At 46.2% G+C, this 57,671-nt stretch carries 45 protein-coding genes and 1 riboswitch (1 of these 46 only partly in view); of the genes, 25 read left to right on the top strand and 20 right to left on the bottom strand.

Going from position 1 to position 57,671, the window contains the following annotated elements; translation table 11 throughout:
• The 9 genes from HMPREF9446_RS03535 to HMPREF9446_RS03495 form a co-directional block, all read left to right on the top strand.
• Window positions 1-215, top strand: the end of a protein-coding gene (locus tag HMPREF9446_RS03535; RefSeq protein ID WP_009124045.1) for a sigma-54-dependent transcriptional regulator. The gene continues 1,141 nt to the left of window position 1, outside the view; 215 of the gene's 1,356 nt are visible here — the last part of the coding sequence; its start codon lies beyond the left edge, outside the window; it ends in the stop codon at window positions 213-215.
• A 5-nt stretch (window positions 216-220) separates the two neighbouring features.
• Window positions 221-1,534, top strand: coding sequence for a sensor histidine kinase (locus HMPREF9446_RS03530; protein WP_009124044.1), 1,314 nt, complete (start codon window positions 221-223; stop codon window positions 1,532-1,534).
• 534 nt (window positions 1,535-2,068) lie between these two features.
• A complete protein-coding gene (locus tag HMPREF9446_RS03525; RefSeq protein WP_009124043.1) occupies window positions 2,069-4,627 on the top strand; it encodes a DUF5686 and carboxypeptidase-like regulatory domain-containing protein in 2,559 nt (852 codons plus the stop codon).
• 107 nt (window positions 4,628-4,734) lie between these two features.
• Window positions 4,735-6,024, top strand: a complete 1,290-nt coding sequence (locus tag HMPREF9446_RS03520; protein WP_039968486.1) for an inositol-3-phosphate synthase — start codon at window positions 4,735-4,737, stop codon at window positions 6,022-6,024.
• A 120-nt stretch (window positions 6,025-6,144) separates the two neighbouring features.
• A complete protein-coding gene (locus tag HMPREF9446_RS03515; protein WP_009124041.1) occupies window positions 6,145-6,618 on the top strand; it encodes a phosphatidylglycerophosphatase A family protein in 474 nt (157 codons plus the stop codon).
• Complete coding sequence (locus HMPREF9446_RS03510) at window positions 6,603-7,130, top strand: GtrA family protein (RefSeq protein WP_009124040.1); 528 nt, start codon at window positions 6,603-6,605, stop codon at window positions 7,128-7,130. The genes HMPREF9446_RS03515 and HMPREF9446_RS03510 overlap by 16 nt, the downstream gene beginning before the upstream one ends.
• Window positions 7,120-7,770, top strand: coding sequence for a CDP-alcohol phosphatidyltransferase family protein (locus tag HMPREF9446_RS03505; protein ID WP_009124039.1), 651 nt, complete (start codon window positions 7,120-7,122; stop codon window positions 7,768-7,770). Before HMPREF9446_RS03510 ends, HMPREF9446_RS03505 begins: the two co-directional genes overlap by 11 nt.
• Entirely contained in the window at window positions 7,770-8,702 is a 933-nt protein-coding gene (locus HMPREF9446_RS03500) for a phosphoinositol dihydroceramide synthase (RefSeq protein WP_039968484.1), read from the top strand. Before HMPREF9446_RS03505 ends, HMPREF9446_RS03500 begins: the two co-directional genes overlap by 1 nt.
• A gap of 5 nt (window positions 8,703-8,707) precedes the next feature.
• Window positions 8,708-9,880 (top strand): iron-containing alcohol dehydrogenase, encoded by a 1,173-nt coding sequence (locus tag HMPREF9446_RS03495; RefSeq protein WP_009124037.1) that lies wholly within the window; start codon window positions 8,708-8,710, stop codon window positions 9,878-9,880.
• Between the two features lie 81 nt (window positions 9,881-9,961).
• On the opposite strand, the gene HMPREF9446_RS03490 is transcribed toward HMPREF9446_RS03495, so the two are convergent.
• On the bottom strand, window positions 9,962-11,536 hold the full coding sequence (locus tag HMPREF9446_RS03490) for an Rne/Rng family ribonuclease (protein ID WP_009124036.1): 1,575 nt from the start codon (window positions 11,534-11,536) through the stop codon (window positions 9,962-9,964).
• A gap of 255 nt (window positions 11,537-11,791) precedes the next feature.
• Entirely contained in the window at window positions 11,792-12,067 is a 276-nt protein-coding gene (locus tag HMPREF9446_RS03485; RefSeq protein WP_009124034.1) for an HU family DNA-binding protein, read from the bottom strand.
• Window positions 12,068-12,223: 156 nt separating this feature from the next.
• On the opposite strand from HMPREF9446_RS03485, the gene mutY reads away from it, so the two are divergent.
• The 4 genes from mutY (at window position 12,224) to HMPREF9446_RS03465 (ending at window position 15,826) form a co-directional block, all read left to right on the top strand.
• Window positions 12,224-13,264 carry an A/G-specific adenine glycosylase gene (gene mutY, locus HMPREF9446_RS03480; RefSeq protein WP_009124033.1) on the top strand — a complete coding sequence of 347 codons (1,041 nt, stop codon included), beginning with the start codon at window positions 12,224-12,226 and terminating at the stop codon, window positions 13,262-13,264.
• A 71-nt stretch (window positions 13,265-13,335) separates the two neighbouring features.
• Complete coding sequence (locus HMPREF9446_RS03475) at window positions 13,336-13,800, top strand: single-stranded DNA-binding protein (protein ID WP_009124032.1); 465 nt, start codon at window positions 13,336-13,338, stop codon at window positions 13,798-13,800.
• Window positions 13,801-13,823: 23 nt separating this feature from the next.
• A complete protein-coding gene (gldE, locus tag HMPREF9446_RS03470; protein ID WP_009124031.1) occupies window positions 13,824-15,173 on the top strand; it encodes a gliding motility-associated protein GldE in 1,350 nt (449 codons plus the stop codon).
• 23 nt (window positions 15,174-15,196) lie between these two features.
• On the top strand, window positions 15,197-15,826 hold the full coding sequence (locus HMPREF9446_RS03465) for a 4'-phosphopantetheinyl transferase family protein (protein WP_039968394.1): 630 nt from the start codon (window positions 15,197-15,199) through the stop codon (window positions 15,824-15,826).
• On the opposite strand, the gene HMPREF9446_RS03460 is transcribed toward HMPREF9446_RS03465, so the two are convergent.
• From HMPREF9446_RS03460 to HMPREF9446_RS03450, 3 genes are all read right to left on the bottom strand, one after another.
• Window positions 15,821-17,194: a tryptophanase gene (locus HMPREF9446_RS03460; protein ID WP_009124029.1), complete on the bottom strand. Its 1,374-nt coding sequence runs from the start codon at window positions 17,192-17,194 to the stop codon at window positions 15,821-15,823. The two genes, HMPREF9446_RS03465 and HMPREF9446_RS03460, sit on opposite strands and share 6 nt — an antisense overlap.
• A gap of 278 nt (window positions 17,195-17,472) precedes the next feature.
• Window positions 17,473-17,672: riboswitch (cobalamin riboswitch) on the bottom strand.
• Between the two features lie 106 nt (window positions 17,673-17,778).
• Window positions 17,779-19,572, bottom strand: a complete 1,794-nt coding sequence (locus tag HMPREF9446_RS03455) for a sensor histidine kinase (RefSeq protein ID WP_009124028.1) — start codon at window positions 19,570-19,572, stop codon at window positions 17,779-17,781.
• Entirely contained in the window at window positions 19,547-20,236 is a 690-nt protein-coding gene (locus HMPREF9446_RS03450; protein ID WP_009124027.1) for a response regulator transcription factor, read from the bottom strand. Before HMPREF9446_RS03450 ends, HMPREF9446_RS03455 begins: the two co-directional genes overlap by 26 nt.
• Window positions 20,237-20,807: 571 nt before the next feature.
• On the opposite strand from HMPREF9446_RS03450, the gene HMPREF9446_RS03445 reads away from it, so the two are divergent.
• From HMPREF9446_RS03445 to HMPREF9446_RS03420, 6 genes are all read left to right on the top strand, one after another.
• Window positions 20,808-22,007, top strand: a complete 1,200-nt coding sequence (locus tag HMPREF9446_RS03445) for a hypothetical protein (RefSeq protein ID WP_009124025.1) — start codon at window positions 20,808-20,810, stop codon at window positions 22,005-22,007.
• Window positions 22,008-22,477: 470 nt separating this feature from the next.
• Entirely contained in the window at window positions 22,478-25,699 is a 3,222-nt protein-coding gene (locus HMPREF9446_RS03440; RefSeq protein ID WP_039968482.1) for a SusC/RagA family TonB-linked outer membrane protein, read from the top strand.
• A 37-nt stretch (window positions 25,700-25,736) separates the two neighbouring features.
• Complete coding sequence (locus tag HMPREF9446_RS03435) at window positions 25,737-27,605, top strand: SusD/RagB family nutrient-binding outer membrane lipoprotein (protein WP_039968392.1); 1,869 nt, start codon at window positions 25,737-25,739, stop codon at window positions 27,603-27,605.
• Window positions 27,606-27,910: 305 nt separating this feature from the next.
• Window positions 27,911-28,726, top strand: coding sequence for a DUF3805 domain-containing protein (locus HMPREF9446_RS03430; RefSeq protein WP_039968481.1), 816 nt, complete (start codon window positions 27,911-27,913; stop codon window positions 28,724-28,726).
• A 26-nt stretch (window positions 28,727-28,752) separates the two neighbouring features.
• Complete coding sequence (locus HMPREF9446_RS03425; protein ID WP_009124020.1) at window positions 28,753-30,636, top strand: ABC-F family ATP-binding cassette domain-containing protein; 1,884 nt, start codon at window positions 28,753-28,755, stop codon at window positions 30,634-30,636.
• A 75-nt stretch (window positions 30,637-30,711) separates the two neighbouring features.
• The gene (locus HMPREF9446_RS03420) at window positions 30,712-31,563 is read left to right on the top strand and encodes a histidinol-phosphatase (RefSeq protein WP_009124019.1); all 852 of its coding nucleotides are present in this window, start codon (window positions 30,712-30,714) and stop codon (window positions 31,561-31,563) included.
• Here HMPREF9446_RS03420 and HMPREF9446_RS03415 read toward each other — a convergent pair.
• The 5 genes from HMPREF9446_RS03415 to HMPREF9446_RS03395 all read right to left on the bottom strand — a co-directional run bounded on the left by HMPREF9446_RS03415 (window position 31,555) and on the right by HMPREF9446_RS03395 (window position 38,273).
• Window positions 31,555-32,031: a thioredoxin family protein gene (locus tag HMPREF9446_RS03415; protein WP_009124018.1), complete on the bottom strand. Its 477-nt coding sequence runs from the start codon at window positions 32,029-32,031 to the stop codon at window positions 31,555-31,557. The genes HMPREF9446_RS03420 and HMPREF9446_RS03415 overlap by 9 nt on opposite strands.
• A gap of 9 nt (window positions 32,032-32,040) precedes the next feature.
• On the bottom strand, window positions 32,041-32,337 hold the full coding sequence (gene trxA, locus HMPREF9446_RS03410) for a thioredoxin (protein WP_009124017.1): 297 nt from the start codon (window positions 32,335-32,337) through the stop codon (window positions 32,041-32,043).
• A gap of 212 nt (window positions 32,338-32,549) precedes the next feature.
• Complete coding sequence (locus HMPREF9446_RS03405) at window positions 32,550-34,709, bottom strand: S46 family peptidase (RefSeq protein WP_009124016.1); 2,160 nt, start codon at window positions 34,707-34,709, stop codon at window positions 32,550-32,552.
• 138 nt (window positions 34,710-34,847) lie between these two features.
• Window positions 34,848-37,013 carry a S46 family peptidase gene (locus HMPREF9446_RS03400; protein ID WP_009124015.1) on the bottom strand — a complete coding sequence of 722 codons (2,166 nt, stop codon included), beginning with the start codon at window positions 37,011-37,013 and terminating at the stop codon, window positions 34,848-34,850.
• 21 nt (window positions 37,014-37,034) lie between these two features.
• Window positions 37,035-38,273 (bottom strand): anaerobic sulfatase-maturation protein, encoded by a 1,239-nt coding sequence (locus tag HMPREF9446_RS03395; protein WP_009124014.1) that lies wholly within the window; start codon window positions 38,271-38,273, stop codon window positions 37,035-37,037.
• Window positions 38,274-38,405: 132 nt separating this feature from the next.
• Between HMPREF9446_RS03395 and HMPREF9446_RS03390 the strand changes: the two genes are divergently transcribed.
• Complete coding sequence (locus tag HMPREF9446_RS03390) at window positions 38,406-39,155, top strand: DUF4369 domain-containing protein (RefSeq protein ID WP_009124012.1); 750 nt, start codon at window positions 38,406-38,408, stop codon at window positions 39,153-39,155.
• Between the two features lie 3 nt (window positions 39,156-39,158).
• Here the strand turns inward: HMPREF9446_RS03390 and HMPREF9446_RS03385 are convergent, their stop codons facing one another.
• The 4 genes from HMPREF9446_RS03385 to HMPREF9446_RS03370 all read right to left on the bottom strand — a co-directional run bounded on the left by HMPREF9446_RS03385 (window position 39,159) and on the right by HMPREF9446_RS03370 (window position 42,280).
• On the bottom strand, window positions 39,159-39,917 hold the full coding sequence (locus HMPREF9446_RS03385) for a lysophospholipid acyltransferase family protein (protein WP_009124011.1): 759 nt from the start codon (window positions 39,915-39,917) through the stop codon (window positions 39,159-39,161).
• Between the two features lie 93 nt (window positions 39,918-40,010).
• On the bottom strand, window positions 40,011-41,177 hold the full coding sequence (locus tag HMPREF9446_RS03380) for a metallophosphoesterase (protein ID WP_009124010.1): 1,167 nt from the start codon (window positions 41,175-41,177) through the stop codon (window positions 40,011-40,013).
• Window positions 41,165-41,791, bottom strand: coding sequence for a hypothetical protein (locus HMPREF9446_RS03375; protein WP_009124009.1), 627 nt, complete (start codon window positions 41,789-41,791; stop codon window positions 41,165-41,167). The genes HMPREF9446_RS03380 and HMPREF9446_RS03375 overlap by 13 nt, the downstream gene beginning before the upstream one ends.
• Before the next feature lie 3 nt (window positions 41,792-41,794).
• Complete coding sequence (locus tag HMPREF9446_RS03370; RefSeq protein WP_009124008.1) at window positions 41,795-42,280, bottom strand: RNA polymerase sigma factor; 486 nt, start codon at window positions 42,278-42,280, stop codon at window positions 41,795-41,797.
• 230 nt (window positions 42,281-42,510) lie between these two features.
• Here HMPREF9446_RS03370 and HMPREF9446_RS03365 point away from each other — a divergent pair, with 230 nt between their 5' ends.
• The 3 genes from HMPREF9446_RS03365 to HMPREF9446_RS03355 are packed head-to-tail and all read left to right on the top strand — an operon-like array spanning window position 42,511 to window position 45,128.
• Window positions 42,511-43,359 (top strand): hypothetical protein, encoded by an 849-nt coding sequence (locus HMPREF9446_RS03365; RefSeq protein WP_009124007.1) that lies wholly within the window; start codon window positions 42,511-42,513, stop codon window positions 43,357-43,359.
• 39 nt (window positions 43,360-43,398) lie between these two features.
• Complete coding sequence (locus tag HMPREF9446_RS03360) at window positions 43,399-44,265, top strand: porin family protein (RefSeq protein WP_039968480.1); 867 nt, start codon at window positions 43,399-43,401, stop codon at window positions 44,263-44,265.
• Window positions 44,266-44,285: 20 nt separating this feature from the next.
• A complete protein-coding gene (locus tag HMPREF9446_RS03355) occupies window positions 44,286-45,128 on the top strand; it encodes a peptidase associated domain and porin domain-containing protein (protein WP_009124005.1) in 843 nt (280 codons plus the stop codon).
• 6 nt (window positions 45,129-45,134) lie between these two features.
• On the opposite strand, the gene HMPREF9446_RS03350 is transcribed toward HMPREF9446_RS03355, so the two are convergent.
• The 3 genes from HMPREF9446_RS03350 to HMPREF9446_RS03340 are packed head-to-tail and all read right to left on the bottom strand — an operon-like array spanning window position 45,135 to window position 48,205.
• The gene (locus HMPREF9446_RS03350; protein ID WP_009124004.1) at window positions 45,135-46,055 is read right to left on the bottom strand and encodes a vitamin B12 dependent-methionine synthase activation domain-containing protein; all 921 of its coding nucleotides are present in this window, start codon (window positions 46,053-46,055) and stop codon (window positions 45,135-45,137) included.
• 20 nt (window positions 46,056-46,075) lie between these two features.
• Window positions 46,076-47,422 carry a dihydroorotase gene (locus HMPREF9446_RS03345; protein WP_009124003.1) on the bottom strand — a complete coding sequence of 449 codons (1,347 nt, stop codon included), beginning with the start codon at window positions 47,420-47,422 and terminating at the stop codon, window positions 46,076-46,078.
• Between the two features lie 30 nt (window positions 47,423-47,452).
• Entirely contained in the window at window positions 47,453-48,205 is a 753-nt protein-coding gene (locus HMPREF9446_RS03340; protein ID WP_009124002.1) for a polyprenol monophosphomannose synthase, read from the bottom strand.
• A 107-nt stretch (window positions 48,206-48,312) separates the two neighbouring features.
• On the opposite strand from HMPREF9446_RS03340, the gene mfd reads away from it, so the two are divergent.
• Window positions 48,313-51,702, top strand: coding sequence for a transcription-repair coupling factor (mfd, locus tag HMPREF9446_RS03335; RefSeq protein ID WP_039968387.1), 3,390 nt, complete (start codon window positions 48,313-48,315; stop codon window positions 51,700-51,702).
• Window positions 51,703-51,739: 37 nt separating this feature from the next.
• On the opposite strand, the gene HMPREF9446_RS03330 is transcribed toward mfd, so the two are convergent.
• The 3 genes from HMPREF9446_RS03330 to HMPREF9446_RS03320 form a co-directional block, all read right to left on the bottom strand.
• The gene (locus tag HMPREF9446_RS03330) at window positions 51,740-52,387 is read right to left on the bottom strand and encodes an outer membrane beta-barrel protein (RefSeq protein WP_009124000.1); all 648 of its coding nucleotides are present in this window, start codon (window positions 52,385-52,387) and stop codon (window positions 51,740-51,742) included.
• 8 nt (window positions 52,388-52,395) lie between these two features.
• Complete coding sequence (locus tag HMPREF9446_RS03325) at window positions 52,396-53,019, bottom strand: HU family DNA-binding protein (RefSeq protein ID WP_009123999.1); 624 nt, start codon at window positions 53,017-53,019, stop codon at window positions 52,396-52,398.
• Window positions 53,020-53,334: 315 nt separating this feature from the next.
• Window positions 53,335-55,317, bottom strand: coding sequence for a tetratricopeptide repeat protein (locus HMPREF9446_RS03320; protein ID WP_009123997.1), 1,983 nt, complete (start codon window positions 55,315-55,317; stop codon window positions 53,335-53,337).
• Window positions 55,318-55,631: 314 nt separating this feature from the next.
• On the opposite strand from HMPREF9446_RS03320, the gene HMPREF9446_RS03315 reads away from it, so the two are divergent.
• Entirely contained in the window at window positions 55,632-57,602 is a 1,971-nt protein-coding gene (locus HMPREF9446_RS03315) for a hypothetical protein (RefSeq protein ID WP_039968476.1), read from the top strand.
• Window positions 57,603-57,671: the final 69 nt, after the last annotated feature.

The raw sequence follows: 57,671 nt of genomic DNA, 5'->3' as shown, positions 1-57,671 counted from the left end.
ACTTTGATGCCCAGTATATGCGGCATGACGAACCGGCAAAAGCGGCCGAAGGCACCTCGTTTGCCGGTATGACGCTGGATGAAATAGAACGGCAGACTATCTTGCAGGCTTTGGAACTGCATAAAGGAAATCTCAGCCAGGTGGCCGTGACATTAGGAATCAGCCGTGCGGCACTTTATCGCCGGTTGGAAAAATATAACATAAATTATGAGTAACTCCCGTGCGCATTAAATTCTTCTTTTTCATACTCGTTCTCTTTCTGCTCGGTCTGGGCGGATCGCTGATTTATTTTGTCGGCAAGATGCACTTTATGCACCTGTATATCATCGAGGTGTTGATTGCATTCATACTGATTTATCTGATAGTGTTCTATCGTAAAATAGTGAAGCCGATGAATACGATTGGCAGTGGTATGGAATTATTGCGCGAGCAGGATTTCAGCAGCCGCCTCAGCCGGGTGGGGCAGTACGAGGCGGACCGAATCGTGAATATATTCAACCGCATGATGGAACAGCTCAAGAATGAGCGGCTGAGGATGCGCGAGCAGAATCACTTCCTGGACTTGCTTATTCAAGCCTCCCCGATGGGAGTTGTCATCACGAATATGGACGGTGAGGTATCCCAAGTGAATCCGATGGCTGTGAAAATGCTCGGAGTACGGCTGGAAGAGGCGACGGGTAAACGGCTGGAACAGGTGGACTCTCCTTTGGCTGCCGAGCTGGCGACTATCCCCAAAGATGAAACGGCGGTGGTTCGGCTGAACGACGCCAATGTCTATAAATGTACCCATTCTTTTTTTATTGACCGGGGGTTCAGACATCCTTTCTTTTTGATAGAACGCATGACGGAGGAAGTGATGCGTGCCGAGAAACGGGCGTACGAGAAGGTGATCCGCATGATTGCCCATGAGGTAAACAACACGACTGCGGGTATCACTTCCACGCTGGACACCGTGGAGCAGGTACTTTCTGCGGAAGATGACATGGAGGACATTTGCGACGTGATGCGTGTCTGTACGGAACGTTGTTTTTCGATGAGCCGCTTCATCACCCGTTTTGCAGATGTGGTGAAGATTCCCGAACCTACTTTGGCGCCTGTACGGCTGAATGAATTGGTATCTATGTGCAAGCGTTTTATGGAGGGCATGTGCAACGACAGGCAGATTGCCCTGCGCCTGGAATGTGATCCGGAAGTGGGAACGGTCCGCCTGGATGCTTCCCTCTTTGAACAGGTACTGGTAAATATCATCAAGAATGCCGCTGAAAGTATAGAGGGGGACGCCGGGCGGGACAAGCCGGGAGAGATTATAGTTAGGACCACTGCCCCCGCTTATATAGAAATCGTCGACAATGGTCCCGGAATTGGCAAAGAGGCCGAAGCTAAACTCTTCAGCCCCTTCTTTTCCACCAAGCCGAACGGGCAGGGAATCGGCCTGGTGTTTATCCGTGAAGTACTGACCCGTCATGGTTGTACATTCTCCCTACGTACCTGCAATGATGGCTTGACTCGCTTCCGGATTCTATTTAACGCTTGATCATATCAATTTCCGTGTAATAACCTACGCGCAAGGGGATTTCTGCCATGAAAGAACGTAAATGAGGACATCCGGTGAATAATTTCCATCCATGCGGTGTATTATATCTTTCCTTGCATGAAATTAATCGTCCGATATATGTTTCCTATTCGTCCGACAGCTGTTGAATTATCGTCCGACAGTTGTTGAATTATCGTCCGACAACTGTCGGACGAATAAATATTGGCAAGGGAAAAAATAGTGGCCTGCATTTCCGGCCATACTTCTTCGGATCGTTCAAATTAATAGGTACCGGTGCCCGATTGTCTTATATCAGCAGGCCGACAGCAAACAGGAAAAGTAGAAAGAATACAGATTTTATCGGACCGGGTACGGCATCGATGCTCCTTCAGGCCTCGTTTCGCTATACAACGGCTTTTAACGTGAAGTGTTTGGAGGAAAAGTGGTTTTTTAGAACATTTATTCCGTAAAACCGAACTTTTAGAAAAAGTTTTCTTCCGTACCTTTGCGGACTAAATCAGGTAAAGATTGGGTATGAAATTGTTTTTTAGGGTATTTCTGTTCATGCAGCTGGTTATTCTGCCGTTGCAGGCGCAGTATAGGGTGCAGGGCGTTGTCACCGACTCATTGACCAAGGAGCCGCTGCCTTATATGTCCGTTTATCTGAAAGGGACTACGGAAGGGGGCATGACCGACAATGAGGGCCGTTTCTCCTTCAAGACTTACCGTCCGGAAGCCACATTGGTCGTTTCGGCCGTGGGGTATAATGAATATGCATGTTTGATACATCCTGCGCGGGCCGAGCGTTTGAAGATAGCGCTCTCTCCGGCTACTTATGCGTTGAACGAAGTCGTGGTGAAGCCTAAACGGGAGCGCTATAGGAAAAAGGACAACCCGGCTGTGGAATTTGTGCGGAGGATGATCGAGCATCGGGATGACTATTCTCCCGACGAGCGTGACTTCTGGCAACGTGACCGTTACGAGAAGATGACGTTTGCCATCAATAATTTTGATAGCTTGAAGCAGCAGAAATGGATTTACCGTAAATTCAAGTTCCTGACGGACTATGTAGATACATCGGCCGTGACGGGCAAGCCTGTATTGGCCATCTCCAACCGCGAGCTGCTTGCAACGGATTACTACCGCAGGTCCCCACACAGCGAGAAACAGTGGGTGCAGGCACGCAGGCAGGCGGGAGTGGACGAGATGCTGTCCCAGCAGGGCATGGAGCAGGCCATCAGCGTCACGATGACCGATGTGGATATTTATGAGAACAACATTACGCTGTTTACCAATAAGTTTGTCAGCCCGCTTTCTTCTTTGGGACCTTCTTTTTATAAATATTATCTGATGGACACGATTTCCGTTGCAGGGAGGCCATGTGTAGATTTGACGTTCGTGCCGTTCAATTCCGAATCGTTCGGTTTTACGGGACATTTGTATGTCATGCTCGACAGCACTTACTTTGTCCGGCGTGTAGTCATGAACTTTCCCCAAAAGATCAATCTGAACTTTGTGGACTACATGAAGATAGAACAGGATTTTGACAGGGCGGAGGATGGCACGCGGCAGCTTGTCAATGAGAGTATCACCACGGAATTCAAGCTGGTGGATAGCAGTGACGGTATCTATGCCAAACGGGATGTGTACTACCGGAATTATAAGTACGAGGCGGATGACAAGGCTTTGCAGGCGTTCCGCAAGCCGGAAAAGGTGATTGAAGATTTGACTGCTTCCGCACGGCCGGAGGCTTACTGGGATGCTAACCGCCATGTGGAGGTCAGCAAAAAGGAGACTTCCGTAGATAAGATGATGGCGCAGTTGCGTAGCTATCCTGTGTACTACTGGACAGAGAAGGTGCTGAAAGTGCTGTTCACGGGCTATATCCCTGCCCCTAAGGAGAAGGCGCCTTTGTTCTACATCGGCATGATGAATACCACTATCAGCGGAAATGCACTGGAAGGCGTGCGGTTAAGGGCGGGCGGTATGACTACGGCATGGCTGAACCCGCATTTGTTTGCCAGGGGATACATGGCCTATGGTTTCCGCGATCACCGGGTGAAGGGGCTTGCGGAACTGGAATACTCTTTCAACAGGAAAAAGGAATATGCCAATGAGTTCCCCATCCACTCGTTGAAGGCCAGTTACTTGTCCGATGTGAACCAATACGGACAACATTATCTCTACACCAGCCAGGATAATGTTTTCCTTGCTTTGAAGCGGCAGAAGGATGACCGCATCGGCTATCAGCAAAAAGCGGAGCTGACCTATACCAGTGAGTTTCATTCCGGTTTTTCCTATCAGCTGATTACCCGCCTGAGGCGTGACGAGTCTTCCCGTCTCATTCCCTTCATCAGGCAGGAGGAGGCTGCGGGAGAAGTTCCCGGCCATACTGATTATGTGAAAAGTATCCATACCAGTGAATTGGAGCTGAAGTTGCGTTATGCTCCGAATGAAAAATTTTTCCAGACACAGTGGAACCGTTTTCCGGTCTCGCTGGATGCTCCGGTATTTTCCCTCTCGCATACGATGGCCGCCAAAAATGTTTTGGGAGGCGATTACACCTATCATTATACGGAGGCGGGTTTTCAGAAACGTTTCTGGTTTTCGGCTTTCGGCTACACCGACATTATCCTGAAGGCAGGAAAAGTCTGGAACAAGGTGCCTTTCCCTTTGCTGATTATTCCGAATGCCAATTTGTCCTACACCATCCAGCCCGAATCCTATTCACTGATGAATGCAATGGAATTCATGAACGATGAATATGCTTCCTGGGATGTGACCTATTATCTGAACGGCTTTGTTTTCAACCGCATCCCCCTGCTCAAAAAGTTAAAATGGAGGGAAGTGCTTTCCTGCCGCGGATTGTACGGCAATCTGAGTGACAAGAACAACCCTGCTTTAAGTGACGGACTGTTCCGTTTTCCTGCGGGAAGTACTGTTATGGGGCATACTCCGTATGTGGAAGTGGGTGCGGGAATTGAAAATATCCTTAAAGTATTGCGCGTCGATTATGTATGGCGTTTGACTTACCGAAATTTACCGAATATCGACAAATCCGGGCTAAGAATAAGCCTGCATATGACATTTTAACTTAAATCTTACTAATAGAACATTAAATCGGATAAAATGACTAATCCCAATTGGGCAAAATACCCTAAATTTGAGCAATTTTTTAAACTCTAAATAATACAATGGCAATGAAAGAAAACATTAAACCGGCAACCGGACGTCTTGGCGTGTTGGTAGTCGGAGTAGGTGGTGCGGTTGCAACTACCATGATTACAGGTACATTGGCTGCTCGCAAGGGCTTGGCAAAAGCTATAGGCTCAATCACCCAAATGGCTACTATGCGCATGCAAGACGGCAAGGAAAAGCTTATCAAAGACGTTGTGCCTTTGGCAGATTTGAATGATATCGTTTTCGGTGGCTGGGATATCTTTCCGGACAATGCATACGAAGCTGCAATGTATGCTGAGGTTTTGAAAGAAAAAGACTTGAATCTTGTAAAAGATGAGTTGCAGGCAATCAAACCCATGCCGGCCGCTTTCGACCATAATTTTGCAAAGCGTCTGAATGGTACTCATATCAAGCATGCGGATACCCGCTGGGATATGGTGGAACAGTTGCGTGAAGATATCCGTAACTTCAAGGCTGCCAATAATTGCGAGCGTATTGCCGTGCTGTGGGCTGCAAGTACTGAAATTTATATTCCTCTGGCAAAGGAGCATGAGTCTCTCGCTTCTTTGGAAAAGGCGATGAAGGAAAACAATACCGAAGTCATCTCTCCGAGTATGTGTTACGCATACGCCGCGATTGCGGAAGGTGCCCCGTTCATCATGGGTGCTCCCAACTTGTGCGTAGATACTCCGGCTATGTGGGAGTTCTCCAAGAAAATGAATGTGCCTATCTCCGGAAAGGACTTCAAGAGTGGACAGACGTTGATGAAAACTGTTCTCGCTCCGATGTTCAAGACCCGTATGCTGGGTGTGAGCGGCTGGTTCTCTACCAACATCCTGGGTAACCGTGACGGGGAAGTGCTTGACCAACCGGAAAACTTCAAGACAAAGGAGGTCAGCAAGCTGTCCGTTATCGACAATATCTTCGAACCTGAGAAATTCCCCGACCTGTACGGTGATGTTTATCACAAAGTACGTATCAACTATTATCCTCCCCGCAAGGACAATAAGGAAGCGTGGGACAACATTGATATCTTCGGCTGGATGGGTTATCCGATGGAAATCAAAGTCAATTTCTTGTGCCGTGACTCGATCCTGGCTGCTCCTATCGCGCTTGACTTGGTAATCTTCAGTGACCTTGCATTGCGTGCAGGCATGTGTGGCATCCAGACTTGGCTGTCATTCTTCTGCAAGAGCCCGATGCATGATTTCGAGCATCAGCCTGTACACGACTTGTTCCAGCAGTGGCGTATGGTGAAAGAAACGCTCCGTAATATGGTTGGCGAGACTGCACCGAGCTATCTGGATTAAAAAATAATGATAGGATGATAGGGTGATAGAGTGATAAAAAGGTCCCGGTTCAAGACTTTTTCACCCTATTGCCCTATCATTTTACTGCTTTGCTATATTTACACCTTATCCTTTTCTTTGATGAAGAAACCCTCTCTCCTCCCTGTGATTATCGGCACGGGCTTCGGCTCGGGCTTTTCTCCTTTTGCACCCGGAACTGCGGGGGCTTTAGTGGCGGCTCTTATCTGGTTGGGGCTGTCTTTTTTAGTTTCGGAGACTTGCTTGTTATGGCTGACGGTAGCATTGGTCTTAGTGTTTACCTGGGCAGGTATATGGGCTGCCGACCGTCTGGAGGAATGCTGGGGAGAAGATCCTTCCCGTGTGGTGGTGGATGAAATGGTGGGGGTATGGATAACTCTGCTTGCGGCGCCTTCCGGACATATATGGTATGCCCTGGGGGCATTTGCGTTATTTCGTTTGTTTGATATTTTTAAGCCATTGGGCATTCGCCGGATGGAACGTTTGCCGGGTGGAGTGGGAGTGATGATGGATGATATTTTGTCCGGTGTTTATGGCTTCATTGTCTTGATTGTTATAAGATGGGTGTTGGGGTGAAAGAAAAAAGCAAGGGTGTGAAACCGCGCCATGCCGCCTGGGTCTTTTTCAAGGCACAGCTGTCTGCGCAGTTTGCAAGTTTTGTCGATTTTCTGGTCACCATTCTTTTGGTAAAAGTGTTTGAAGTATTTTACCTTTATGCCACATTTACCGGTTCCATTGTAGGTGGAGTGGTGAATTGTGTCATTAATTACGGTTGGGTGTTTCATGCGGAGAATTGCAAGAAGACACATGTCGCCGTAAAATATGTGTTCGTCTGGGGGGGCAGTATCCTGCTCAATACTTGGGGGACATTTGCCTTGACAGAATGGCTCACCGGCATGACATGGGTGAACGGTCTGTTGGGCTATTATGTTGACAATGTATTTATCCTGTCAAAGGTCGTCGTAGCTGTATTGGTCGCTTTCTTCTGGAACTATCATTTGCAGCGGGTTTTTGTTTACAGGAATCACAATATAAAGGGCTTTTTTAAACAGTATCTTGAGAATAAAAAAGATGAGTATGAATTATAGAGATTGGTTGCAACAGGTGATTTATAAGATTATCAATCCTGTTGTGCGTGGTATGATTAAGATTGGCATTACGCCCAACTTTATTACAACTACCGGACTGGTGTTGAATATCGTGGCTGCTGCCTTGTTTGTCTATGCGGGTATGTATAAAAGCGGTGAACTGGCCTATGTGGGCTGGGGGGGCGGCATTGTGCTTTTTGCCGGATTGTTTGATATGATGGACGGCCGTGTGGCGCGTGTGGGGAACATGAGCTCTACGTTCGGGGCATTGTTTGATTCGGTTCTCGACCGTTACAGCGAGCTGGTGACTCTGTTCGGTATCTTCTACTACTTGATATTGCAGGGATATCTGTGGGGTTCTATGATTACGTTCATAGCTTTGATAGGCTCGTTGATGGTAAGTTATGTGCGTGCACGTGCGGAAGGTCTTGGCCTGGAGTGTAAGGTCGGGTTCATGCAACGTCCCGAGCGTGTTGTCCTGACTGCTCTCGGCGCTATTTTCTGCGGTGTCTTTGGAGATTGCACGGCCTTCGACCCTATGTTGATATTGATTGTACCTCTGGCATTGATTGCCGTTCTGGCAAATCTGACCGCATTTGCCCGCATATCGCATTGCTATAAACTTCTGAAGAACAAATGATGGGCAATAAGTTGTTTCCTTCTGTGAAAGAGGCGGTCCTGGTGATTGTCATTACGGCATTTTTTCTGATTCTGACGGCAGCCTGTATCGGGCTCCGTCCGGAACACTTCTTGATGGCCGGTGTGTTTCTCGCCTTGTTTTTTGCGGGAAATACGACGCGTAAGCTGGCGGTGGCACTCTTGCCGTTCTTTATATTCGGCATTTCGTATGACTGGATGCGGGTATATCCCAATTATCAAGTGAATCCTATTGATGTACGGGGATTGTATGAAGCGGAGAAATCCCTTTTCGGGGTGTCGGTAAATGGTATGACGCTTATTCCTTGCGAGTATTTTGCGCTGAACCATTGCCCGGCGGCCGATTTTTTTGCGGGCGTCTTTTACTTGTGTTGGGTACCTGTGCCCATTGCTTTTGGTCTGTGGCTTTACTTGAAGGGCGACCGTAAAGTGTACCTGCGCTTTGCGATGGTATTCCTGTTGGTGAATCTCATAGGTTTTGCCGGATATTATATCCATCCGGCTGCGCCGCCCTGGTATGCCATGAACTACGGTTTTGAGCCGATACTCGATACTCCGGGCAATGTAGCGGGTCTGGGACGTTTTGACGAGTTGCTGGGCTGCTCCGTTTTCAACTCCATTTACGGCAGGAATGCCAATGTCTTTGCAGCGGTACCTTCGCTGCATGCCGCTTATATGGTGGTCGCTTTAGTTTATGCAATCATCGGCCGTAGCAAAAAATGGCTGGCAGCTGTCTTTGCTGTAATCATGGTGGGCATCTGGTGGACGGCGGTTTATTCGGGACATCATTATCTGATAGATGTACTGTTGGGCATATCTTGTGCCTTGCTGGGTATTCTGGTCTTTGAAAAAGGACTGATGAAATGGGGGGCGTTTAAGCGTTTCTTTGAAAGATACAGTAAATATATCTGCTGATAAGTATGAATAATTTCGTTTTTTATAGTCCTACCGAGTTTGTTTTCGGCAAGGATACGGAAATGCAGGTCGGTGCATTGGCACATAAATATGGCGCGCGCAAGGTTATGATAGTGTATGGCGGCGGTTCTGTTGTCCGTAGCGGTTTGCTGGACAGGGTAAAGAAATCCCTGCAAGAGTCCGGTGTCGGCTATTGTGAATTTGGAGGTATTCAGCCTAATCCCGTGGATACGAAAGTGTATGAGGGAATTGAAATATGCCGTCGCGAGCAAGTGGATATGATGCTTCCGGTAGGTGGTGGATCCGTAATCGATACGGCAAAGGCCATTGCTGCCGGTGTACCCTATGCCGGTGATTTCTGGGATTTCTTTATCGGGAGAGCCAAGGTAAGCAGGGCGTTGAAAGTGGCGGTAGTGCTGACTATTCCGGCTGCCGGCAGTGAAGGTTCCGGAAACTCGGTAATCACTAAGGTGGATACTCTTCAGAAATTGAGTCTGCGTGTGCCGGAGTTGTTGCGTCCGGTGTTCTCCATCATGAATCCGGAGTTGACTTATACTCTGCCTCCTTTCCAGACAGCATGCGGCGTTGCCGATATGATGGTACATATCATGGAACGTTATTTTACCAATACGCAGGATGTGGAAATCAGTGACAGACTTTGTGAAGGTACACTGACGGCCATTATCAAGGAAGCATATCGTCTCAAACAGAATCCGGAAGATTACGGGGCCCGTGCCAACATTATGTGGTGTGGGACTATTGCCCATAACGGTACTTGTGGCGTGGGTTGTGAGGAAGACTGGGCTTCCCATTTCCTGGAACATGAGATAAGCGCCATCTATGATGTGACGCATGGTGCCGGATTGTCCGTAGTTGTTCCGGCATGGATGACTTTTGCGGCAGAACATCATCCGAAGAAAGTAGCGCAGTTTGCCAGCCGTATTTTTGGTATTCCGGAATCGGAAGACTTGGAGGAGATGGCTTTGGCCGGAGTGGCGCGCTTGAAACATTTTTTCCGTTATCTGGGATTGCCTGTCAACTTCAAGGAGCTGGGTATTGAACATCCGGACATAGATCGGTTGGCAGAAAATCTGCACCGTAATAAGGGCGAGTTTGTCGGTAACTATGTGAAGTTGACAAAAGAAAACAGTAAAGAGATTTACCGTCTGGCTTTGTGATGACTGCCGTTTGCCTTTATTGAAAGCGGACAAGTAAAATAAAAAAGACGGCGAAGATTTTTTGTCTTCGCCGTCTTTCTTTTATTTGATTTCAATTTCTTCCTTCATATCAATCTCTTCCCCTTGCAGGTCGTAGAAGATATATTCCAGGAAAGCGAGTTTCTGGTCGGGAATAATCTTGATACCGAATCCGTACTTCATCTGCCATTTCCGTTTCAGGGAAACAAGTCCCTGATTGATATAGGCTGCAATGTACGGGTGGATGTGTAACGAGAATTTCTTTATCTTCAATTTATTGACCAGGTAGTCAATTTTACTCTCTAAGGTGTCCGTAAAGAGGATGGACGATTTGATTGTGCCTTTTCCAAAACAGGTAGGACAGGTTTCCGTAGTATTGACATCCATGGCCGGGCGCACGCGTTGGCGTGTAATCTGCATCAGCCCGAATTTACTGAGCGGTAGGATGTTATGGCGTGCCCTGTCTTTTTGCATATTCTGGCACATGCGTTCGTAAAGCTTCTGTCGGTTTTCGGCTTCGTTCATGTCAATGAAGTCCACCACGATGATACCACCCATATCTCTCAGTCGTAGCTGGCGTGCTAATTCATCGGCTGCTCCCAGATTCACTTCCAGTGCGTTGGCCTCCTGCCCGTTGGCATTTTTGATGCGGTTACCGCTGTTCACGTCCACTACGTGAAGCGCCTCGGTATGCTCAATAATCAGGTAGGCACCACTTTTGTATGAAACAGTCTTTCCGAATGAGGACTTAATCTGTTTGGTGATACCGAAATTGTCATAGATGGGAAGTTGTCCTTTGTACAGTTTCACGATTCCTGCCCGTTCAGGGGCAATGAGTGTCACATAATCCTTGATTTCATGGAAAACAGCTTCGTTGTTCACGTGGATGTTTTCAAATGAAGGATTGAACAAGTCGCGCAACAATCCGACGGCACGGCTGGTTTCTTCGTAAATCAGAGTCGGAAACTTGGTAGCTTTCTGTACCTTGGTAATGGCGTCTTCCCAGTGTTTCAGTAATACTTTAAGCTCTCCGTCAAGTTCGGCTACGCGTTTTCCCTCGGCAACGGTACGGACGATGACACCGAAGTTTTTAGGCTTGATGCTCATCAGCAATTGTTTGAGGCGGGCGCGTTCCTCGCTCGATTTAATTTTTTGTGATACGGAAACCTTGTCATTAAAGGGAATCAGCACGAGGTATCTTCCGGCAAAGGAGAGTTCGGAAGTAAGTCGCGGCCCTTTGGTTGAAATAGGCTCCTTGACAATCTGCACCACTACTTCTTGTCCTACCTTGAGTGTGTTGGAAACGGTTCCATCCTTTTCAAGGTCGGGAAGTATGGTTGCTTTCGTAATGGGATTCAGCTTTTTTTTGTCGCTTAAAGTCTGCTTTACGTACTTCTCTAATGAGTTAAATTGAGGACCTAAGTCCAGATAATGAAGAAAAGCATCTTTCTCGTAACCCACGTCCACGAAGCAGGCATTCAGGCCGGGCATCAATTTCTTGATGCGTCCTAAATACATGTTGCCCACTGAGAAGGAGATATTTCTTCCTTCGCTTTGAAGTTCCACCAGGCTCTTGTCTTCGAGGAGTGCGATGGATACCTCTTTGGGCTGTACGTCAACAACGAGTTCGCTTGTCACAATAATTGCTTTAGTTAATGATTATTCAGTAGCGTAATTGCTACTTTTGCTCTCTTAAACAAAGAACAAACTCGCGAGACATTTTGCTTCACAAGTTTGTTCTTTATTTTGTCCTTCAGACTAAAAATTACTTTTTGCTTTTATGTCTGTTCTTTCTTAGTCTTTTTTTACGCTTGTGCGTTGACATTTTATGTCTTTTTTTCTTCTTTCCGCTTGGCATAGCTTCATTTTTTTATGGGTTAATACTATTGTTTATTATTTCTTCACTGATAGGGTGAATGTTTTAGCAGGCTTAAAGGCCGGAATGTTATGTTCCGGAATAATGATTGTAGTGTTCTTGGAGATGTTGCGAGCGGTTTTCTGAGCTCTCTTCTTCACTACAAAACTACCAAACCCGCGGAGGTAAACATTTTCATCTTTAGAAAGAGATGCTTTTACTGCATCCATGAATGCTTCAACGGTTGTAAGTACTGTGACTTTGTCAATTCCGGTGTTTTTTGTAATTTCGTTTACAATATCAGCTTTAGTCATTTTTCTTTAAAAAAAATATTATTACTATAGTTTTCCTAATTTTTTGGACTGCAAATATATAGCTTTTCCGTGGCTCTAAAAAATATATTTCGGACAATTTTCTAAAAAAGTCGAAGCATTAAGTTTTGTTAGGCTGAAAAACAGTACTTTTGTGGCATGGATATGTTAGCGAAAAGATTACTTGAGTGGTATGCGGAGAATAAACGCGAATTGCCTTGGAGGGGTACTACGGATCCTTATCTGATATGGATATCGGAAATTATTCTACAACAGACAAGGGTGGCGCAGGGGTATGAATACTTTCTTCGTTTTGTTCGTCGTTTCCCGGATGTGGCATCATTGGCCGAAGCTCCGGAGGATGAAGTCATGAAGTATTGGCAGGGTCTGGGGTATTACTCCCGTGCCCGGAACCTGCATGCCGCTGCGAAAAGCATGAAAGGGAAATTTCCCGTATCTTATGAAGAGGTACGTGCCTTGAAAGGGGTAGGGGACTATACGGCTGCCGCTATTTGTTCCTTTGCTTATAATATGCCCTATGCTGCGGTAGATGGTAACGTTTATCGGGTGCTTTCCCGTTATTTCGGCATTGATGTCCCTATTGACTCAACAGAAGGCAAGAAGGTATTTGCCGCTTTGGCGCAAGAGGCGCTGGACAAAAAACGTCCGGCTGATTATAATCAGGCGATTATGGATTTTGGTGCAATCCAGTGTACGCCGCAGTCACCCGATTGCCTTTTCTGTCCTTTGGCGGAGAGTTGTTCGGCCTTGTCAAAAGGGATCGTTGCACGGTTGCCGGTAAAACAACATAAGACAAAAACAACCAACCGCTATTTTAATTATATATATGTACGCATGGGCGCATATACCTTGATACATAAAAGGACGGAGAATGATATCTGGAAAAATCTGTTTGAATTGCCGTTGATAGAGGCAGAGGGAGATTTGTCCGAAGAAGAGTTTCTGGCCTATCCTCCGTTTCTTGCCCTTTTGGGGGGAGAAGAAATCCCGGTTGTGCGTTCGGTGCTTCGGAGTGTGAAGCATGTCTTGTCCCACCGGGTGATATATGCTAACTTTTATGAGGTGGTGTTGCCGGAAGATTCCCGGGCATTTCCAGGTTTCCAGAGGGTTTTGACGGAAGATTTGGATCAATATGCCGTCCCTCGGTTGATACACGCCTTCTTGGAAAAATATGTATAAAAGTTGTTTGTATTCTTGCATTGTGTGAATATTCTCGTTAATTTTGGCAGCAAATTTAAAAATGGAAGTTTATGTCAGTGAATAAAGTGATATTGTTAGGAAATGTAGGCAGAGACCCGGAAGTGAGATATCTTGATAATGGGGTGGCTGTAGCTACTTTTTCTTTGGCTACTACGGAAAGAGGATATACTTTGCAGAATGGGACTCAGGTGCCGGACCGCACAGAGTGGCACAATGTTGTACTTTGGCGCGGCCTGGCAGAAACTGCGGAAAAATATGTGCATAAAGGAGATAAACTTTACATAGAGGGCAAAATCCGTACACGTTCATATGATGACCAGACGGGAGCCAAACGCTATGTAACGGAAATATTTGCAGATACGATGGAAATGCTGACACCTAAAAGTGCCTCTGCACCGGCTAATGCGTCGTTTGCTCCACAAACGGGTACACAGCCTGTTGCTCCTGCACAACCGACAGCGCAACCGCAGAATAATCCTGTACAAAATAATCCGGCAGACGACTTGCCGTTCTAATTGTTTAACTAAAACCAAATTCTTTGGACCCAGACGCTTATTTATGCCAATTGGCAGATATTTTTAACGGTATATCCGTACATGCTCCTTCAATTCCGGCTATCATAGCCATTGTGTTGGCAGGCTTGCTCCTGCTTGTTTCCGGCTTTGCATCAGCTTCTGAAATCGCGTTTTTTTCGCTCTCGCCGTCTGATCTCAGTGTAATAGCAGAAAAGAAACACCCTTCGGATGAGAGAATCAGTAAACTGTTGGAAGACACAGAACGTTTGTTGGCTACGATTCTGATTACGAATAATTTCGTGAACGTAACCATTATCATGCTCTGTAACTTCTTTTTCATGGATGTATTTCAGTTTCATTCTCCCATTGCAGAGTTTCTCATCCTGACGGTAGTCCTTACTTTTTTGCTGCTGCTATTCGGTGAAATCATGCCTAAGATTTATTCGGCGCAGAAGACATTGGCCTTTTGCCGTTTTGCGGCGCCGGGCATCAATGTGTTCCGTTCTGTCTTTTACCCTTTGGCTTCCATGTTGGTACGCTCTACGTCTTTCTTGAACAAGCATGTTGCCCGCAAGAATCATAATATTTCAGTGGATGAGCTTTCACATGCCTTGGAATTGACGGATAAAGCCGAACTTTCTGAAGAAACCAATATCCTCGAAGGGATTATCCGCTTTGGCGGGGAGACGGCTAAGGAAGTGATGACTTCGCGTCTGGACGTGGTTGATCTGGATATCCGCACCTCTTTTAAAGAGGTACTGAAGTGCATTGTTGAGAATGCCTATTCCCGCATTCCGATTTATGCCGATACGCGTGATAATATAAAGGGGGTGCTCTATATCAAGGATTTGTTGCCCCATCTGAACAAAGGTGATAATTTTCGCTGGCAGTCTTTGATCCGTCCGGCGTATTTTGTACCCGAAACCAAGATGATAGATGATTTGCTCCGTGATTTCCAAGCGAATAAAATTCATATAGCTATTGTGGTAGATGAGTTTGGCGGTACATCGGGCATTGTGACCATGGAGGATATCATCGAAGAGATTGTGGGGGAAATTCATGATGAATATGATGATGAAGAACGTACCTATGCCGTATTGAATGATCATACATGGGTGTTTGAAGCCAAGACGCAGCTGACTGATTTTTATAAGATTACCAAGATAGATGAAGAGACTTTCGATGAGGTGGCAGGGGATGCCGATACATTGGCCGGACTTCTGCTTGAATTGAAAGGCGAGTTCCCCGCTCTTCATGAGAAGGTGACTTACGGCCGTTATGAGTTTGAGGTGCTTGAAATGGATAACCGCCGCATTCTGAAAGTGAAATTTATTATCAACCCTGCGGCTGGAGATGTCCCGGCAGTCTCTTGACCCTTTTAAAATTAAGTAATCACGTGTCCCTGTTCATGTCACATAGAGAAGACTCCTGCTTGTTGGGAATCTGGAAGATGGAAGAATCTTTTTCAGCTTTGTGTGATATGTTGCCCGATTCCACCCTTCCCGAGCAGGCAAGGCAACGTTTCACTGCCCCGCACCGCCGGTTGGAATGGCTGTCTGTACGTGTTTTGTTGCACGGCTTGTTGGGGGAAGAAAAAGAAATAGGCTACTTGCCTTCGGGGAAGCCTTATCTGGCAGACGGTTCCTTTCATATCAGTATCTCGCATACCAAAGGATATGTAGCTGTTATTCTCGGTGATACACCGGTAGGGATCGATATCGAACAGTATGGGCGGCGGGTGCACAAAGTGGCTCATAAATACATGCGTGAGGATGAAATGGCGCTTCCTTACCGGGGGGACGATACGTGGAGTTTGCTGCTGCACTGGTCTGCCAAGGAGGTTATGTTCAAGTGTATGGATACGGCGGAGGTTGATTTTCGCCGGCATTTGCATATCAAGCCTTTTGCTGTGCAGGAACAGGGGGTATTCTATGCACAAGAATACAGGACGGACCGGCAACGCCATTTTCAGATTCGTTATCTGGTCCATCCCGATTTTGTCTTGACCTGGCAAGTGGATTTATAGTCTTTCCAACTGTACCGTGAAATGCCGCATCAGCGGAGCTTCCCAGGCAATCCGCACTCCGCGGGTAATGCTTTCGCGTTTGTCATAAACGTTTTTCAGTGCTGCGGCTATCACGTTCATGTGATTGTCGGTATATACCCTGCGGGGAATGGCAAGACGCAGCAAGTCCAGTCCGTTGAAACGGTTTTCCCGGGTCACGGGATCACGGTCTGCAAGCAGGTAGCCTATCTCACAGCCGCGTATACCGGCTTCCAGGTATAGTTCGACGGTTAAGGTCTGGGCGGGGAACTCCTCTTTGGGAACCCGTGTCAGGACTTTCGGGGCATCTACGAAGATAGCATGTCCGCCGGCAGGACGTTGGTAGGGTATTCCGTATTCATCCAGTTTCTTTGCCAGATACTCTACTTGGCGGATGCGAGTTTCCAGATTGTCGAACTCTGTGTTTTCATCCAGACCGATGGCAAGCGCGTTCATGTCACGGCCGTTCATGCCTCCATAGGTGAGGTAGCCTTCAAATTGTACGCAGAATCCTTTGGCACCTTCATACCAGTCCTTCTTGCGGGTGGCGATGAAGCCGCCCATGTTGACGATGCCGTCTTTTTTGGCACTCATTGTCATGCCGTCTGCAAGTGCAAACATCTCGCGGGTAATTTCCTTGATGCTTTTGTCGCTATATCCGTTTTCTCTTGTCTTGATGAAGTATGCATTTTCCGCGAAGCGGGCAGAGTCGAACAGGACGGGCTTATGGTATTTGTCGGCTATGGCACGGACCTCGCGTAGATTCTGCATGGATACAGGCTGGCCGCCGGCGGTATTGTTGGTGACGGTAACGATGATGAAAGGTATGTGGTTGCTGTGTTCCTGCAATGCCTTTTCCAGTTTGGCGGGATCCACATTGCCTTTGAAAGGAATCTCCAACTGTGTCTGCTTGGCTTCATCAATGGTGCAGTCCAAGGCTATGGCTTTACGTCCTTCAATGTGTCCTTTGGTCGTGTCGAAATGAGAGTTCCCGGGCACGATGTCTCCCTCGTGTACCAGATAGGAGAAAAGTACATTCTCCGCTGCACGGCCTTGATGTGTGGGTATGACATATTCGAAGCCCGTCAGCCGTGTGATGGTTTCTTTGAGTTTGAAGAAGGAGGAGGCGCCGGCATAGCTTTCATCTCCCAGCATCATGCCTGCCCATTGCCGGTCGCTCATGGCACCTGTGCCCGAGTCGGTAATGAGGTCAATATATACTTGTTCTGATTTGAGCTGGAACACGTTGTAATGGGCTTCTTTCAGCCATTGTTCACGTTCCTGGCGGGTGCTTTTACGAATGGGCTCCACCATTTTGATTTTCCACGATTCGGCAAATGGTAATTCCATAGTCTGTATCTTTAGAGTTTGACAATAGGTTAATAGATTATCCGTTTGATATGATATTCTGTGCCGAATGTAGCTATTTCTTTAGTGATATCCAATAAAAAATGTGACTTTTTGATATAAATAAAATGTCCGGGCGAAATCACTTCGGCCGGACATCATTCAAATAAACTTGGCAGAGTTTATTTACCTTTTTACTTTCTCTGAATCAGTTTGGATGAATAAAATGACGTGGATGGTTAGTCCGGCTTCATTAGACTCAACGCTTTTTCCTCGAAAGCAATGATAATGTTTGCATGGCAGGTCTTCTGACTTGTTTCCGTTACAGGCGCCTTCCCGGAAAAATCCAGTGGCATGAAAGAGTTTGCCTGCAACAATATGCGAAACTTACAGCAGCGGGACTGTTCAGGATTTGCACCTGATTCCCTTTTAATTGCCACTTTCGGACGAAAGTGGCAAACCAATGCATCGCAAAGATAAGAAAGTTTTCTGAAAATACAATCGGGCAGGCTTGATTTTCATACGATAAAAATGGACTCTCGCATAACTTTCTTGAAAACAGAGGCGGGAATAAGCTTTCCACTGGCTTATTTCTCCTTCGCCAGCGTAAATACAAATTCTAGTCCCCCGCCTTGGTTGTTTTTGGCCGATATGGTTCCGCCATGGATGATGACTGCGTTTTTCACGATGGCCAATCCCAGACCGGTACCTCCTAATTTGCGGGAGCGACCTTTATCTACCCGGTAAAAACGTTCGAACAGGCGGTTCAGATGTTCCGGGGAAACCCCGATTCCTGTGTCGGCAAAACTGAAGTAGTAGAAGTTCTCGTCTTCACGGAAGCAGCTGATGTGGATATGTATGTCCGTACCGGCATAGGCAATGGCATTGTCCATGAGGTTACGGAAAATAGAGTAAAGAAGGGAGTAGTTTCCTTTTAGCTGTATTTTGGGTTTCAGCGAATTGACTACCGTGATATGCTTCTCTTCCAGTTCCAAGGATACCTCGTTCACGATGTTTGCCACCAGCATGCTGATATCTATCTTTTCCATATCGATCATATTGGCTGCCTCGTCTATACGGGTCAATACGGAGATGTCACGCAGCAGCCGGCTTAGCCGGTTGCTTTGGGCGTAGCAGCGTTCAAGAAAAACGAGCATCTTGTCGTGCGGGATATTGCCGTTGTTTACAATTGTCTCCAGATAGCCTTGTATGCTGCTTACCGGAGTTTTCAGTTCATGGGCGATGTTCTGTGTTAACTGCCGTTTCAGCCGTATCTGCTCCTCTTCTTGCGTGATGTCATTGATGGAGATTTCGAAACTTGAATCTTGAAAGATGATACATTCCACGATAAAGATACGACCGTTTTTGTTGATGTTGATGGACATTCTCTTCTCTTCTTTTCCGGCAGGGCGTTTCTGTGCTTTGCTGATAAAGTCTGTAATCTTCTGTAATTCGCAGATGGAGAAGATTTCTTCTGTAGTTTGCAGATTGGAGTCGGAAATCAGGTTGCTGTATTGAGTGAACAGGTTGTTTACCAATATTTCCTTTTTGTCTTTGGTGAATACCCCCAGTCCTTCGCGGGATGTCTGTAAATGGGTAATCAATTTTTCGCGCTCAATGTATAATGCTTCTTTGGTTTCGCGCAGACGTCTGTAAATCTGTATGATGTGTTGGGATATTTCTCCCAGTTCATTATGGGGGAAGGCGGATTGTATATCCATCTCTATCGGTTCGTTCTTGTCTGCCCGTTTGGCAAACTCGCGCAGTTGGTTGATGGCAGTGCCCAGTTTGGATGTAAACTTGTAGAAGATGAATATCAGCAGCAGGGATACAATGACGGTAAACCAGATATAGTGTGGGTCCGCAGCCAGATTTTTTATCAAGTTTACGTCATAGGGCAAGGCGGAACGGATGATGTAGTCATTGTAAACGGTGGCCGAATAGAAATAGGGGGTACCGGTGGTTTCCGAAGTACGGCGCACGTCATAGCCTTTACCCTCTTTCAGGGCAGTCTGTACTTCCGGGCGCTGGAGGTGGTTGTCCAGTTCCCTGCTGTCGGGTTGATGACTGTCGAACCGTACATTTCCCTGCAAGTCCACGATAGTGACACGAAGGTCTTTGTTTACATATTTCCCGATATATTTATTGAGCGAGGTGTTCCATGCGCTGTCCGGAATATCCTGCAACTCTTGTTGCAGGCGGTCATTGTAATTCTGCAGCTGCATGTCGAGCAATTCTATCTTGTATTCTTTCTCCCGCTGATACTGATAGGCTATGAAACAGGCCGCAAAGGCAAGAAACAGTGATATGACCGAAAGAAACAGCTTCCGGCTGAAAGACAGGAAGTGCCTTTCTTTATTCGGCTTCGAAACAGTATCCATATCCTAGGCGGGTTACAATGCATTTACCATAAATTCCTATCTTCTTGCGCAGGCGGGTGATGTTTACATCTATGGTGCGGTCCAGTACATATACTTCATCGCTCCAAATGCGGCCCAATATATCTTCACGGGAAAATACGCGTCCCTTGTTCTGCAAGAGCAGCAACAGAATCTCAAACTCTTTCTTGGTGAGAGATGCTTCTTCGCCGTCGATGCTGACCTTTTTCTTTATGATGTCCAGTACCAGTGATTTGTATGTGATTTGTTCCGGTGCACGTTCGGTTTCTGCCTGTTGCGTACGGCGTAGTACAGCCTTGACGCGAACGGCTACTTCACGCAGGGAGAACGGTTTGGAAATATAATCGTCTGCTCCCAGGTTGAATCCCGTCACGGTATCGTTTTCCGTATCTTTGGCGGTGATAAAGATGATAGGTACATGGGCGGTCTTCTTGTCCTTCTTCAGCAAACTTGCCATTTTGAATCCGGATATTTCCCCCATCATGACATCCAGCAATAATAAGTTATAGCGTCCGATGTCCATTCTCAAGGCTTCTTCGGCTGAATTTGCCGTATCTACCTCGTAGCCTTCATTTTCAAGGTTGAACTTTAAGATTTCACATAAATCTTCTTCGTCATCCACTACTAAAATCCGGTAATCGTTCATTGCATTTTTATTTATAGGTGACAAGGGGCAAACGATTCCCCCGTCACAAAGTTAAACTTTATTTCTTTTCTATTGCAAAGATAATGCAAGCCGTAGGCAGAATGACAATGAACTTGTTCATTTTTTATGCCGAGACGCGGCTTATCTTTGTATTTCGGTACAAAGGTGCGCCGATTTTGTTACGATGGAATGAAACAAGTGTTACAATTCAGTTACAGATGAAAAAATCCCGTATCTGTTATCTTGTCTTTATAGAATAACGTGTCGGTGGAATTAAGAAGATACAATGTATTGGCGGTATTGCCGTTTGTCAGATGCTATATTTCCCGGCTGCCAGGTATCTATTGGAAACTTCCATGAATGCTAAGGAAAAGACTTTTGAAGTTAAGACTAAAAGGTCGCGGAGTTAAGTGAGATCTCTGTTCGCAGTGCGCGAACGGATATTCAAAGGCTGCGAACATATATTCAAGGCTTGCGAACGGATATTCACAAGCTTTGAATAAAGTTTGATAAAAGAATTCCGCTAATGGGTTTAAATAGTATCTTTGTATTGTCATAATAGACTGGTTGTATGAAAGAACTTATATACATGGGCAAAGAATCCCATAAATGGCGCTTGCCGATCATTATAGCCGTATTGGTTTTTGTCGGACTGGGCTCTGTCTGGCTGAATTCGGCACCTTTCCGTTCCGGCTTTGAAATAACGGATGAATTGGGAGGGAATATCTTTCCTTCCAGTATCCTGTCGGTTGCCACTACGGATGCACAGGTCATTGTCCCGGTGGATTCCATGTATGTGGGCAATCCGAAGTCGTGTATTGCTGTCCGTATTCGTTCGGGAAAGGCCTATAGCCGGGTGAGGGTGGAAGTGGCGGAAACCCCGTTCTTTTCTCGTTCGGTATCGGAGTTTGTCTTGGCTAAACCCAGGACGGACTACATTATCTATCCTGACATTATTTGGAATTATGAGGCTCTGAGGAATAATAACCAGGCGGAACCTATCAGCGTGGCGGTTACGGCAGAGATGAACGGCAAGGACTTGGGGCAGCGGGTACGTACTTTTTCCGTGCGTAGCATAAATGAGTGTTTGTTGGGTTATGTGACGAACGGTACCAAATTCCATGATACGGGCATCTTTTTCGCGGCCTATGTAAACGAAGAAAATCCGATGATTGACCAATTGTTGCGTGAGGCATTGAATACGCGCATTGTCAACCGTTTCTTGGGGTATCAGGGCGGTGCCGAGGTGGTGGACAAGCAGGTTTATGCCTTGTGGAATGTATTGCAGAAACGTAATTTCCGGTATAGTTCGGTATCGAATACCAGCTTGTCCAGTAACGTGGTTTTTTCACAACGTGTCCGTACATTCGATGATGCTTTGGAATCGTCGCAAATCAATTGCGTGGACGGCAGTGTGTTGTTTGCGTCCTTACTTCGTGCCATCAACATAGAGCCGATACTGGTACGCACGCCGGGACACATGTTTGTGGGATATTATACGGATTCCAACCATAAGGATATGAACTTTCTTGAAACGACGATGATCGGTGATGTGGATTTGGAAGACTTTTTCCCGGACGAACAATTGGATTCCACTATGGTGGGAAAATCGCAAAATCAGATGTCGCGCATTACTTTCGATAAGTCCAAAGAGTATGCCAACAAGAAATACAAACAGAATGAAGAAGGAATCCATTCCGGTAAATTGAACTATATGTTTCTGGAGATATCCAAGGAGGTGCGGAGGAAGATACAGCCGATAGGAAAATAGTGTGTCTTGGGAGTAAGAGTATGTAAAAAGCTATGGTTGTATGGGAATTTGCTGCAGGGTGGCCTTTCTTTTAATAGTCATTCACAAGTTTTAAAGTATTTCGTTTTCTGTGATTTCCATGAGTATTCAGTTTTTGCCTATCTATTTGCCTGGCGATAATCTTTCATTTCTATATGTCAATGTTATAATTTGATTTAGTTTAGGAATATTTTACAAAAAGGTGTATCTGATAAATCTGCGTGTTATACTCGTTTGTTGGGTGTATATACTTGTATATATGGTGCTTATGTTTTTATTATAATAAAGATGTTCCTCTTGTGATATTTTGAATATATTAAATAAGGTTTCATATGTTTCTTGTTTATAAAAGCAAATATATTAATATTCTTTTAGTATTTTTTAAATCTGCGCATATGCGTAATTTTAAATTAATTTATATGTTTGCAAATAAATCCAAATACATAGAGCTTATGAAAAGAAATTATTGCTTATCATTGGTATTGCTTGCACTATTTGGGATGGCCACACCATATTCGGTAAATGCTTCCGAGAACGAGCCAAGCTCCCAGAGTGCTCAGCAAATTAAAAAAATCACAGGTAAAGTTGTTGATGCGTCAGGTGAACCGGTCATTGGTGCCAGCGTGTTAGTGAAGGGCACCGGTACAGGTGCCGTAACCGATATTGACGGAAAGTTTTCTGTAGATGCATCTGTTGGCAGTACTTTGGAAGTGTCCTTTGTCGGATATACTCCGATAGAAGTTAAAGTGACATCTTCCAATGTATATAATGTTGTTTTAAAAGATGACACACAAGTTTTAAGTGAGGTAGTTGTTACTGCTATGGGTATCAAGAAAGAGAAAAAAGCTTTGGGATATTCGGTGCAGGATGTAAATAGTAATGAACTGCTGAAGAATAAAAATGCCAATATCATCAATTCATTGAATGGTAAAATTGCCGGTGTGAATATTACACAAGGCAGTGGTGCCGCCGGAGCCGGTGCAAGTATCATTATCCGTGGAGGTACATCTCTGGAACGTGATAACCAGCCCTTGTTTATAGTCGATGGTATCGTATATGATAACGGAGTGGATATTGGTGGTAATTCAGGGTTTGACGGTGCGCAATCCACAAACTCTACCTATAGTAATCGTGTAATGGACATTAATCCGGAGGACGTGGAAAACATGTCAGTGCTGAAAGGTCCTGCCGCTGCAGCTCTTTACGGGTCACGTGCCGCTGCCGGTGTAATTATCATTACTACAAAGAAAGGCCAGGAAGGTCGCGTGGAGGTAAACCTTAGTAGTAAACTTTCAACTATGTGGGTAAACCGTTTGCCGGAACAACAGAGCACTTATAAGAGAGGTACTTTTGGCGATACCGGTATTTTTACGGATTTAGGCGTTTTGAATTCCTGGGGTGAAAAATTCCAGCCGGGAGAAACTATTTATGATAATGTAAGTGATTTCTTTGAGAATGGTATTACATGGGATAATAACGTAAGCATTTCCGGTGGAGGAAAGAACAACAATTTCTTCTTGTCCCTTTCACGTTTTAACCAAGACGGTATTATTCCTGAAACCGGTTATACCAAGAATACCATTCGTTTTAATGGGGAACAACGTTATGGCAAGTTAACGGTAGGAGCTAACATGGCTTATTCTATTGCGGATTCTGATAAATCGCTTACAAGCGGCGGATTGTATGATTCTGGTGGTACCGGTGCCATGAATTCTGTATTCCGTTGGCCGAGAAACGAAAGAATGTCACATTGGCTGAATGAAGATGGAAGTAAATATCGTTTGTTTCCGGACCAACAACTGGCGGATGATATTGATAATCCGTACTGGATTGTAAACAAGAACCGGGTTACGGACAAGACTACTCGTTTTACGGGTAACATTAATTTGAAACTTGATGTGTTTGATTGGTGGAAGATTACTTATACGGCAGGTACTGACCGATATACAACAAATACCCGCCGGTTGATTGAGCCGGAATCAGGTGTAAAATTATTATGGCAGAAAGGTATGCTTTCGGAAAGCGACCGTACATATGAATATCTGACTTCTAATCTGATGATGAACTTCAATAAGAAAATCGCTGATTTTGATTTTAATTTATTGGTCGGTAATTCTGTAGAAGATACGAAAACAACAGTCAACAGACGGATGGGATGGAATTTCGTGGTGGATAATTTCTTCTCAATAAATAATACGGCGGAAACAGACCGCAGCATTACACAAGCGAATAGCCGCAAGCGTCTGGTTGGTGTATATGGTGAATTTAGAATCGGTTATAAGAGTTTGGCGTATGTAACGGTAACGGGACGTAATGACTGGACCTCAACGCTTCCGGTCGATAACCGTTCATATTTCTACCCGTCAGTTGGTGGTGCCTTTGTTTTCTCGGAATTGCTTCCTGAAAACAACATACTTTCTTTTGGCAAGGTACGTGCATCTTGGGCGCGTGTAGGTAAAGACGCTGATCCGTATGTAACGAATACATACCTTGATCCTCCGTTTATTACCATTGGCGGGAATGGATTGCAGAATAGCTGGACACATGGTAATACCTTGCTCATACCGGAAACGACGGAATCTACGGAAATAGGTCTGGAGATGAGATTCTTGAACGGGCGTATCGGATTTGATTGGACCTATTATACCAATAAGAGTTATAATCAGTTGCTAAGCCCTCGTACCAGTCAGGCTACAGGTTATATTTTCATGACAACCAATGCCGGAGATATTGTAAACAAGGGTATGGAATTGGCTATTAGCGGTACACCGGTCAAGAATAAGCATTTTACTTGGGAAACGATGTTGAACCTTTCCGGTAACCGTGGTAAGGTAAACAATTTATTGCAGGGACTTGATATTCTTTATGTGACCGACGTTCAAGTAGGTAATGCTAAAGCTGCCTCTTTTAATGGAGGTAATTTTATGGCTATATCGGGTTCTAAGTGGTCAAGAGATGACCAGGGCAATGTTATTTTGGATAAAAAGACGGGTATGCCTACTTCAGACAATCAAGCTACTTATGAGTTGGGTAACCGTGAACCGAAACTCCTTGGCGGATTTAATAATACGTTCACTTATAAGAACTGGTCACTTTCTATGCTGTGGGATTTCCGTATAGGAGGAGACATTTATAATGGGACAGATTATTTTATGACTTCTGCAGGTATGAGTGTACGTAGTGCCAACCGTGAAAATCTGACTATTAATGGAGTGGTTGCTACCGGCAAAGATGCTAATGGCAAAGAAACTTACAGTCCGGCAACTTACAACTTCAGTGCAGACAAGTTCTATAATAGGAACGACTATTCCCAAGAGGTTCCTGCCGGGTCTGACAATGCACTTAGCGGTAAATCTATCATTCGCAACTATTGGACAGGCAGTTATACTTTGGAGTCCAGTAACTATATGACAGATACCAGCTGGTTACGTTTGCGCTCTATATCATTGACTTATACATTCCCTAAAACGTTGTTGCAAAAGACTAAATTCATAAAAGGATTGTCTGCCACTGTTACAGGCACTAATTTGCTGCTTCTCACCAACTATAAAGGAATGGATCCTGAAACCAGTGCCGCCGGTGCGGGAGCTATTGGGTCAAGTTCGGTAGGCATTGACTACTGTGGTGTGCCTGCTACTGCAGGAATGTCATTTGGAGTAAATGTCACATTCTAAATTCAAGATTTATAGTTTTATAAATAAAAGAACGAGTATGAAAAAATTTAGATATTTTTGTTTGAGCACTCTTCTTGCTCTTGGTTTGGGGGCATGTTCCGATTATTTGGATATCAATGATAATCCGGACAACCCTAATAGTTCCGTTCCTTCGGCAGCGTTACGCCTGCGTGCTATTCAAGCTAATTTTGTAGATGCCTATGAGTCATCCGGAACCCGCGGTTGCTGGATAACCGGCAATATCGTTAAGACTGCCGGTACGGCTTATAATGACTATATAGTAAAATGGATGCCCCAATCGGCGTCTGTAACTTGGCCTTATCAGATGTGGTTTGTTTATACGGCAAGCAACCTTCCTGACCTTTTTGCAAAAGCAGAATCAGAAGGAGCCTGGCATTATCTAGGGGCAGGGCAGCTAATACATGCCTGGGGGTTCATGACGATGTTGGACATTTACGGTGAAATGCCTTATTCGGAAGCCTTGACATCTTCTATTACCCCCAAATATGATGATGGCAAGGCTATTTATGAAGGATGTATGGCTATGATTGATGAGGCTATTGCCAACTTTAAAAAAGAACAGCCTGTTACGGCGGAGTCTTTGTCTGATGGTGACTTATGGAATGGCGGCTCTACTGACAAATGGCTGAAATTGGCCTATGGCTTAAAGGCACGTTGGATGCTGAATACTTCCAAAAGGACAGACTTTGACCCTCAAAAGGTCTTGGACTTATTGGCTAATGCAGCCCAGTCCAATGAAGAGGGTACAATCATGCGTTATGTAAACTCTAATTTGTCACAGGAAAGTGGCCTGCAAGCATTGCAGTTTGGAAATTTGTCAAATACGACCTCACGTATCACTAAATGGTATTTGGATTTATTAACTAATACTTTTACAAATGGCAGCGGTGTGGAAGATCCCCGTACTGATTTGTTGGTACCTAGTGCACAATTCCTTAACGCCAATAATCAATTGGAATATCGTCGTACTGCCGGAGTGGATTTGTATAGCAATATCCGTAATGCAGGGGGACCTGTAAGTTTCGATGTATTCTCGTCGGATAAAGAAACGGCTGTTAAATTCCTGGATGGTAAAATTTTAGATCCGGTGCGTGATATTTGGGCGTCAGGAACCACAGATCCTGCCCGTAAGGGAGATTCCATATATATACCTATTTATTCGGAAAATTTGAGTTGGATTACAAGCAAGCCCGGTGATCCAAAGGACGATCGTTATATAGCGAACCGCTATAATGGCAATTCTACACGCATCATTTCCACAGGTACATTCTATACACGTGCAGATGCTCCCGGACATTTGCTTGCCTATCCGGAAGTGTGTTTTATGAAAGCTGAATGCTATTTCCGTTTGGGACAAAAAGGACAAGCTGTACAGGAATACAAGAAGGGTATTCGTGCTCACATGGAATTGATGAATGAGAAACTTGCAGACTATGACCAGAGTATCTATGGAAAGCAGGTTATACCGGCAGAGGACATTGACGCATTTTTGGCAAGCGCTGCAGTCGCACAAAATGAATCGGAAATAACAATGGCTAAGATTATGCAACAGAAGTTTATTGCATGTTCATATTCTATTCAGAATCTGAATGATATGCGGCGTTTCAATTATAGTGCCGGTAATATTAAAGATTTTGGAGTTGTATATATAGATTATGGACGTCCTACGGAATTTGATGCAGAAAGTGCCAGACGTTATATGTCCGACTCACCCAATGATACGCGCTATTGGTTCCGTCGTTTCCAGCAGGCAAGTTTGGAGCAGTCATATAATATTGATAATCTGAAAGCATCCAATAAGGAGGCGCTGGAATTGACCATCAATTCTTGTCCTGTATGGTGGGACTGTGCATCCGATGAAGAATATTACAGTTATATAAAATAGTTTTCATCGATAAAATCCCGTAGTTTATAGAATCTTCTTTTAAATATCTTAAAAACTTAGGATTGTATTTATTTCATTGATTATCTTTGCATCTGAAAATTAAAGATTTCATGGATTTTCATTAATTGAAATATACTATTGAAGGCTCTAAAGGTCTTCATTCATAGATGATGATTGGGACAGCCGGTTCGTGAGAATCGGCTGTTTTTGTTTTATTTGTTTGCATATCAGCGGTGGTAATGTTACTTTTGCGAGAAATAGTGAAGATGGGTTTGTACTGTCTTTGCAAGGATTAGTTAATGTATATGGAACAAGGCAAGAAATTTATCTCTCCGGGGGCATGGTTTTCAATGATATATCCGGCAGACTGGAGCGAATTCGAAGATGGGGAAGGCTCTTTCCTCTTCTACAATCCCGCAGACTGGACGGGTAATTTCCGTATTTCGGCTTATAAGGGAAATGCGGCGTATGGCAGAGATTTCCTGCGGCAGGAACTGGAAGAAAATACGTCGGCCACTCTTGTGAAGATAGGGAAGCTGGAGTGTGCTTACAGTAAGGAAATGTTTGAGGAGGAGGGAATATATTATACTTCCCATCTTTGGATTACAGGCATCGATGAACTCGCTTTTGAATGCTCGTTCACGGTGAAGAAAGGAGAGTCCGTTACAGAAGCGGAGAAGGTGATAGCTTCGTTGGAAACACGCAAGGAAGGGATAAAATATCCGGCTGAAATCATTCCGGTCCGCCTTTCCGAGATCTATCAGATTAATGAGGCCTACGAGTGGGTGGATTCCGCTGTAAAGGAAGTATTGAAGAAAGACTTTCAAGGCGCTGAAGAAGATGTTGTCAAGATGCAGCAAATCATAGACAAAGGAGAGATAGGCCCTAAGAAGAAGGAGGCTTGGCTGGCATTCGGCATCGTACTTTGCGTGATTTTCGCCAATGAGGTGGATAATATGGAGTGGCGTACCTTGATCGACGGCAACCGGGAAGCACCTGTTTTGCTGAACATTTCTACCGGTGCCCGGATAGATCCGATGAAGCTGGTATGGAGTAAAGTGAAAGCCGGTGTACCTTGCAACATGGTGGAAACTTACAAAAGCATATTTGACAATCAGTAACTAACTTCATTAAAATAAAAGAGAATTTGGCAGCAGTAAATTCAATACTTCAGGTGGAAAATCTGACCAAGTCATTTGGTGACTTGGTTTTGTTCGAGAATATATCCTTTGGTTTATCGGAAGGACAGCGTGTGGGACTGATTGCGAAGAATGGCAGCGGTAAGACAACCTTACTCAATATTCTTTCGGGAAAGGAAGGGTATGACAATGGTATCATTTCCTACCGGCGTGATTTGCGGGTAGGTTATCTGGAGCAGGACCCGCAATATCCGGAAGGGCTGACCGTACTTGAGGCCTGTTTCCATCATGGCAACAGCACGGTGGAACTGATTAAGGAGTATGAGCGTTGCATGGAAACGGAGGGACATCCCGGACTGGATGAGATATTGGTCCGTATGGACCATGAAAAAGCCTGGGAATATGAACAGAAAGCCAAGCAGATTCTCTCGCAACTGAAAATCCGTGATTTCGACCAGCAAGTGAAACAACTTTCCGGTGGCCAGCTGAAGCGTGTGGCTCTGGCCAATACTCTGATCACCGAACCCGACCTGCTGATACTGGACGAGCCTACCAACCACCTCGACCTTGACATGACCGAGTGGCTGGAGGAATATTTGCGCCGGAATAACCTCAGTCTCCTGATGGTGACGCACGACCGTTATTTCCTGGACCGGGTATGTTCTGAAATTGTAGAAATAGACAACCGGCAGATTTACCAGTATAAAGGTAACTACAGCTACTATCTGGAGAAACGGCAGGAGCGCGTGGAAGCCAAGAGTGTGGAAATTGAACGTGCCAATAACCTCTATCGCACGGAACTGGAGTGGATGCGGCGCATGCCCCAGGCCCGCGGGCATAAAGCGCGTTACCGTGAAGATGCCTTTTATGAACTGGAGAAAGTGGCCAAGCAGCGGTTCAATAATGAGAATGTAAAGCTGGATGTCAAGGCATCCTATATTGGTAGCAAGATATTTGAGGCGGACCACCTGTATAAGTCCTTCGGTGATTTGAAGATACTGGATGATTTTTCTTATATTTTCGCCCGTTATGAAAAGATGGGGATTGTCGGAAACAATGGTACGGGCAAGTCCACCTTTATCAAGATACTGATGGGGCAGGAGCAGGCAGACAGCGGTACGCTGGATATTGGTGAAACGGTGCGTTTCGGGTATTATTCGCAGGAAGGCTTGCAGTTTGACGAACAGATGAAAGTCATTGATGTAGTACAGGACATCGCCGAAGTGATTGAGTTGGGCAATGGCAAACGATTGACGGCATCCCAGTTCCTGCAACATTTTCTCTTTACTCCCGAAACCCAGCATAGCTATGTGTATAAGTTGAGTGGCGGGGAGCGCCGCCGCCTCTATCTGTGCACGGTTCTGATGCGCAATCCTAATTTCTTGGTTTTGGATGAGCCCACAAACGACCTCGATATCGTTACCTTGAATGTTCTGGAAGAGTATCTGCAGAACTTCAAAGGGTGTGTGATTGTCGTGAGCCACGACCGTTACTTCATGGACAAGGTGGTGGATCATCTGCTGGTGTTCAACGGACAGGGAGATATCCGTGATTTCCCCGGCAACTATACGCAATACCGTGATTGGAAGGATGTTAAACTGCATCAAGAGAAAGAAAAAGAAGTCTCCAGGGTTCAGGAAGAAAAGACTGCCAAGGTACGTCTGAACGACAAACGGCGGATGTCTTTCAAGGAAAAGCGTGAGTTTGAACAATTGGAACAGGAAATAGCCGGGCTGGAAACGGAGAAAAAAGCGATTGAAGAGGCTTTGTGCAGTGGAACCCTTTCGGTGGAGGAGCTTACGGCAAAGTCAAAGCGCTTGCCGGAATTGTCTGACTTGATTGATGAGAAAACATTGCGCTGGCTTGAATTGAGCGAGATAGAGTCGAACTGAAGTTCGAAATGAAAGAGATTTAAAGAGTAAAGGAAAAGAATTGAATAGTTAATGATTTAATGGTGAGGAGCTGAAATGGGAAAAGTAGGAAATTTGACAAATTACCACAGTCACAGCCTGTATTGTGACGGGCGTGCCGGGATGGAAGATTTTGTGCGTTTTGCATTGAGTGAAGGCTTTACATCTTACGGCTTTTCATCGCATGCTCCTTTGCCTTTTTCTACAGCGTGGACGATGGAATGGGACCGTATGGATGATTATCTTTCAGAATTCCGTCGTTTGAAAGCCCAATATGCCGGGAGCATAGAATTATATCTTGGCCTGGAAATAGATTATCTGAATGAAGAAAGCAATCCGTCTGTCCGGCGCTTCAAAGAATTGCCGTTGGATTATCGCATCGGCTCCGTACATTTGCTCTACAATGATAGAGGAGAAGTGGTGGATGTGGATGTCCCGGCCGACGCTTTCCGGAAGGTGGTGGACGGGCACTTCGGTGGAGATCTGGAGCGTGTGGTGCGCCTCTACTACAAACGGCTGATGAGGATGCTGGAACTGGGTGGCTTTGACATTGTAGGTCATGCAGACAAGATGCACTATAACGCATGCTGCTATCGTCCCGGCTTGCTTGACGAACCTTGGTATGATGAATTGGTTCACGCTTATTTCAGCGAGATAGCCAGACGGGGGTATCAGGTGGAAATCAACACCAAGTCCTATCATGAGCTGGGCACTTTCTATCCCAATGAACGCTATTTTTCCCTGCTGCATGATTGGGGGATTCGTGTGCAGGTGAACAGTGACTCTCATTATCCGGAGCGTATAAACAACGGCCGTCCCGAAGCATTGCGGGCGTTGAAGCGGGCAGGCTACGAGACGGTGATGGAGTTATACGGCGGCAAATGGAAAGAGATGCCGATCTTATTCTGATTTCAGCAGGAACTCGTCAATGGCCTTTTTGTAAGTGGCTTTGTCAGCGGCTCCTCGGAAGAGTTGGGGCTCTCCGTTCATCGGGATAAACACGAAAAGGGGAATACTTGTCGCGTTGAACAAGGCAGCCAGTTCTTTCTCTTTATCGACGTTGACTTTGTATATGACGATTTTACCGGCATATTCCTTGGCCAGCTCTTTCATGATGGGAGCGGTCATGCGGCAGGGACCGCACCAGTCGGCATAAAGGTCGATGATGGCGGGTTTGTCTCCTTTGTATTTCCATTCCTTGGATTTCTCATAATCGAATACATTCTTGATGAACATATCCTTGTTCATTACGATGACGCTTCCCTCGGCGGGAGCTTCTTTTCCCTCAGTTTGGCCTTTCTGTTGTGTCCCGCCTGTGCAGGCATAGGTCAATACACTGGCAAGGATGAGGGCAAACGTGATTATAATTTTCTTCATTTCCTTAAATTAAGCATTTTGTTCAATGATGGATTTCAACTCTTTTCCACTGATTACACCCGAATGGCGCCATACAGCTTCGCCTCTCTTGAATAGGATGAAGGTTGGTACTGCTTGTATGCGGTAGCGTGCAGCCAGTTCTTCATGCTGGTCAACGTCTATTTTGGCTATGCGTGCAGTGTCACCTATCTCACTTTTGAGCTCTTCCAATACCGGATGCATGGCTTTACAGGGACCACACCAGGTAGCAAAAAAATCCACCAATACCGGTTTATCTGATTGTATCAATTCTTCAAACTTTTCCATAATTTTATCTTTTTGTTTTTACTTATTTGTAATGATAACAAACTGGAAGAATAAATTGTTCAGGGAAATACAGAAGGGACAACTCCTTTTTTAGATGGAAGACTGAATTTCAGACAAAAGAACAAAAGATACATAAGAAAGGAAATAGGTTCTAGTGTCCTTTTGTCTGAAAATAGAAGAATCGTTTGTCTCTGTCTTTTCCCGTTGAATAATTACTTGATTGTCATTTCTTCAATAAGATGTGAAGCTCCGGCATACTTGTCAATAATGAATAGTGTATAGCGGATATCCACGCAGGCGGCACGCTGGGAAGAAGGACGGAAGGCGATGTCGCCTGTCAAGCCTTCATAATTGCGGTCAAAGCCGGTACCGATCAGTTCACCTTTGGCATTGAAGACCGGACTGCCGGAATTGCCGCCCGTGTTGTCCGTGTTGACAATGAAGCAGACGGGCATTTCTCCATTGGGCATGGCATAGCGGCCAAAGTCTTTGGCCTGGTATAATTCTTTGAGGCGGGCAGGAACCACAAATTCCCAGTTGTTGGGATCTTCTTTCTCCATAGCACCCTTCAAGGTTGTATAATAGCCGTATTCCACCCCATCGGAAGGCGAGTATGGCAGCACTTTCCCGTAGGTCAGACGAAGGGTAGAGTTGGCATCCGGATAAATGGGGATACCGGCTTCCTGTTTCATGTCCATCATTCCCTTTACCCATACTTTGTGTGCGGCATTGTAATTCTTGTTGGCGTCCATCATGGCAATGGCCGTTTGCAGCAAGCCGTCGGTAATGGAGTATTTGAACAATACCATCCAGTCATTGCTGATTTTATACAAGCTGGGCTTACGGATAAATTTGCCAAAATTTTCCTTGCTTCCGAAGATGGAATATTTGAAACAAGCGTCTATAAATGCGTCACTGTCTCCTTTGAAGCGTTTGTCGATAATTTGGAAAATGCCGATACGCTGTTCCGCAGGAATATACTGCATATAGGTTTGAAGCATTTTCTTGCCGACCGTACGTTCCACTTCCGGGAAGGGGACAGAGGCGAAATACTTGTCTGCCGCTGCTTGAAGACTGTCGGCTGCCGCCCTGATGCGTGCTTTGTCCTTGCTTTTCAAGGCTGATACCAATCCGGTGGTGCTTGGGATTCGCATGAAATCGAGTCCTGTGATTAATGCCTCCTGGATGGCTTGCTGATGATAGAGTGCCGGACGTCGGTGCTGCACGATACTGCGTATCCGGTCGAAGGCTTTCTGGTAGCTGTCATCTCCCTTTTCGCGTCCGCGGGCTAGAAGTTGCTCCTGTTGCGCGCGTTTGGTATCCAGCACTTTCAAACGGACAAGGCCTTCGTTCATGCCGATGGCGTTTTTCCAATAATTAGCAGAGGAGGCATATTTGCTGGCATAGTGAATACGTACGGCATCGTCCTTCAGCATTTGTTCCATCAAGGCTTTCTGGCGTACATCGCGTACGTGGTGGCGCATGAAGTTGGTAGTCTGCATACGCTCTTCCACCTCGTCGGAAATCATGTAACGCCAATTGCGTCCGGGGAAGCCCATAATGAAAGTGAAGTCGCCTTCCCGATAGCCTTCAAGGCTGATGGTCAAGTGTTTCTTTACTTTCAGGGGGATATTGTCTTTACTGTATTCCGCAGGTTTTCCGTCTTTGTCGGCGTAGATGCGGAAGATGGAGAAGTCGCCGGTATGGCGGGGCCACATCCAGTTGTCTGTATCTGCACCGAATTTGCCGATGGAGGAGGGGGGAGCGCCTACCATGCGGATATCGTTGTAGGTGGTCTTGACGAACAGGTAATATCGGTTGCCGCCATAGAATGCCTTTAATTCGAGTTTGCGTCCCGGTGTCAGTGCGATACCTTGTTCGGAGGCAAAACGGTCTGCTACCATGGAGAGGTACTTGGGAGAAAGATAGTTCGTGCCGTTCGGGTCTGCATCTGTCTTCAACTGTTCGTTCACGTAGTCCGTCACGTCGAGTATTTCATCGATGTAAGTAACGGTGAGCCCTTTGCAGGGCAGTTCTTCTTTGCGTGACATGGCCCAGAAACCATCGGTCAGATAGTCATGCTCCACACTGCTGTGCTGTTGTATGGCGCCATAGCCGCAGTGGTGGTTGGTCAGTACCAGTCCTTCGGCAGAGATGACTTCGCCGGTACAGCCGCCGCCGAAATGCACTACGGCATCCTTCAAGGCAATGCCGTCGGGATTGTAGATTTGGTTGGCGGGGATGAGCAGTCCGAGTTCTGTCATGGCCACTTCATTCTGCTTTTGCAGGTCGGTGAGCATCCACATGCCTTCGTCTGCGTGAGCCGTGGTAAAAGCAGATGTAATGAATAATGATAATAGGATTCTTTTCATGATGATATGCGTTAGAAGAACATCTGAGAGGGGGCTATTCGGTCGTATATTGAATAGGGTTGAGTATATGACTGAATGGCATTCAGTCGTATAGTGAATGCCATTCAGTATAGGGAGTCATTTCTCAGAGGCTTTTATTTATTCTACAATGTTCATTTCTTTTATCAGATGACCGCAGTTGCCCAGCTTGTCGAGGATGAAGAGTACATAGCGAATATCCAGTGCGATGCAACGTTGCAGGTTGTTGTTGAAGTTGATGTCACCGCTCAAAGATTCCCAGTTTCCGTCGAAAGCGGTTCCGATGAGTTGCCCTTCACCATTGATGACCGGGCTGCCGGAGTTGCCGCCGGTGATGTCATTGGTTGTCAGGAAGCAGACGGGCATGGTACCGTCGGCCATGGCGTAGCGGCCGAAGTCTTTCTTCTGGATGAGCTCTTTCAGTTTGGCGGGCACTACGAATTCACGGTTTTCGGGGTTTTCTTTCTCAAGAATACCGTCGGTTGTCGTGTAGTAATTATAGTGCACGGCGTCACGCGGGCTGTATGATTTCACATTGCCGTAGGTAAGGCGCATGGTGAAGTTGGCGTCCGGATAAGAGGGCACGGGCTGCTTCATTTCGCCCAAGCCACGGATATAGGCTTTGTGGAGTAGTTCCATTCCGTTTTCCAATTCTCCGTACTGCTTTCCAAGTTCCTGCAACTTCTCGTTCTTGGAACGTGAGTAGGCGGTGGCAGGATCTTTCTCGATGGCTTTCACGGAGGGTTTTGCCAGGAACTTGTCCAGATTCTTACGGTTGGAGAGGATAGAGTTGTCGTACATATTATCTACGTATGCGTTGTAGTCACCTTTGAACTCTCCGTTGATAGTCTGGTAGAAGGTGGGCAGTTCGTCGGCATTCAGTGCTTTAGCAAGGGCGGGCAGGATGGCTTTGGCTACGGCACGGTCTACTTCGTGGTCATAGTCCTTGTTGTGGATGCCGTCGTATGCGCTTTCCAGCTGCTTCTTCGAAGCTTGCAGCAAGGAATCATTTTTCTCTTCAAGCGCTTTCTTTATATTGTCCATGACGAGGTAAGTGCTGCCGAACTCGATAGCGCCGCGCAATGCCTCATTGGTATAATAAAGCTGGCGCAGGGTGGGAGTGCTTTTTTCGATGATGGCGTCGATTTTCTCTACCACGCCTTCATATTCGGGCTTCCCTTTGGCAAACTCTGCGTATTTCTTTTCGATTTCAGCTTTGGTGCCCAGTACATCGTTGTCGATGATGGCCTTGTTCATGCCGATAGAGTTTTTCCAGTAATTGCTGCTTCCGGCAAACTTGCTGGCATATTGAATGCGGGTCTTGTCGCTGGCATCCATATACTTGCGCAGTACTTCGAGGCGCACGCCGCGCATATCGATCATGGCCTGATTCACGGCATTCATGCGCTGTTTCACCTCACTCTGGGTGAGGTAGCGTTCTGTGCTGCCGGGGAAGCCCATAATCATGGCGTAGTCACCTTCGTTCAGCCCTTTGATGGAGATAGGCAGGTACTTCGGTGTTTTCAGAGGGACGTTGTCTTTGCTGTACTCGGCAGGTTCTCCGTTGGCGTCCGCATAGATGCGGAACATGGAGAAGTCGCCTGTGTGGCGCGGCCACATCCAGTTGTCGGTTTCACCGCCGAATTTGCCTACCGAGGAGGGAGGGGCGGCTACCATACGTACGTCATTGTAAACCTTATAGTAGAATAAATAGAATTTATTGCCTGCATAGAAAGGAAGAGCGCGTACTTCGATGCCCGGCTTTCCTTTTAGGTCGCTCTTTTCCAGTTCTTCCTTTGCCAGTTTGCTGAGGAAAGGATAGCCCATGGCATTCACTTCGTCTGTTTCACCGGCTTTGATTTTGCCGTTCACCAGGTCTGTAATATCTACGATGCGGTGTACGAAGCGAAATTTCAATCCCGGAGTGGGCAGTTCCTCGCTGCGGTTCATGGCCCAGAAACCGTCAGTCAGGTAGTCGTGCTCTACACTGCTATGCTGCTGGATGGCACCGTATCCACAATGATGGTTGGTCAGGATCAGGCCTTCCGGAGAGATGATTTCACCGGTACAGCCGCCACCGAATATGCCCACGGCATCTTTCAAGGATACCCCGTTGGGATTGTACAGGTCGTCTGCTTCCAGTTTCAAACCTTGCTTTTTCATCATGTCGATGGAGTTCTGCTGCTTCATCAGTTGCAGTAACCACATTCCTTCGTCTGCCCGTGCCGAGCAGACGGTCAGAGCGGCAGCCGCCGCAATCAAACATTTCTTAAATGTCAAATTCATAAATATCAATTATTGATTAAATTAGAGATTGTCGATTTTTAATCTCCCTACTGCTTCCATTACGTTGGCAGGCGGACGTTGGTTCATCAGCTCATTTTTCATGAAGTCCATATAGGGGGCTGCATGTTTGAAGAATTTGCGATAACCGGCACATAAGTAGTTAAGTCCCGGTTCTCCGTTGGATGTATGCGCAAAGCGGTTTTTGGGGCATTCTCCGTTGCAAGCAAACAGCCATTCGCATTCCTTGCATTGGGTGGGAAGTGACCGTTGCTTCATCAGTCCGAAGTTTTGCTGCTTTTCGCTGTACATCATCTCTACCAGTGTTTTCTGGTATATATTCCCTAATTTATATTCGGGAAATACGAAATGGTCGCAGGCATATACGTCACCGTTGAATTCCATGACCCCTGCGTGGCCGCAGGTTTTTGCCATGGAGCATACACCCGGTTGCTCACCTATCCAGTTGGCGAGGGTAGAATCGAACAATTGGATATAGTAGGTACCCACATCTTGCTTCACCCATTCGTCAAACAGCGTGCAGAGGAAGTTTCCCCACTGTTCCGGGCTGACGGAGAAATCTGCCAGTTCGGTGCTGTTCTCCTTGTCTTGCAGAGAAGCGAGGTGACGTCCGTCCCGGTGCGGAGCAATACGTTCCACGATGGGGGCAAACTGGATGTAGTGACATCCCAGCTCTTTGAAGAAATTATAAAAATCCAGCGGATAATCTGCGTTATAGTCGTTGACGACAGCCATTCCGTTCCATTCCACACCGTGTTTTTTCAAAAGATTGATGCCCTGCATTACTTTGACAAACGAGGGCTTTCCTTGTTTGTTTTTCCGGTATTCGTCATGGAATTCCTGCGGGCCGTCGATGGAGACACCCACCAGCCAGTTGTTCTCTTTGAAGAACCGGCACCATTCATCCGTAAGCAAAGTTCCGTTAGTCTGTATGCAGTTGTCTATGGTCCGTCCGTTGGCATATTTCTTTTGAAGTTCCATTGCCCGTTTATAGAAAGCCAGCGGGCGCATCAGCGTTTCTCCGCCATGCCAGGTGAACAGCACTTGCGGCATGGTCTGTGAATTTATGTATTCTTCGATGAACTTTTCCAGAAGTTCTTCGCTCATCACGTGCTTGGGATTCTCTCTGTATAGTTTGGCCTTCTCCAGGTAGTAGCAATAGTCGCATGCCAAGTTGCATACGGCCCCTACGGGTTTCAGCATTACATAGAGGGGTTTCGCAAAAGGAGCATAGGTTGACATGTATATTATTTCTCTTTTTATGAATTATAATTGTGCAAAAATACGTAAACCAAATGAAAAATCCTTTCTTTCTATCTGGTTTATAAGGATTATTAATACCTTTGCCGCATGTAATTCATAAATCGTTTCTGCATGATTAGAATGAGTGTGAGCCGTATTTTGCCTTTTTTGCTTTTGGCAATGTTATTAGCCTCTTGTAGCCGTAAATATAAAATAGAGGGTAGTTCTTCGGTAACCAGCCTTGACGGAAAGATGCTGTTTCTTAAAACACTCCGGAATGGAGAATGGGTGGCTGTTGATTCGGCGGAAGTTATCCATGGTCTTTTTAAGATGAACGGCAAGGCCGATTCCGTGATGGTGGTGACACTCTACATGGATCACGAGGGCATTATGCCTTTGGTTCTTGAAAATGGAAAGATAGAAGTAGCCATTTCCAATTCTCAGCTGATAGCCAAAGGGACTCCTTTGAACGACAAACTTTACGAGTTTATTGACAAACGGAATGAAATGGAAGTGAAGATTGAGGAGCTGGAAAGAAAAGAAGCCCGCATGGTACTTGACGGTGCCAATTTAGAGGATGTGCATGCACAGTTGCAGCAGGAAGGCGAGGCATTGGTGAAAGAAATGAATGATTACGTAAAACAGTTTATTACCGATAATTTTGAAAATGTATTGGGACCCAGTGTTTTCATGATGATGTGCAGCGCTCTTCCTTATCCGGTAATGACTCCGCAGATTGAAGATATAATGAAAACCGCTCCGCTGGCTTTCAAAGACAGCCCGTTGGTAAAGGAATTCCTCTCCAAAGCAAAGGAAAACATGAAATTGCTTGAGGAGCATCGCCGCATGGAAGAGAATGCGGTGAATGCCTCACAGAATTAACGCTTACCGGTCCTGATCCTCATTCTTGACCATTCCTTTATATTTTTCCGGCAGTGCGCTTTCAACGGCGGCATAGGCCTCGGTCATGCTTGCTTTGATGTTTTCGGCACCTCTGCCTTTAGGGGGGATCGGATTGTGGATAGTCAGTATCATACGGTGGCGATGTATCCATTTGCCGGTACGGGGCAGGATTTCGAATGAACCGTCAATGGTGACGGGCACTACCTCTAACTGTAACTCGTCGGCCAGTTGGAAAGCTCCTCTCTTGAAATACCCCATGTGTCCGGTAAAACTTCTTGCTCCCTCGGGAAATACGACAAGCGAGACACCGTCTTTCAATGAAGACTCTGCCTGGCGCATGGTTGCCAGTACTTTCTTGGGACTGGAACGGTCCACGAAGATATGTCCGGCACTTTCACAGGCTTTTCCTACAAATGGAAGTTTCCGGAGGCTTTTCTTCATCATCCATTTAAAGTTACGACCTAAGAAACCATAGATGAGGAAGATGTCGAAAGCCCCCTGGTGGTTGGGGACGAAAACGTACGAGGTGCGTTTATTCAATTTTTTCCTTCCATGTACTTCTACCGGAATAAGCAAGAGGTTACAGATGAGTTGTGACCAGATTTTGCCGGGGTAATAGCCCCAGATATGTGCTCCTCCAATCAGAGATCCGATTATGGTGACCAGTGCCGTAAGAATTGTCAATACCAACAAGACAGGCAATGCAAAACAAATCTGATAAATATTATAGAGTATCTTCATAGGTGTTGGACTTTTGTTGTCGCAAAGATAAAAATATTCATCGAATTTCAGATATATATCGCTCTGATATATTGGGCCATGTTGCCGGAGCGATTATTTTCGCAAAGTCAGCACCGTAATTTCCGGCCATGCTCCAAAGCGGAAGGGCAGTCCCACATAACCGATACCGATGTTTACATACAGTGCGCGGTTGCCTTCATGGTACATTCCTCTCCATTCCGGATAGATGAGCTCTGCGAGGGAATGTCCGAATAAAATGCCTTGCATGGCGTGGGTATGGCCTGCAAGCATCAGCGGGATGCCGGATGCAGGCAGCACTTCACGCCTCCAATGGGTGGGATTATGGCTGAGTAATATTTGGAACATACCCTCTGTGCCTTCCATGGCATGGGATAAGTCGGCAAATTGTGAGAAAGGAGGCTCGCCGTCATTCTCCACGCCGATAAGGGCAATGCTGTCACCTTTATGATAGAGAATATCGTGCTCGTTATTCAGTAATTTCCATCCCATTGCTTTTTGTTGGCGGATTAAATAGTCCAGGTTGGCTATTTCTGCTTTCCGGCTTTTCCAACGGTAATATGTTCCATAATCATGATTGCCGAGGATGGAATAGACACCGTCGGGAGCATGCAGCTGCGATAGTATGTCTTGGAAGCCGTCTATTTCATGGCTTTGCTGGTTCACTAGGTCACCGGTAAAGACAATGAGGTCGGGATTTTGGGCGTTGACCATCTCCACCAGGAGTTTGATGGCTTCGGGATTGCCTTGCCAACTGCCGATGTGTATATCGGAAAGCTGGACGATGCGATAGCCGTCAAAACCTTCCGGGATATCAGCGGAATGAAATTCTGTCTCCTTCACTTCGAAACGGGTGATACCGGCAAAGGTTCCGTATAGTATATTGAAAAAACTGACTGCGCCCAGCACCAGCCCGATTACCGTAAATGGACTCCGGGGACAGCGGCGTATGACACAATGTGCCAGTACACCTGTCAGTGAGCAAAGCATGAATACAGTTTTGGGAAATACAAAAAGCATGATTGCAATGGCGAGCCTGCCTATGGCTTGCGTATGGTTTGACATGGCATTGTCCCCTGTCAGAAACATGAAATAGACGTAGCCTGCCGTCAGTAGCAAGGTAGGCAGCCCATATGCACAGCGCAGCCATTTGCTTTTGGTCTTTTGTACAATATATACAAAGTAGATATATATGTCGGGAATGAGAAGGAACAGGATAAAGATAAGCGTTATTCGGTGCATATGTCTTTTAATTCTTCAATGTTTGTTTTAATATTGTTGAGATGCTTGTAGATAATCTTTTTGTAGAGAATGTAGATTATCAGTGCGTCAAATACCACAAATAAAGTGATCAGTGCGGCCTGTAATCCGGGGGATGCGAGGTGATACTCCATTACCCAATAGTTGAGGGCGTTGAAAAGTACAATCCATGCGGAAATGGCTATTACTTCATATTTGGTCCACTGGCGGAAAATGGTCATGCGGCGGCTGACTTCGGATACGCTCATCTCGTCAATACGGGTGGCTTTGTTCCAACGGTATGTTTTCCAGTCCCACCACATGCCTGCAATGATGCTGATGGCGATAAAAGCCAAAAATGCCGCAATTTTACTTTGTATATGCGCATTGAAGCCAAAGGTTGGCATCAACAGCCATATAAGAACGAGGAGAGCCAGGCCTGTGGCACCCACGCCGATAGAGAGCCGCTGTATGACTACAAGGCGTCCCAGACTTTTACGTGTGTTGGTCTTGTATTCGGCAATCAGTTTTGTAATTTGCTTTTCGTTGGCAATGGGCTCTTTTTGTAACTGTTTGTCTAGTACGTTCCATGATTTCTTCAGTTCATCCAGTTCCATATATTATTCCTCCTTTTTCATTTTCTTTAATTTGTCCTTGATACGGCTGAGCTTGGTAGCGACATTGGTCACGGTCAGCCCGGTAATCTCGGATATTTCTTCATAGCTTTTCTCTTCCAGATAAAGCAGGACAATGGATTTTTCCAGTTGTCCCAAGCGGTTGATCATCCGGTAGAGCTGTTTCAGCATGGTTTGTGTCTCATCTGCTTCTTCTGTCCGGTCTGCCTCTTGTGTAAGAGTTACGATTTCGGGAATGTTCTTTTCTTTCCGGATGAAACTGATGCAGGTGTTCAGTGCAATACGGTAAATCCAGGTAGAGATTTTACACTCCCGCCGAAACTTGGGAAATGCTTTCCATAGATTGAGAACAACTTCCTGATACAGATCATTAAGGGTCGCATTCGGTGTGGTATACAAATAGCACACTTTGTATATCACACGTTCATACTCCCGTACCACGGACACGAACTCTTGTTCTACATTTTCCATTTTTTCTTAGACTTCTTTCGAATTGCTTTTGTTTTGTTAGTCGCACGGCAGACAGGAAAATCACAAATCCGGCTGTAAAATTAGGAAAATAATAAGTGAGAATAGTTACGCGTTTTAAACATTTAGTTACGTATAATACCATTTAGTAAAATGTTGCTCAAAAAGTGTTTGAATATTTTAAAAAAGAGGCTTAATTTTGCATCAACATAACATGTAAATAATTAGAGAAAATGAAACGACTGGCTATTTTTTTATGTGGGGTATTGTTGTTGGCTTCGTGTGAGGATATTGATGAAGCCCGTATGCTGCCTACAGAGTTTTCAATTGGTGACATTACAGACCTTTCGGAACTGACTTATGATGAAGTGGAGAATTTGGCGATTAACTCGGACTATCAGGATCCTTCTTATCTGAGGGAAGAAATGAGGCGTACAGGTGGTCTCATCGTTAAAGGAGCGGTGAACCCGAAAGAGGGTGAAGCGTATGACTATGCACGCTTGTGGCTATCAGATAAGGAGTCGGAACTCCCGGCCGATGGTGGATATTGGGGAAGTGGAAATGCGTATCAGGTAGAAACTTTGACAGGCACTGCTGGCTCTCCATTGTTTTATGTACGATCTTGGGATATGGTGAATTTCCAGGAGAATCAGGCTTCCATTTTTTATTATAAGATGGCCTTAGAGTCTTGGAACAATGAATATCCCGGTTTTTTGGATGATTGTCTGTATGAGGATTATTATTCAAGGACTGTCTTCAGTAGTGTGAAGTCTTATTCAAAAGAGACACCTTATATTCTTGACTGTGCGGTGGAAGAGGGTGGTGCACTTGGAATGTCGTTCACAGTTCGTTCCAATTATACTGTCACACAATGCGGTATGTGCTATAGCAACAGTAATCAATTGCCCGATTTGAAAGATAAGGTGGCTTATTATAATTTGGACAGTGAAGCGGATAACCGGGAGGTCTATGTGCATCCAATGGCGCTTCCGGAAGAATCCGGTACTTATTACGTACGTGGTTTTGCGGTATCCGAGAAAGGCATTTCTTACTCTCCGGTGCAGAAAGCTACAATCTATTAATATATTATCCCTTGATTTTAAATGAATACAAAGACTATAATGAAACGATTGATAATGACATGCTTGATGGGGTGGCTGAGTCTGGCCGCACTGATGGCACAAGTTGCAACGCATGATATCAAAGGTGTGGTGACGGATAAGAAACAATTCCCGGTTGTGGGTGCATTGGTTACGGTACAAGGCACGGACATCAGTACCGTGACTGACATAGACGGCAAGTTCCTGCTCCGTGAAGTTCCGGTAACGGCTAAGCTGTTGCTGGTGGAATCCATCGGTATGGAAACGGAAGAATGGGAAATCAATACTCCGATACAGGTGACACCCAAAAATAAGAAATTGTCTCTTGTGATTTCTGCCGGTGCTGTGATGAGCCGTTATACGGCACAGGGCGGCAGTTTCAGAATGGGTTATGAGGCAGGCCTCGGTTTGGAGGTGCGCATGTCCAAACGTGTGGCTTTCCGTCCGATGTTGCAACTGACCAATCGTGGTACGGTCTATAAATACAATAAGGCCGGTCTTGATTACAAAGAAACCTGGAATCCTACCATGCTGGATTTACCTTTGTATTTCGTGAGCCGTTTTAAATTGGCATATAAAACCAATCTTGTATTTTCATATGGTCCGGTCGTATCTTGTGGCATTGGAGGCAAGGTGACTGCTGAAACGAATGGCGAGAAGGCCGAATATGAGATTTTCAGCAAGAAGTATGATTCTTACTACTATAGTGATGGAAAGCATTCTCTGCTTCACCGTATCAATTACGGATTGGCCTATGGTTTGGGAGTGGAATATAAGAAACTGACGGTTGGTGTATGGGGTAAAAATATGGCATTGCCCATAGATGACTATGATGATGCTGAACACAACTGGGCACTGACTTTTGGAGTGGCTTATCGCTTTTTCTAAATAAATAAAAGGAGACGACAATGAAAAGAATATATATATTGTTATTGGCCTGTATAGGGGCAATGAGTGTGATGGCCCAAGGACAAAAGTTGAAAAATCGTGTGATAGATAAAGATTACTATCCTGTAGATAGTGCCAAGGTTACTGTCAAAGGAACGAACATCAGTACATTCACGGATAAGAATGGGGAGTTTGTGTTGGAAGATGTGCCTCTTATTTTGGATTCCATAGAGGTCCGGAAAAGGAAAAAGAGTTATTCCGCCGAAATACCTGTACGTATCCATATGCGTAAAGCTGTGATGGATCGTTTCTCTTGGCTTGTAAGAGCCGGATGGGAATATCCTCTATACGATTTTGATGATTTCTCGACTTGTAGCGGTAGCCGGATGTTCTTTGTCGGCGCAGGATTTGATTTGAAGGTGTTACGTCATATGGCTTTCCAGCCGAGCGTCAATTTATCGATACGTAAGATGAACGGTTATGGTGATTGTGATTATGACGGATATTACTCTTATGGGGAGCAGACTTATGATGCGGGTGTATTGGAAGTTCCGTTGCAGTTTGCCTTGAAGTTTCCGATTAGTTTTTCTGCAAATTTTGTATTCCGCTTTGGTACTTATCTGGATATTGGTTTGTGGGGAACTGTGAAGCATACTCCGGAATATAGCAGTGACGGCCGGTATGAAGAAAAGGAGTTTGATGTTTATGGCAGCCGTATCGGGGGAGGAGCGATCTATGGTTTAGGGGTTGAGTTCGGCCGTTTTATGGTTGGAGCTGTAGGGCATACCGGCTGGATACCTAATGAAAAGTCCGACGGATGTGGATACACCAGTTTCGGACTTGAAATCGGCTATAAATTTTGATGAGTTTTATCCGGGCAAGTTTGCCGCCAGGAATTTCCGCATGACATCAACGGACATTCCCCGGCGGCGGGCGTAGTCCTGAAGTTGGTCTTCTCCTATTTTCCCGACAGCGAAGTAGCGGGATGCAGGATGAGCCAACATCATACCACAGACGGAGGCATGCGGATGCATGGCTCCGTTTTCTGTTAAGGTAATTCCTATCCGCTTCATGTCAAGCAGGGCATCCAGCAGGAAGTTGACGGATTGGTCGGGCAGGGAGGGATAGCCTACGGCGGGACGGATACCTTGATATTTCTCTATCAGCAAGTCCGGGATAGACAATGATTCGTCGGGGGCATATCCCCAAGCTTCCTTGCGTACGTATTCGTGCATTTTTTCGGTTGCGGCTTCGGCAAGACGGTCACTCAGCGTCTGTACAAGCAGGTGTTTGTAAGGGTCGTTCGGATAGCAGGTTTCAGCGTTTGCACTGACGGAGGAAGCAAAAAGCCCTACGGTATCGGGGATACCGGAAACAAGCGGACGTACAAAGTCACTTAAACAGAGGAACGGACTTCCGTCGGGATGAGGTGTCTGTTGGCGCAGCAAGGGAAAAACGGTATTTTCTATGATCAGATTGTCGCCTTCTGCATTTGCCCGGCAAAGTCTGAATATGCATTGAACGGTCATGATCTCATCCAGCTGGTCGAGCATCCTGTTTGCCTCTTTGAACAGTTGCATCGCTTCCGCCGCTTTCGCGCGTTCTTCTTCGGGAAAGGACGCCAGCCATAGGGCACGGCAAGAGTCGCAACCATGAATGTCGGCAATGGCTGCGAAACGGGGCTGAAAGCCCCATGCATGGAAAAAGTAAATCCAGTTGATATAGGAAGCGGCCTCATGTACACGGTATGCGAGTATGGCATGAGGCAATGCAGGTGTCACTTTGCTCATTTAGTTAACCCTCAATTCATCTAGTTGAATCTCAATTCTTCACCGCGATAGGTACCATCAACGGTATTGTCGTCATAGATAAGATGCCCGTTGGCAAAGGTCTTTTCTATTTTCCAGTCAAAGGTATGACCTTCCAGAGGACTCCATCCGCATTTGCTTAATATCCTGTCGGTTGTGACTTCCCAAGGAGTATTGGGACGTACCAATACAAGATCGGCCCGGTAACCCTCACGGATATAGCCACGTTCGTTGATACGGTAGATTTGGGCAGGCGCATGGCACATTTTCTCTACGATGGTTTCTAACGTGAAGATTCCTTTGTTTACCAGTTCCAGCATGCTGACCAGCGAGAACTGTATCATTGGCATGCCGGACATGGCCTTTAGGGCACCTCCTTCTTTTTCGTTCAGCAGGTGCGGGGCATGGTCGGTAGCAATGACGTCTATCAGTCCGGAGTTGACGGCGGCACGCAGGGCGGTTCGGTTACTCTCGCTTTTGATTGCAGGGTTGCATTTGATGCGGGCCCCTAATGTCTTATAATCTTCCGAATCATAGAAAAGATGGGCTATACAGGCTTCAGCCGTAATGTTCTTCAGAGAAGAAAGAGGGGCATCACTGAATAATGACAACTCTTTTGCTGTGGAGACGTGCAGGACATGCAGCCTGGCTCCGGCCAGATTAGCCAGGCGGACAGCCAGTTTGGAAGAACTGTAGCAGGCGAGGGCAGAACGTATCAGCGGGTGTTTGTTTACGGGAATCTCGGCGTCGTCCGCAAATTTCTCTTTATATTTGGCGGTATTCTTTTTAATAATCTCCTGGTCCTCGCAATGGGCTGCAATCAGCATATCCGTACCGTTGAATATATTTAGCAGACTGTTCATCTTGTCCACCAGCATATTGCCGGTACTGGAACCCATAAAGAGCTTGATACCGCAGACACGGTGCTTGTCCAGTTTGCTGAATTCATTGTAGTTATTGTTGGTTGCACCGAAATAACAGGAATGGTTGACGACACATTTCTCGTTCAACAAGTCCAGTTTGGCGTTCAAGGTATCCAAAGTGGTTGTCAGAGGATTGGTGTTCGGCATATCCATAATGGACGTGACACCTCCTGCTGCGGCTGCGCAACTTTCGGTGAAGATATCCGCCTTGTGGGTCAGTCCCGGGTCACGGAAATGTACGTGGTCGTCAATAATGCCGGGCAACAGATAACAGCCGGTAGCGTCAATGGTCTCGTCGCAGGGGGCGGAAAGAGGCTTCCAGTCGGTCAGCACTTCGGCAATGCGTCCGTTCTCTATTACTATGGATCCTTTTATGGATTGTCCTTCGTTGACAATCGTGGCATTATGTATCAATGTTCTTTTCATGTCTTTAACGATGTAATGATCACCTGTTACTTAATTGTTTATAGTAGGATATTTATGGAACCAGCTGTTCCATTTCAGCCGGATGACCCCGAATACGGCTTCACCGAAAATGCTGCTGTTCATTTTAGAGGTTCCCAATTCACGGTTGATGAAAATGACGGGTACTTCCTTGACTTTGAATCCGCATTTGTAGGCGGTGAACTTCATTTCTATCTGGAAAGCATAACCTTTGAAGCGGATGCCGTCGAGGTCGATGGTCTTCAGCACCCGGCGGCGGTAACACACAAATCCGGCGGTTGTATCGTGAATGGGCAGTCCGGTAATGAGCCGTACATACTTGGAGGCAAAATATGACATCAGTACCCGTCCCATAGGCCAGTTTACCACATTGACGCCACTCACATAGCGTGAACCGATGGCTACGTCGGAACCTTCTTCGGCGCAAGCCTTATAGAGGCGGGGCAAGTCCTTGGGGTTGTGGCTGAAATCGGCATCCATCTCGAATATGTATTCGTATTCATGTTGCAGTGCCCATTTGAAACCGGCTATATAGGCCGTGCCCAATCCCAATTTTCCCTTGCGTTCCACCATGAACAGGCGTTCGGGAAACTCCTGCTGCAAAGTTTTGACGATGGCGGCAGTCCCGTCCGGCGAACCGTCTTCAATGATAAGTATATGGAAGCCATGTTCCAGGCTGAAAACGGCACGGATTATATTTTCTATATTCTCCCGTTCATTGTAGGTAGGGATAATGACGATGCTGTCTGATGTCTGCATATTCATATATGGGGGTTGTAATTGGGAACAAATGTAACGCTTTTCTATCATTTACGGACAAAACAAAAGATTATTTATGTATTTTTGCGGTGGATTTATCACCACAGATTATAATGACTATCACCGAACTTCAACAATTCTATACAGCCCATCCTAATGTAGAGGGAATGAGCCGGTTGCTTAAGAATACTTCAATCCGTCACTTGTATTGCGGAGGTCTATGTGCTTCTGCGGCATCTTTATTTTCTTCCGTGCTGGTACGGCGTGGGGAGTGCCCGTTTGTCTTCATCCTCGGCGATCTGGAGGAAGCGGGGTATTTCTATCACGACCTGACGCAGGTATTGGGGACGGAACAGGTGTTGTTTTTCCCGTCTTCTTTCCGCCGTGCCATCAAGTACGGGCAGAAAGATGCGGCGAACGAGATACTTCGTACGGAAGTGCTGAGCCGCCTGCAAAAGGGTGAGGAAGGACTGTGTATAGTCACTTATCCCGACGCGCTGGCAGAGAAAGTGGTTTCCCGGAAGGAACTGGGTGACAAGACCCTGAAACTTCATGCCGGCGAGAAAGTGGATATGAATTTTATCACTGAAGTATTGCGCAGCTATGGTTTTGAATACGTGGATTATGTCTATGAGCCCGGGCAATACGCTGTACGCGGCAGTATCATTGATGTTTTCTCGTTCTCTTCTGAATTCCCTTTTCGCATTGACTTCTTTGGAGATGAGGTGGAAAGCATCCGTACTTTTGAGGTGGAGACACAGCTTTCAAAAGAAAAGAAAGAGAATATAGTGATTGTTCCCGATTTGAGCCATAGCCTGGAGCAAGGCGGCAGCGGAGGCATGGTGTCATTCCTGGAATTTCTCAAACCGGATACCGTATTGTCCATGCGTGATTTTCTCTGGCTGCGCGAACGTATTCAGAATGTACATGACGAGGCGCTGACTCCACAAGCCATTGCTGCCCGTGAGGCGGAAGAGAACGGGGCGATAACTTTGGAGGGCAAGCTGATTGACGGCGGTGAGTTTACCTTGCGCGCGCTTGATTTCCGCAGGATGGAGTTCGGCAACAAACCTACCGGCACGCCGGATGCCACGATTGCTTTTAATACCACGGCCCAGCCTATTTTCCATAAGAATTTCGACTTGGTGGCAGCTTCATTCAAGGAGTACCAGGAGAATGGCTACACCATCTATATCTGTAGTGACAGTACCAAGCAGACAGACCGTATCAAGGCTATCTTCGAGGACAGGGGGGATAACATACAGTTTACCGCCGTGGAGCGTACCTTGCATGAGGGTTTTGCCGACGCTACATTGCGCCTTTGCATCTTTACCGACCATCAGCTTTTTGACCGTTTCCATAAATACAACCTGAAGAGTGACAAGGCTCGTAGCGGCAAGGTTGCGTTAAGTCTGAAGGAGTTGAACCAGTTTACTCCGGGAGATTATGTGGTGCATACCGACCACGGTGTGGGGCGTTTTGCCGGATTGGTGCGAATACCCAACGGAAACACCACCCAGGAGGTTATGAAACTTGTTTTTCAGAATGATGATGTGGTCTTTGTTTCCATCCATTCCCTGCATAAAGTCTCCAAATATAAAGGAAAAGAAGGTGAAGCCCCCCGGTTGAACAAGTTGGGTACCGGTGCTTGGGAGAAATTGAAAGACCGTACCAAAACCAAAATCAAGGACATTGCCCGCGACTTGATAAAACTTTACTCGCAGCGCCGTGAAGAAAAAGGTTTCCAATACAGTCCCGACAGTTTCTTGCAACGTGAGCTGGAGGCATCTTTTATTTATGAGGATACGCCCGACCAAAGCAAATCTACAGCCGACGTAAAGGCCGATATGGAAAGTGCCCGCCCTATGGACCGTCTGGTCTGCGGTGACGTGGGTTTCGGGAAGACGGAAATTGCCGTGCGCGCGGCTTTCAAGGCTGTGGCGGACAATAAACAGGTGGCTGTCCTGGTGCCTACTACGGTACTTGCCTACCAGCATTTCCAGACTTTCAAGGAGCGTCTGAAAGGGCTTCCCTGCCGGGTGGATTATTTGAGCCGCGCCCGTACCGCCGCACAGGCCAAGGCCGTTGTCAAGGGACTTTCCGAGGGAGATGTGAACATCCTCATCGGCACTCACCGTATTTTGGGAAAGGATGTGAAGTTCAAGGATCTCGGCTTGCTGATTATAGACGAAGAGCAGAAATTCGGCGTTTCCGTCAAGGAGAAGCTCCGCCAGCTCAAGGTGAATGTAGATACCCTTACGATGACCGCTACGCCTATTCCCCGTACCTTGCAGTTCTCATTGATGGGCGCACGGGACTTGAGTGTCATCCAGACTCCGCCTCCCAACCGTTATCCTATCCAGACGGAGGTGCATACGTTCAATGAGGAAGTCATTGCCGATGCCGTCAACTTTGAGATGAGCCGCAACGGGCAGGTCTTTTTTGTCAACAACCGCATATCCAACCTTGCGGAACTGAAGGCGATGATAGAGCGCCGTATTCCCGATTGTCGTGTCTGCATAGGTCACGGGCAGATGGAACCTGCCGAACTGGAAAAGATTATTCTGGATTTTGTCAACTATGACTACGACGTGTTGCTTGCCACGACAATTATCGAAAGCGGCATTGACATTCCGAACGCCAACACCATCATTATCAACCAAGCGCAGAACTTCGGCTTGAGTGACCTGCACCAGATGCGAGGTCGTGTAGGCCGGAGTAACAAGAAAGCTTTCTGCTATTTGCTGGCTCCTCCTTTGTCCTCTCTTACCCCGGAGGCCAAACGCCGCCTGCAGGCTATCGAGAACTTTTCCGACTTGGGCAGTGGCATTCACATTGCCATGCAGGATCTTGACATCCGCGGCGCCGGTAACATGCTCGGTGCGGAACAAAGTGGTTTTATTGCCGATTTGGGATATGAGACTTATCAGAAGATATTGTCCGAGGCCGTACGTGAACTGAAAACCGATGAGTTTGCCGACCTGTATCCCGAAGAGCTGAAAGCCGAAGGGGGCGTAATCAGTGGCGAACAGTTTGTGGATGAATGCCAGGTGGAAAGTGATTTGGAACTTCTGTTGCCTGCCGATTACGTGACCGGAAGCAGCGAACGCATGCTGTTGTATCGTGAGTTGGACGGTTTGACGCTGGATAAAGACGTAGCCGACTTCCGTGCACGCCTTGAAGACCGCTTTGGTCCGGTTCCTCCCGAGACGGAAGAACTGTTGCGCATTGTTCCCTTGCGCCGTCTGGCTGCCCGCCTTGGGGTGGAAAAGGTGTTCTTGAAGGGAGGGCGCATGTCGCTGTTCTTCGTTTCCAATCCGGATAGCCCGTATTATCAGAGCCAGGCATTCGGCAAAGTCATCGGCTATATGATGAAATACACCCGCCGTTGTGACTTGCGTGAGCAGAACAACAAGCGGAGCATGCTGGTGAAAGAGGTTACTTCCGTAGAAGAAGCGGTTTGTACGCTACAGGAGATTGTGGCGATGCAGGTGGAGGAATAAGCATGGCAAGGTCATTCCTTGCATGGGTTGTATCTGTCTATCGTCCGAACTGCACGGCAAGCCCCAAGTTGAAAAATGTGATGTTATTTTTGAACCAGTTATGGTTCACTCCGTCATCATATCCGTCCGTGTTGTAAAGACGTCCGTCGGGATTGACGAACCAGTCTGCTGTAAGAATATCAGCCCGCAGCATCCCCGATAGTTTTCGGGTGATTCGGAATTCATAGCCTAAGGCAAACGAAATGCCGCAATATCCTTTCCGGTAAAGGTGTCCTTGCCGTTGGTTCCGCTTGTACAGCCGTTCCTGATAGTTCATGTATCCGATGCCCAACGAGAAGAACACACCTTGGTTGCCGTCGCTCCATAAGATCCGCAGCAGCATTTCGGGACGGATGAAGTGCAGGTGCATCTTGTCCGGCAGGCGTGCCGAGCGCAGGTAGTCGTATTGCGCTCCTATGGCAAAGTTGGGCGTGAGGTAGTACCGTCCTTCTGCCATCAGGTCATAGCCCGGGCGGTTTCCGTTCTTGTTGAAAAAATCGTTCTTGTTGCCATCTACATGGGGCAGCATCAGTCCGCCGCCCACAATGAAACTGTATTCTTGCGGCAGGCATTCGCTTTGGGCATGCAGGGAGGGGATGACCCAGCAGAGCAGGGCGGCCAGTGTGGCGAGTTGTTGTTTCATCATCGCAGGTTTTATCTTTTTACATAAATCTTGTGTGAGCCTCTTCCTTTGCAGCCGATGCCCGACTCCGGTTCTTCGCTCCATTGCTTCAGCTCACGGGCTGCCTTGTCGCTCAGCAGTCCCGTCAACCGGCAATAGTCTGCCACGCGCATGAAAGGGTTGGAGCAAAGGAAGTCTTGCGCCATCTTCAGCCGCTCCTGTGGCGAGAATACTTGTGACGAATGCCTGAACTTCCATTTGGAACGTTCCAGTATGCACCTTCGTCCGGTATTCTCTATCAGCTCTTTGTCGGCACGGAAGTTGACGTTGTTCAGCCAGATGCTCATGGCGTTTCGCTTGGGAGCGCCCGGCTCTCCGCTTTCCCGTTCGTAGCCGTCGCGCAGGGCGAGCGAGGGGGAGAATACGCCTATCCCGTCTATTTTCACCGAGCGCCCGCTTGCCATTTGGCAAGCCATTTCGTCGGCAAGCGCTTTTACCAGTCCCTTGATGTCGCCGGGGGTGAAGCTGCTGGCATAGCTGATTTTATCTACTATCTTGTCCAGGTCTGCCTGTCCCCATAATCTCATGCGGGGGAAGAGCACCCGTTTGCCGTCTTCATTGGGCAGGTTCGATTCCTGCATTTCATATTCTGCCATTCTGCTAAGTATTTATTAAAGGTTGTTGCAGCCGATGCCTGCTCCGAGAAAGCCGGTGCTCTGTGCGGAGGATGCCACGCATCTGTATTCGGGCGGTCACAGTCCTATTATCGGGGCATTACAGTCGCGGTTTCGGAGGGTTTCAGTCTTGTCTTGAGCTTCATCTCCACCCTGAAGATAGACATCTTTAAACTACAGATGACTGTCTTTAGGCTACAGATGTGCATCTGCTGCGTAAAGATAGGGCTTATTATGGGGATGGCAAATATTTTGCGTGGGAAAAGCTCTTTTAGGAAGGCTTGTCTTTGGTTTTTGTCATAGGCTCTGTATAAATGTAGCCAGATTGTCGGTGCGTTCTATGCCTAATTTCTTTCGCAGCCGCAAACGGGCTTTCTTCAGAGCCTCTTCGGACTGGAAGGTAATCTGGGCGATGTCTTTGTTTCCCATGTTTAATCTCAAGAATACACATATCTTGCGTTCATTGACGGTAAGTGAAGGGAAATTCTTGTTGAGCTTATCATAGAAGTTGGCGTTGATTTCAAGGAATAAAGTTTCGAACTCCTTCCAGTTGGAATAAGCAGATTTGTTCTTGTAGTAGCAGATAAGCGTGTGAATTTCTTTTTCTCTTTCTTCCGGAGTGGCTTTTGCTATATTTTCCAGCATTTTTATACAATAGCTGTCACTTTCGGCATTCTGCATCAGTTTCAGGGTTGCCGATGTCATCTCTTTTTTGCTGTATTCCAGCTTATTGTTTATCTGGTCAATCTCCAGTTTGAGTACTTTCTTTTTCAATTTATTGGAACGATAGAGCTGGAACGAAAGAATGGTTATCAATAACATTACCGCACTTAACGAAAGAATCGTGTAATACTGATGCTTTATGTGCAGTTGCTGTTTTATCTTCTCTATTTCATACTTCTGTATCTCTTTGTCGTGCTTGTAGGCGCTTTCTATCAAGGTCAGCTTGCGTATATTACTCTCATTGAGGATGCTGTCGTTTAGCTGTTTGAACATTTTGTGGTTGTGGTAAGCATCCTTGAAATTTCCGGTAGTGGAATAAATATCCGCCAGTTGTCCATAGATGTTTTTTCTAAGTTCCAGATACTTGATTTCGTTGCCTATCTGCAAGGCATGGCCGGCGTATTCAATGGCGCGGGCGTATTGCTTTTGGGTATAGTACAGTTTGCTTAGAAACCCCAGGACTTCGGCATGTGCATATTTGATGTTTGACTGCTGTGCCAGGTTGAGTGCTTGGTATAGATGTGTTTTTGCTTCCTCGATTTTTCCTTGTTCTATATATATGGAGGCAATGTTCGTAAGCAGATTGATGCTTTGGCCGCTTCTTTTCCCTTCTGCCATTCTAAGGGCTTCCCGGAGGTATTGCAGTGCTTCGGGGCGCTTCATGCGTTTGTAGATGTAGCCGATATTGGTGAGGCACGATGAAATCAAGTATTCATTGTTCATTTCCTTGGACAATAGAAGCGCTTGATTAATATCTTCCAGGGCTGCTTCAAACTCATTCTGCTCGGACTTGATGCCCGCTATATTGATGAGAGCATTGCAAATGCCTTGTCGGTCATTCTGTTCTTCATAAATCTTGAGGGCTGATAAATAATGCTCTAATGCTTGCGACAAGCCGCCTTGCCGGTGGTAGATGAGGGCAATCCCGGAATAGGATTTCGCTGCCATTAGCTTGTTGTTGTTCTGGCCGGCTAAATGGATTACTTGCTGGAACGTTTCTACAGCTTGGGAATATTCTCCTTTACTGGAAAGGTTGTATGCAACATTAAACAACAGTTTGATATGTGGAGAAGGATCTTTCAAGGTTGCTGCTGTCTCTAATCCTTTCTCGAGCGCCTGCTCACAGCCTTTGATGTCTCCTAACTCTTTTTTGATATTGCTGATAGCCATTAGGTAGTTGCAAATGCCGGTCTTATCATTCACTTGCTCCGCTATGCCAAGTGCTTCTTCGAAGAGTTGCAGTGCTGCTTTTTTGTGGTCTCTCATGGTGATGAGTCCCTTAATCCAAAGGCTGGCGGCTTTCCCTTCAGGATAGTCGGACTGTGTGGCTATCTTTAGTGCTTGATTGGCGTATGATTCGGCTTTCTCTTTGTCATTAGCATACAGCTCATAGCCAAGTTTATTGAGTAAATTGACTTTTGTTGTATCAGCCGAGGTATGTTCCGATAACTTTTTTTCGAGTTTATCTATCGCGGATGTTTGCGGGAAGGCAGTATAGGCGGTAAAATGGATTAAGAGGAAGAAAAGTAGTATTGTCCTATAGTGTACTGTGCTCATTTTACTTATAATCTGTTTGTTAGAGTATAGGGGACAAAGGTAATGTCCGCTTTCTGTATATACAAGCTTTTTGAGGTATAATTTATTTATCCACTTTTTGTCTACCGATATTAAGCCGGGGGAATCAATTGTCGCTTTATCTTTGGGACAGCTTTTTTGAAAGGCTGGTTAGGTGTTGAAATTTAGCCCGGGCACTCTTTCTGTACGAAAGATGCCCGGCTAAACTAACTGTTGAAACCAGAGGAAAACCGGAAAATTGATTGAATACAATTTTGAGTAACATATATAACTAAATTATAAAAGGAAAGCACATGATGGAATTGGCAGATGTGGCAGTACTTGCATTTATAGGTGTCGGGCTGGTTTTTCAAAGCGTGAGATACTATCGTAGCGATCGTCGTATAAAGGCAAAACAGAAGTATCTCGTAAGCTTGCTGTTTTGCGAGACAGAGTTTACCCGGAAGTGTCCATCCGGCATTGTTCTTGTGTTCGATCGTATAGGACATCTTGTACGTAAGTTTCCCGAAGCTGATATAAAAAAGAGGAAAGACCGGAGTAAGATATGCTGTTCCGTAGAGGAAGGCGTGCTAAGTTTCTGTGTGCTGTTTACCTCCCGGTCTCTCAGTCTGAGCGGTGTGTATGATAGAAAAGATATAGAACGGTTGTTTGGCGGTAATCCCGATATACTGATTGCCGAGACTGCCCTTCAAGAGGTGAAATCCGATGCTCCGGTCCGGTTGAATGTGGTGCGGGAAGTCGTGGACGAAGACAAACCTGCCGAGGCATCTTCCGTGCCCTTTTCTATGTTGTTGCCTCCCGAAATAGTAACGGATGCTATGTCGAAGGATTTGCAGATAAATATGAGTGGATGTGGGTCCGTGTGGGAGGTGGGAGATATACACTATCCGGAGAATGAACCGGATCATTGGCTCTCCTTGAAGCATGAAGGTGAGGGGCTTGTGATACATGTGCGTGCAAATTTTTCTTCTTATGAGCGTATAGCAGCGGTTGAATTATGTAATGGCGTGCAGATTCATACGTTGAAGGTGCGGCAGCAGATGGCGGGCATGCATGCCGTACTGACTGTAAACCGGAATCTTTACGTCACCGATGGGCAAAAAGATGAAGTGGTGCCTTTTAAGGTTGCCGCTGACAATGAGCAGGCCACGTGGCATGTTAAAGCTGCTAATGCTAATGACGGAGGATGTTGGTATGCGATTAAACCGGCTATCGGCATACGGCAGACAGGCACAAAAGTACTGGAAGTGCATATATCGGCTAAGCCGGTCAATGTCCGTTCGCGGTCATTGTCGGTGACGTTGGAAACGGGTACTTATCCTTTTTGCCAGACTACGGATATTGTGTTGATACAAGGTGTTTGTTTCAATTATTACATTGAGTATCCTCAAGATGATATTTGTGCCCGACATAGCGGGGCAATAGAAACTCCGCTTGACTATCGGGAGGCAGACGGCGTGAAGAGCTATATTATCTGTGTGGATAGCAACCAGCCTTGGCACATCGTTTATGACAAGAAGGCGGAATGGATGGAAGTGGGCGAACCTGAACTGTTGCAAGGGCATTATGACGGGCGTTTCGTTGTGCGGGTACATTCCAATGAGGGAAATGCGGTGCGAGGCGGTCTTCCGGCTGCACGGAGTACGGTACTTTCTTTGATTAACGATACAGGGGTGGTCAAGGATATTCTGGTTTATCAAGGTGGCTATGTGCGTATTCGCGGGAAATATTGGCTTGACCGTAACCTGTTGTCAGAAGGCAAGCTGGCGCAAGTGGCTGTTCCGGTAGGGCTGGAAGAGGGTTGTACGCTCAATCATGGCGGCTATTTCCAGTTTGGCAGCCGTTCGGAGCTCTGGACCGGGAATTTTACTCCATGCAAGGGAAGCTGGCATGCGGGCAAGCCCGAGACACCGTTGCGTGCTTCTTCATTAGACCCTTCACCGGTGGGGTGGCGGGTGCCTTCATATATTGAGCTGGAAACATTTATGAGTGCTCCTGTAGCTTCGTTGGGTTTGCATTATGAAGATAATCAAGATAATATATGCTTTTTAAGTGACGATGGCGTGCCGGTGTATCTGCCACTTTGCGGGCATCGTAGCCATATAAGTGGTTGCCGGATAGTGATTCCCCACGGACACCGCTATTGGACCGGTAGCAGTCAGAGGACTGTATATGGATATTCTCTTTGTGTAGAGTCCAACCGCCGGATGTATATTATGCATGATATGAAGAAATGCGGGTTCCCGGTAAGAAGCATATTAGAATGAATTATTCACAGTTACTATTGTTTTTTGTGTATCAATAGTGCAAGTTTGGAACAAATACATAAAAGGTGA

Origin of the sequence: Bacteroides fluxus YIT 12057, assembly GCF_000195635.1 — a bacterium.
GTDB classification, from domain to species: Bacteria; Bacteroidota; Bacteroidia; order Bacteroidales; family Bacteroidaceae; genus Bacteroides; species Bacteroides fluxus.
Note: the sequence above shows the minus strand (reverse complement) of the source record. Positions and strands in the feature narration are given on the sequence as shown.

What these genes read in the sequence shown, in the direction of transcription:
- HMPREF9446_RS03475 (WP_009124032.1), top strand. Translation starts at nt 13,336, where the DNA reads ATGTCAGTGAATAAAGTGATATTGTTAGGAAATGTAGGCAGAGACCCG.
- HMPREF9446_RS03515 (WP_009124041.1), top strand. Translation starts at nt 6,145, where the DNA reads ATGAAGAAACCCTCTCTCCTCCCTGTGATTATCGGCACGGGCTTCGGC.
- HMPREF9446_RS03440 (WP_039968482.1), top strand. Translation starts at nt 22,478, where the DNA reads ATGAAAAGAAATTATTGCTTATCATTGGTATTGCTTGCACTATTTGGG.
- HMPREF9446_RS03380 (WP_009124010.1), bottom strand. Translation starts at nt 41,177, where the DNA reads ATGCACCGAATAACGCTTATCTTTATCCTGTTCCTTCTCATTCCCGAC.
- HMPREF9446_RS03375 (WP_009124009.1), bottom strand. Translation starts at nt 41,791, where the DNA reads ATGGAACTGGATGAACTGAAGAAATCATGGAACGTACTAGACAAACAG.
- HMPREF9446_RS03315 (WP_039968476.1), top strand. Translation starts at nt 55,632, where the DNA reads ATGGAATTGGCAGATGTGGCAGTACTTGCATTTATAGGTGTCGGGCTG.
- HMPREF9446_RS03365 (WP_009124007.1), top strand. Translation starts at nt 42,511, where the DNA reads ATGAAACGACTGGCTATTTTTTTATGTGGGGTATTGTTGTTGGCTTCG.
- HMPREF9446_RS03500 (WP_039968484.1), top strand. Translation starts at nt 7,770, where the DNA reads ATGGGCAATAAGTTGTTTCCTTCTGTGAAAGAGGCGGTCCTGGTGATT.
- HMPREF9446_RS03340 (WP_009124002.1), bottom strand. Translation starts at nt 48,205, where the DNA reads ATGAATATGCAGACATCAGACAGCATCGTCATTATCCCTACCTACAAT.
- HMPREF9446_RS03435 (WP_039968392.1), top strand. Translation starts at nt 25,737, where the DNA reads ATGAAAAAATTTAGATATTTTTGTTTGAGCACTCTTCTTGCTCTTGGT.
- HMPREF9446_RS03370 (WP_009124008.1), bottom strand. Translation starts at nt 42,280, where the DNA reads ATGGAAAATGTAGAACAAGAGTTCGTGTCCGTGGTACGGGAGTATGAA.
- HMPREF9446_RS03350 (WP_009124004.1), bottom strand. Translation starts at nt 46,055, where the DNA reads ATGAGCAAAGTGACACCTGCATTGCCTCATGCCATACTCGCATACCGT.
- HMPREF9446_RS03395 (WP_009124014.1), bottom strand. Translation starts at nt 38,273, where the DNA reads ATGTCAACCTATGCTCCTTTTGCGAAACCCCTCTATGTAATGCTGAAA.
- HMPREF9446_RS03505 (WP_009124039.1), top strand. Translation starts at nt 7,120, where the DNA reads ATGAATTATAGAGATTGGTTGCAACAGGTGATTTATAAGATTATCAAT.
- HMPREF9446_RS03450 (WP_009124027.1), bottom strand. Translation starts at nt 20,236, where the DNA reads ATGAACGATTACCGGATTTTAGTAGTGGATGACGAAGAAGATTTATGT.
- HMPREF9446_RS03510 (WP_009124040.1), top strand. Translation starts at nt 6,603, where the DNA reads ATGGGTGTTGGGGTGAAAGAAAAAAGCAAGGGTGTGAAACCGCGCCAT.
- mfd (WP_039968387.1), top strand. Translation starts at nt 48,313, where the DNA reads ATGACTATCACCGAACTTCAACAATTCTATACAGCCCATCCTAATGTA.
- HMPREF9446_RS03525 (WP_009124043.1), top strand. Translation starts at nt 2,069, where the DNA reads ATGAAATTGTTTTTTAGGGTATTTCTGTTCATGCAGCTGGTTATTCTG.
- HMPREF9446_RS03420 (WP_009124019.1), top strand. Translation starts at nt 30,712, where the DNA reads ATGGGAAAAGTAGGAAATTTGACAAATTACCACAGTCACAGCCTGTAT.
- HMPREF9446_RS03460 (WP_009124029.1), bottom strand. Translation starts at nt 17,194, where the DNA reads ATGGAATTACCATTTGCCGAATCGTGGAAAATCAAAATGGTGGAGCCC.
- HMPREF9446_RS03345 (WP_009124003.1), bottom strand. Translation starts at nt 47,422, where the DNA reads ATGAAAAGAACATTGATACATAATGCCACGATTGTCAACGAAGGACAA.
- mutY (WP_009124033.1), top strand. Translation starts at nt 12,224, where the DNA reads ATGGATATGTTAGCGAAAAGATTACTTGAGTGGTATGCGGAGAATAAA.
- HMPREF9446_RS03360 (WP_039968480.1), top strand. Translation starts at nt 43,399, where the DNA reads ATGAAACGATTGATAATGACATGCTTGATGGGGTGGCTGAGTCTGGCC.
- HMPREF9446_RS03445 (WP_009124025.1), top strand. Translation starts at nt 20,808, where the DNA reads ATGAAAGAACTTATATACATGGGCAAAGAATCCCATAAATGGCGCTTG.
- HMPREF9446_RS03355 (WP_009124005.1), top strand. Translation starts at nt 44,286, where the DNA reads ATGAAAAGAATATATATATTGTTATTGGCCTGTATAGGGGCAATGAGT.
- HMPREF9446_RS03385 (WP_009124011.1), bottom strand. Translation starts at nt 39,917, where the DNA reads ATGAAGATACTCTATAATATTTATCAGATTTGTTTTGCATTGCCTGTC.
- HMPREF9446_RS03430 (WP_039968481.1), top strand. Translation starts at nt 27,911, where the DNA reads ATGGAACAAGGCAAGAAATTTATCTCTCCGGGGGCATGGTTTTCAATG.
- HMPREF9446_RS03320 (WP_009123997.1), bottom strand. Translation starts at nt 55,317, where the DNA reads ATGAGCACAGTACACTATAGGACAATACTACTTTTCTTCCTCTTAATC.
- HMPREF9446_RS03390 (WP_009124012.1), top strand. Translation starts at nt 38,406, where the DNA reads ATGATTAGAATGAGTGTGAGCCGTATTTTGCCTTTTTTGCTTTTGGCA.
- trxA (WP_009124017.1), bottom strand. Translation starts at nt 32,337, where the DNA reads ATGGAAAAGTTTGAAGAATTGATACAATCAGATAAACCGGTATTGGTG.
- HMPREF9446_RS03325 (WP_009123999.1), bottom strand. Translation starts at nt 53,019, where the DNA reads ATGGCAGAATATGAAATGCAGGAATCGAACCTGCCCAATGAAGACGGC.
- HMPREF9446_RS03330 (WP_009124000.1), bottom strand. Translation starts at nt 52,387, where the DNA reads ATGATGAAACAACAACTCGCCACACTGGCCGCCCTGCTCTGCTGGGTC.
- HMPREF9446_RS03415 (WP_009124018.1), bottom strand. Translation starts at nt 32,031, where the DNA reads ATGAAGAAAATTATAATCACGTTTGCCCTCATCCTTGCCAGTGTATTG.
- HMPREF9446_RS03400 (WP_009124015.1), bottom strand. Translation starts at nt 37,013, where the DNA reads ATGAATTTGACATTTAAGAAATGTTTGATTGCGGCGGCTGCCGCTCTG.
- HMPREF9446_RS03520 (WP_039968486.1), top strand. Translation starts at nt 4,735, where the DNA reads ATGAAAGAAAACATTAAACCGGCAACCGGACGTCTTGGCGTGTTGGTA.
- HMPREF9446_RS03495 (WP_009124037.1), top strand. Translation starts at nt 8,708, where the DNA reads ATGAATAATTTCGTTTTTTATAGTCCTACCGAGTTTGTTTTCGGCAAG.
- HMPREF9446_RS03405 (WP_009124016.1), bottom strand. Translation starts at nt 34,709, where the DNA reads ATGAAAAGAATCCTATTATCATTATTCATTACATCTGCTTTTACCACG.
- HMPREF9446_RS03485 (WP_009124034.1), bottom strand. Translation starts at nt 12,067, where the DNA reads ATGACTAAAGCTGATATTGTAAACGAAATTACAAAAAACACCGGAATT.
- HMPREF9446_RS03455 (WP_009124028.1), bottom strand. Translation starts at nt 19,572, where the DNA reads ATGGATACTGTTTCGAAGCCGAATAAAGAAAGGCACTTCCTGTCTTTC.